Below are 57,671 nucleotides of genomic sequence, written 5' to 3' on the forward strand. Positions count from 1 at the left end.
AAAAACCACAGCTCCCCGACGAGAAATGGGAGATAAAAATAAGCCCCTGGAGTTATGATCCAAGGGCCTACTTTCTCGATGTGTTAACCGGTTCGTGTTACCGACCCAGTTTGCTCCGGAGGAGGGACTCGAACCCCCGACAAAGTGATTAACAGTCACCTGCTCTACCAACTGAGCTACTCCGGATCGTTTTAATTATTTTTTCAAAAATCAGTGATGTTCAATATTCCCCGTCCGTTGAAACCTAGCGACCCACGGAATGAAAGCTTAATCTACTCTGAAATTAAGAAATTTTGCGCGGCGAAATTAAGGGATTGAAGCGCAAAGGACAACTACATCTCCTTTTCGGCTGTCAACAATTTTTCTTTTACGAACAAACCATGTTTGATTTGACTTGAAGTAATATAGACTTTTCCTTTTTCGTCATGGGGTTTTCCAAACACAGAATGAATTGATTTTAAACCACCCATCCATTTCCTCTTATCTGATAAGTAAACAAGATCGCCGGGATTCGCCTTCATTAATATCATATCCTCGGTCGAAAAATGAACTACCGTATCATCGCCATCAACTTGTTTAAAATGGACAAGAACTTTCTGACCTTCTTGATCATTAGGAGCGGCTCCTTTAAATAATTTCCGTGCTACATTGATTGAACCTGCAGTCAATCCATTTGTGTTTGTGATCTCGTCATATTTTACAAAATAGGTTACCAAAAGCGGGATAAAAATAAGAACGGCAGTCGCAGATAGGCACTGCATATAAAGATCTGATATGTTCATTAGCACTACTACAAAGAACGCGATTGCAAGTGCCGTAATTGTATTCATAATCATCTTCGAGTTTTTACCATTTCTGATAATTGAAATTATTTTCACCTGCCATTGGGTGGTTATAGTAACAATTACGGCCACACCAACACATACAAAAGTATTGTACAACGCACGAATATAAGAATACGGATGTGCCTGGTTCATTTCTATACCATGATCAAACGGTGCAATAAAAATTCCGGGGTATCTTGCGCCGAGAATCATGAGTGCCACACCTCCAACAAAAGTTGTTATAACAGCTGAAGGTGTAAATCTTTTCCAAAAAACACCCAAAAATATTCCAACAACAAGTGGAGGCGTTAAAGTTGAATGAAAAAACCCGTGTGCTTCATATACTGTGGGAAAATTTTTGAAAGCAAGCACCGCTAAAACCCCCAACGCAGTAACACCGATTGACGCATAGCGAGCAGCAAGCAATTCTTTTTTATCTCTTTCAATTTCCGAAACCGCCATGCTTTTTAGGAACTGCTTGACCGGGCGATATACATCATTGATGAAGATCGCTGCCGTTGCATTAATAAGTGTATCAACCGTACTCATAAGCGCTGCGGTTAATGCAGCCATTATAAAACCAAACATACCGGGGCTGGCGATAATATTTGCTACAACAACAAAAATTTGATCCGGAGAAACCGATGGGCTCACAATATGGGGACTTTTGACTGATATTGCTTTTCCGACCCATCCCGCATTCCCAACCACAATCGCTGAAATGGGAAGCACAAATAGGATATTTATTGCAGCGGCCTTTCTCCCCTCATTTACATTTTTGCACGCCATAAAACGCATGATGAGCCCTTGATTCATAAATAAAAATCCGATAGAACCGGCTATAGCATCCTGCCAAAATATTCCCACAAAATTAAAATTTGACGGCTGGTTAAAATCTGCCAACGGCAGTTTCCATTCCATGGGTAATAAGTTCCAAAATATATCAAATCCACCTAGATATGTAATTCCAAAAAAGAATAAGAGTAGTCCTGCAAACAAAAGGATGAAACCCTGCAACAGATCAGTGAAAATCACAGCGGTTTGCCCACCAAATGTGATATAAATCCCCGTGATTATTGCAATGACAATTATAGCGCCCATCAGCGTAATCGGCACGGTCATTCCAAACAGGGTAAATGCTTCCGGCAACATGGGGATGACTGCTTTTCCAAGCGTAAGGAACCCGATTCCAATATATCCAATCATGTATAAAAGTAGCAGGATGGTGGCTAAGAATCTTGCCGATGGACTAAATCGTTTTTCGAAATATTCCGGAATTGACCGCACTTTTGAATAAACAATTATCGGAAGCCACCCGAACATAAAAAATGGAATGAAAAACCAGTCATTCAAGTAAGTCATGGAAGAAGATATTCCATGTTCAAACCCTTTAGCCGAATACTTTACAAAACTATGGCTTCCTACACCAGTCGCTACAATAGACATGGTGATGAGCCACCACGAAAATCTTCTACCCCCAAAAAAGAAATCAGAAGTGTTTTTTGTATACCGTCCAAAATAACTACCAAAAAGCATGATGACGATAAAATAAACCACCATTACAATCCAGTCAGTTGATGTACCTATGTTATGAAATGTCTGCATTATGTTTTAGTCTTTTTAGACAATAACGCCAAAACAATAAAAACTACCGCCATTCCAAGTAGAACAATCGGTACGGTATAAACAGAAATTATTCCCAATGCAGCCCAGGTCATCAGTGCATGCATCATCAAATACCAAACAAAACCGAATAAAAGAATCCACATCCATTTTTTATGGGTTCTTCGTTGTAAATCAAATGAACCTGCCTTTATCGTAATATAGATACCGAAGATAAAAAGGATCCCGCCGAGACCATAAAGGTAAATAAAGGGAAGCCAAGTGTGTGAATACAATTCCATCTTTAAATCTCTGCAAACATCGGTTTCATTTTATCGTAAGTCTCTAGCAAACCTTCAACCATGACTTTAGAATTTCCAATAACGGGCATAAAATTTGTATCGCCATTCCATCTTGGCACAATATGATAATGCAAATGTTCTTCAATCCCTGCGCCTCCGGCTTTACCAATATTCGCACCAAAATTGAAACCCTCTGCTTTGATGGTATCTGCTAATATCGACATGCTGTGATTTGCCATTGACATAATTTCAGTTAATACTAATTTACCCACTTCGGTTGGTTTTGATGTATGTTCATAAGGTGAAATCATGAGATGCCCGTTATTATAAGGATACAAATTCATAAGAACAAATGCATGTTGTCCCCGGTGTAAAACCAGATTATTTCTGTCATCTTCACTTTTTGATTTATCGCAAAAAATGCAGCCTTCTTCTTTGGGCGCAGAAACATATTCTATCCTCCAAGGAGCCCAAAGTTTTTTCATATTATCCACAAAAATATTATTCGTCTGAACTTGAGTGTGCAGAAGCTACTTTGCTTTCAAGCTCTCTTGGCATTTCCTCGTAATGGCTAAATGCTTCGGTATGCAATCCACGGCCGCCGGTAAGTGAACGCAATCTCGTTGAATAATGATGCAATTCTCCTTGAGGAACTTGTGCGTTGATCACCTGTAAAGCATCTTCAGAATCCATGCCTTGAATTTTGCCGCGACGACTAGAAAGGTCTCCCATAACATCACCCATAAAATCCTCAGGGACCTTAATGGAAACATCCATGATTGGCTCTAACAGGCAAGGTTTTGCACCTTTAAAAGCTTCTTTGAATGCACCCTTCCCTGCAATTTGAAAAGCAATATCTTTTGAATCAACCGGATGCTGCTTTCCATCATAAAATTCTACCTTAACATCTACAACTCTATAGCCGGCTATAATCCCTTCAGTACAAGCTGCAATGACGCCTTTTTCTACCGAAGGGACGAAAACCCTATCAACATTTTGTCCAACAAGTGATTCATTAAAATCAACGCCGGTTCCTCTTCCTGTGGGCTCAACCCTCATCCATACTTCTGCGAACTGCCCGGCGCCACCGGATTGTTTTTTATGCCGGTATTTTGAACTTCCATTCCCTTTAATGGTCTCCCGATAGGGAATTTTAGGTTTCATCATTTCCAAGTCAACATTGTAATTCCGTTTTAAACTTCCAACTGCAACTTGCAAATGTAATTCACCCTGTCCGGATATAACCGTTTGTTTCAGCTCACCATCTACATGATAGACAAAAGTTGGGTCTTCTTCGTGAAGCGTTGCCAGTCCGACTGCAAGTTTTTCTTCATCTCCCTTGGATTTTGATTTAATCGCCATGTGAATATTAGGATTCGGATAATTTACACCTGTTAAATGGACTGGATGTTTAGAGTCGCACAGCGTATCACCGGTGTGGGTTGATTTAAGTTTAACTACCGCACCAATGTCTCCTGCATTCAGTGTGGATAAACTGGTTCTATTTTTTCCGTTTAAAACAAACATTTGGCCGAATCTTTCTGAATGCCCTTGAGATGCATTGTAAAGATCCATGCCAGTGCTGACAGTGCCTGAATAAACTCTAAAGAAAGATAATTCACCAACGTGCGCTTCGCTGATCGTTTTAAATACAAAAACAACAGGATCCGCCCCATCCAAGCGAACCTCAATTTCTTCTTCAGAGTTTGGTACTCCGGCTTTGACTTTTTCCCTGTCCATTGGAGATGAACCATATTTTGACATGAAGTCCATGAGTCTTGCAACACCAACATTACTTCCAGCTGCAGTACAAAACAGTGGGATAAACGACTGATCCTGAACAGCCTTATGAATCCCACCTCTCATTTCCTCTTCTGAAAGACCACCTTCTTCAAAGAATTTTTCTAAGAGACTATCATCGGATTCAGCAACATATTCAATTAATTCCTCATGGAGTTGATTCACCTTGGCTTCCCAATCTTCCGGCAAAGATTCTTCGGTAAAAGATCCACTTCCATCTGTTTTATAAGTAATGAGTTCTCGCCGGAGGACATCAACAATTTGGTTAAATCCCGGTCCTGCATTCACGGGCAACTGCATGGGGAAAACTTTGTTGCCAAACCGTCTTTTACATTGTGCGAGAATTTCTTCAAATTTGGTGTGCTCACGGTCCAATCCATTTACAACCAAAATTTTCGGAATACCAAAATTGGAACAATAATCAATGACTTGCTCGGTTCCAACTTCAACACCATTTACCGCGTGAATCACAACAACTGAAATGTCTGCAACTGCCAAAGAACTGATAGCTTCACCGATAAAATCCATATAACCTGGTGCATCAATAAAATTGAATTTCTTTCCTTCCCATTCTAAATGAAGCGGAGAAGAATGGATGGAAATCTGTCTTTCTTTTTCTTCAGGATGGTAATCAGAAACGGTACTACCCGCTTCGATGGACCCTAGTCTATTTGTTTCGCTGGCGCAGACCAACATAGATTCTGCAAGCATAGTTTTTCCACAAGTCCCATGCCCAACTAGTGCAAAGTTTCGAATGTCTCCCGATGCATACTCTTTCATTTTATTATTCCTTTTTTAATTTTATAACGGTCTCAAATCGACCATTCTGAATTATCTAATTTAGGCTGTGGAAAATGGGCTAAAGTGTAACAAATCACGCAGACTTTAGGCAAGCCGTTTATCCGGTATTAAATCACAGTAATTATTGCGTTTGATTCCTCGATGAACTCTCGAAGTGCTGGCACGAGATACATTTCCGACACCTTTAACGCATTAAATTCACGAGCTAAAACATGTAAGCGAGATTCAATCGGTTGCATTTTATTTACAACAAGATACTGTTGATTTTCAAGCGTACAAAAACCACCCATAAAATTTCCGGTTCCCAAAACCAATTTAATATTAAGTTTTTCGGCTAATTCCTCAAATAAGGTCATCAATCTTTCAGGTTTTAATTTTTTACTCAAAGCAAATCGTCCCTGTTTTTTGAACTCAAAAAATCAACTAGTAATTTTACATCTTCTACCTTTTCTCGCGGCACCACAAGTGTTGCATCCTCAGAATTAATAACTACAAGATCATTCACTCCAACAACAGCTGTGAACCGTCCATTGCTTTCAATAAAATTATTCTTTCCATCAATGGACGTTGCATCTCCGCGAATCACATTTCCATCTTTATTTTTAGGAGATAAATCAAAAACCGAGTTCCAAGAACCAACGTCACTCCATTTAAATTCTGCTTTAATTACATGCACATGATCTGACTTCTCCATAAGCCCATAATCAATAGATTCTGGGGAAATTTGATCCCAAACACCTGTAATAGATTTTTTCTTTTTTTTCAATGTCTGGATTTGATAAAGATGGTCTCCTAATTCGGGCATGTGAATTCCAATTTGATTTAATAATGCAGAAACTTTCCAAATAAACATGCCTCCGTTCCAAAGAAAATCTCCACTGTTAATAAATCGAGTTGCCAAGTTTAGGTGGGGTTTTTCCGCAAATGTCTTCACCTTGTAGGCATTTTGAAATCCTTTAATCCGTCGTGTGCCATGTTGGATATATCCATATCCGGTGGACGGATAGCTAGGTGTAATGCCAATGGTTACGAGAGAGTCATGTTGCTTTGCGATCCTCGATCCTGTGAAAAGTGCCTTTTGAAATAGCCGATGCCCAACAATAAGATGATCGGCCGGAAAAATTCCCATCACCCCATTCTCATCAATTTGTTTAATCCTTAAAGCGGCAAGACCAATACATGGAGCAGTATTTTTCCCTGATGGCTCCACAATAATATTTTTTTTGCTGATTCCTTTAATTTCTTTTTGGATTAGGGGAGCTAAATCTTTACCTGTTACAATAAAAATACCTTCAACAGATTTCAGTTTCTTGAGCCTGTCAACGGTCATCTGAAGCATGGTTTCTTTACCGATGATCTTCAATAGCTGTTTGGGCCGGTTGGTACGGCTGTATGGCCAAAATCGAGTTCCTCTCCCACCAGCCATAATGACAGCATACATTATTTATTTCCTCCTAAATATATTGGCGGAATCACTTTATCCCAATTTGCCCGAACCTCAATTGTATCTGGCAAAACTGTAAACCATTCGGCTACATGGTGTGGGAATGCTGACCCATGAGAATAGTGTTTATTTGAATCAGTATCTTGAAAAAACATTAACGTATAAAAGCCTTCAGGGATTTTTTTAAACCTAAATTCATTATCAGAATTTACAACAGAAGTTAGCATAGGATGTTCCTTTTCAAGGGATATTGCCTGTACCAATAATTTATCCCTTCCATTGTTGTAAACCTCTCCATCCAAAGATCCGTAACCAATATAATCCCCAACAGAAATCTTTATAGATGTAACGGAATCAATTACCGAAATCCCCGATGTTGTTTTGATACCTTCTCCAAAAATAGTGAGGATGTATTTCTGATTTTCATCCCAGCCATTCTTTGGTTTAATTTGAAAATGAACCGGAGAATTGATATTAGTATCAAACTCAATTTCAATCGAATCCATCGTCTCTAACCGAATATTAGAAGATATATTTTCAGAAAATTTGACGGGATGGGAGGTTATACAATCCAACGATGGCTGATTCTCGCTGTCTGGAATAATGTTTATGGTTTTCGTTGGACTAACCCACATGATTTTAGCCGTATCGTAATCGGCAGGAACTCGCACATCTAATTTGCCGGACTCCATTAAAATAGAATCTCCCAAAGTCAGTTTTTCGATATAAATAGATGAAATACCGGGTGGTGAATTTTCAGGAAAAACAAGATTAACCACATTTGAGTCAATTGGATCAATAAATGTTTTAGCATACAAGGGCATTCCGGAGTCTGGCATTAAGAAAGCGGAATTCAAATCGTGTTTGGAAGACAAACTTCTGTTAAAAGTGATTTGTGCCCAATCCGGTCCTAACCATTCGGCGCGTACTAATGTGTAATTCTCTACCTCGCGAAATGGAATCATATTGACATCAGAAATCGTTTCTGAAGAATCCAGAAAAATGAAAGGTTCCGACGGAATCCCGTATCCCATTCGAGTTGGATTTAATGGCATTCCGGTCATTCTACTATCAAGAGATAAAACCTTATAATGACCGGGTCCAAGAAAACTGAATTTGAAAAATCCTTTATCATCTGCTTCGGCTACAAAGTGAGGCTCTGTCGCAAAAAGACTATCGGAAACTGAATCGGGATTAAATTTCCAAAGATGAACTGAAAATGATTCGTCGCCAAAAATCCTACCGTTAATCATCCCCGAATCAATAATATTCCCTGTGCTAAAAGCAATTTGTACTGGTTCGGCTAGCGGGACACCGTGCTCATCAGTGAGTTGGCGTCCTAATGTTATTACATAGGTTTGGTCCGACATTAAAGTTGATGGAAATGGAATGGTAATCGATTTTTTCTTCAAGATGATTTCTGAATCCAATTCCAACACCGGTGAAAATCGAATAGATTTTTCTATGGTTTTTTCAGCTATATACTCCGAAAAATCGATCGAGATGTTTCCTCCTTTAAAATAAAGCGATTTATTTTCAGGAATTATTTTTATTACTTCCGGAGGCTTAGAATCAGCAGGCCCACCGTCTGGCCTTTGGATTGCCGCACACGAAAAGGCGATGAATGACACCAAAACCCAAGAAATAGCGGTATAATTGTTATTTTTTCTATGCTTCACGGTTGGGAGTTTAGTCCGCATCAGTTGTAAATTCAAATAAAGGCGATAGAATAAATACATCACCTTCTTTAAGATAATTTTAAAACATTATGGCACTTGTTCCATCTTACATCAAAAATTTAGCCAGCTACAAACCGGGCAAACCGATAGAGGAAGTCGTTCGAGAATTTGGGATTGAAAAAGTCATCAAATTGGCATCGAACGAGAATGCCCTCGGTCCTTCTCCCAAAGCAATGACTGCAATAAAGCAATCATTACAGTCCTCACATCGATATCCCGATGCCCTCGGCATTTCTTTGCGAACCAAACTCGCTGAAAAGTTTAATGTCAAAATCGACAACGTTATATTAGGTGCCGGATCAGAAGGCATCATGTCCACAATAATTCGGACATTTCTTTTAAGTGATGATGAATTGGTATCGGCAGCGAATTCATTTATCGGTTTCAGAGTTCTTGCAAATGCGTCCGGACGAAAAGTGCATTGGGTACCCATGAAAAATAACCAATATGATTTAAAAACCATGGCTGCCGCCATCAATGATTATACCAAAATTATTTATATCGCTAATCCAGATAATCCGATGGGAACCTATGTATCGCAAAAAGAATTTGATGATTTTTATGAGCAAGTACCAGCGAGAGTGCTCATTATTTTGGATGAAGCCTATTATGAGTTTGCTCATGATTATCCCAACTATCCCGACTCCATGAATTATCGCTATGATAACGTGATTACACTTCGCACATTTTCCAAAGCGTATGGCTTAGCAGGAATCCGGATTGGCTACGGATTCGCCCATGAAAGTTTGATCGAAAATTTGATTAAGGTAAAAGTACCGTTTGAACCGTCTCTTCTTGCTCAAGTTGCAGGCATTGCAGCATTGGATGATGGTGATTTTCTTCAGAAAACATTGGACCTAAATAAAAATGGAAAAACATATTTGACTGGTGAGCTCAAAAAATTGAAGGTAGAAACTGTCCCAAGTGTTACTAATTTTATTACTACCATTTGGGAATCTAAAGAACAAGCTGCAAACATTTCTAATACACTACTAAATAAAGGGATAATCGTTAGACCGTTAACTGCATTTGGCTGGCCGACATGTATTCGTATATCGGTTGGTCTCGAAGAAGAAAATCATGATTTTATCAAAAAGCTTACAGAAATTCTATAGATATCAATGAATTATAGAACCACATTTTCACAATTTTAATCAACGGAGCGCCATCATGGCAATGATTACAACCGAATGGACGGGAACTGAATATTTCCCTATAACAGAATTAAGTCATTTAGAATTTTATGTGGGAAATGCAAAGCAGGCTGTCCACTATTACCGATCTGTTTTTGGATTTCAACCGCATGCTTACTCCGGACCTGAAACAGGTCAAAATGATAGCGTTAGTTACGTTTTAAAACAGAACAAAATTTTCTTTGTTATCACAACTCCCCTCACTTCAAGCCATCCGGCTTCTGATTGGTTAAAACAACATGGCGACGGTGTACGAGATGTTGCTTTCTCTGTGGATTGCGCCGAAACAGCCCATGATTCTTGTGTTAGCCGAAACGCCAAATCTGTTCATTCATCAAAATCTTGGGAAGACAAAACGGGTATTTTTAAAAAATCCGCCATACAAACCTATGGAGAAACGATTCATTCATTCGTAGAAACAAAAAATTATGACGGACTTTGGGCGCCGGATTATGAGCCACTTACATTACCTGAATTAAAATTTGATGATCCCGGCTTGCTTTTCATTGACCATATTGTAGGGAATGTTGAAGAAGGAAAAATGAATGAATGGCGAGATTTTTATGAAAACGTATTTGGCTTCACAAATTTTGTCGTGTTTGATGAAAACGATATTTCAACTCAATTTTCCGCATTAAAAAGTCGTGTAATGCGATCTAAAAACTGGAAAATAAAATTCCCCATTAATGAGCCTGCATCCGGGTTAAAAAAATCTCAAATTGAAGAATATCTGGATTTTAATGAAGGCCCTGGCGTTCAGCATATAGCTCTTTTAACCGAGGATATTATTAAAACGATCACTGCACTGCGGAATAATGGTGTGGATTTTCTATATGTCCCTGAAACATATTACGATGATTTGTCTAACCGTATCGGCACGATTGACGAGGCGATGGAAAAACTGAGAGATCTTGGTATCCTGGTTGATCGTGATGATGAAGGATATTTGCTCCAGCTTTTTTCAAAACCAGTCGAAGATCGCCCGACGCTATTTTATGAAATCATTCAAAGAAAAGGGTCACGCGGATTTGGGCAGGGAAATTTTCAAGCACTTTTTGAATCAATTGAGCGGGAGCAAGATGCCCGCGGTAATCTTTAATTGAAAGGACACTAATGAAGTTTGTAACATACATTGAAAAAGGTCGCGATTCTCATCGTTTTGGTTTCATCAAAGATGAAATGGTTGTGGATGTTTTAAGAGCGGCTATATATATCCATGAATCATCCGGTTCATCCGAATTCCTATCTATTCCATCCTCATTAAAATCGTGTCTGAAGAACTGGAATACCTTGCTGCCTGCATTACAAAATCTTGATAGAGCTCTACCGGATTCCGGTTTAACCGAGTTGCTGGGAGGAGAACATTTAATCGCGCAAAATCAACCGGATGTAAAATTCCTTCCGCCGGTGAATGATCCTGCCACTTTCAGAGATTTCTATGTATTTGAACAACATGTAAAAGCAGCTCGAAAAGGACGAGGTTTAGACATGCATCCAAGTTGGTATGAATTTCCGGTTTTTTATTATTCAAATCCTGTGAACCTTTTTGGTCATAAGGAAGGTTTTCCTTTTCCCAATGGTTGTGAAAAGCTTGATTTTGAATTGGAATTGGCAATTATCACCGCCAATGGAGGAAAAGATATTTCCGCAAAAGATGCCGACACTGTTATTGGTGGCTATACCATTTTAAATGATTGGTCTGCTCGAGATTTTCAAAAAGAAGAAATGGTGTTAAACATGGGACCAGCAAAAGGAAAAGATTTTGGATCCTGTTTTGGTCCGTATATGGTGACACCAGATGAATTAGCAGATGCATGGGATAGCGATGGGAAATTGCAACTTAGCATGACCGTCCATGTCAATGGGAAACAACTTTCCGATGGGAATGCAAACGACATGTATCATTCTTGGGGAGACATTATCGAGCGTGCCAGTCGAAATACTCAAATTGTTGCCGGTGAATACATCGGATCTGGAACCGTCGGCACAGGTTGCATCATGGAACTAAAACCTGAAAATACAGGTGGATGGATTCAAAAAGGCGATGTTGTCAGACTCGAGATTGAGCGACTAGGAGTTTTAGAAAACAAGGTTATATAGGGAGGAATAATGCCATTTTATCAACAAAGAGGAAACATACCCACTAAGCGTCATATTCAATTTCGAAATAGTGACGGAAATCTTTATTGGGAGGAGTTGATTAGTCGAGAAGGGTTCAATTTCATGTATTCCAATGTGTACCATATCCACGAACCTGCTGTTGTTTCGAAGGTAGGAAAATTTCAGGAAATCCATTTGGAAGCTTGGAATAATGAGCACCGCCATCACCATTTAAAAAGCAACAATCTTCAATCTGACGGTGATGCAATAACTGCTCGTATTCCATTATTTTTTAATGATGACTGCGTCCTTTCTAAAGCACATGTGAAAAAAAATATGAATTATTATTATCGAAACGGTCATTTTGACGAAATTATTTTTATTCACAATGGATCAGGGTTATTTAAATCTAATTTTGGAAATTTGGAAGTTTCATCAGGCGATCAATTGATTATTCCGCGGGGAATCATTTGGCAATTAGCTGTAAGTGAAAAATTGAATTTATTCATTGTTGAATCTTCCGGGCCGGTAGAAACCCCTGACCGCTACCGAAACCGGCAAGGACAATTACTTGAACATTCTCCCTTTAGCGAAAGAGATATTCGAACTCCAGAATTTGTAGAACCGCAAACTGATGGTCCTATTATTGTAAAAACAAGATTCAATGGCGGTTATCAAACCTATGAATATGCAACACATCCTTGTGATCTTGTGGGTTGGGATGGTTATTATTTTCCGTGGGTATTTAATATAAAAGATTTTATGCCAATTACAGGGAAAGTTCATTTGCCGCCGCCTATTCATCAAATATTACAATCTCCCGGGTTTGTTATTTGCAATTTTGTACCACGGTTGTTTGATTATCATCCAGAAGCCATCCCTGCGCCTTATGCGCACAGCAATGTAGATTCAGATGAACTCCTCTACTATGCAGAAGGAAAATTCATGAGCCGTAAAGGGATCGAAGAGGGATCCATCACCTTTCATCCAATGGGACTTCCTCACGGACCTCAACCGGGAAAAATCGAAGAATCTATTGGTGCTAAAGAGACATTTGAATATGCCGTAATGGTTGATACGTTTAAGCCATTGAAAATCACTACGGCCTCAAAAGATGTGGATGTTGACAGCTATCCCTATTCCTGGGCCGAAAATGAACAATGAAACATCGATCCTGTTTCAGAATTAATGCTCTGAAATGATTATCGATCCCGCGAATCAGTCTTTTAAGGACAATCATAAAATCATGATTGGTTCCATTGTGCCAAGACCAATTGCTCTTGTTTCTACACTTTCAAAAGACGGTACCCCAAATTTGGCGCCGTTTTCATATTTTAATGGTGTTTGTGCTAACCCGCCGACCATCATGTTTGCACCGAGTAGACGTGGATACGACGGAAAAGTCAAAGATACACTAAATAATATCCGCAATAATAAGGAATTTGTAATCAACATCGTGTCCGAAGGATTCGTAGATCAAATGGTGAAATGCTCCACTGATTTTGAACCAGACGTAAATGAATTTGATATTTCAGAATTAACACCGGCTCCATCAAAGAAAGTTGGGCCTTCGCTGGTTAAAGAATCCAAAGTCAACTTTGAGTGTGAACTCAATCAAATTGTAGAAATCGGAGACGGGACAGCCGGAAGCGGATTTATTGTAATTGGAACTGTGGTGTTATTTCATGTGGATGATTCTGTTTTTCAAGATGGCCGAATTAATCTCGAATCATTAAATCCTGTTGGACGGCTTGCAGGTAATAACTATACTCGCATAACAGATACATTTGAATCAATTCGGCAAATTAAGCCGGATAGATAAATCCAGATTAATAAAAAACCGCCCCTTTCGTCCCATACTGTTAAAGGATTGAATTGAAAGGTGATTGGAAAAAGTTGAAAAAAAACCTAAAAGAAAAAATCTATCAAGCCCAGTGTTTGGGAGATGTAGAACCGATTGAGTACATGGTTCCCTACCCAGACATTGCTGCTATAGTTGATGGTATGGTTATTAAACATGGTGACAAGCTTCTGTACTCAGATCTCGGTTGGACGCGAGTTGATGTTCACAATAGAATCAAGCAAACAGCAAATTGGCTAATGAGTCAAGGCGTAAATCCCAAAGAACGCGTGTTTCTGGAACCGATCCAATTTCCCTATGCTGAAATTCTCGCTTTTGCGATTTGGACATTAGGTGCATCTCTAGTCATTGCAGATTCTTCAATAGCAGATGAAGCCGCAAACATTACCGGTGCTAGTTTTAGCATTTCAGAAAATCCTTTTCCAAATTGCCTTGATGATCAACCTGAATCCTTCAATCCTACGGTTATACCTTTGTTAAAAGATGAAGCTGTCGTGTATTGCACAAAAGGGGGAAATATTCAATTGAGTCATTATAATGTTTTGGTAAATACATATGGAGTAGAAAAATCATTAATCCTATCCTCAGGATCAGTTTTGTTTTCTGATTTAGACGCGACATCGACTGCGTGGTTAGTATTGCAAACTATACTTCCTCTTTATTCAGGAGGATCTTTCTCGGAAAAAAACCCTAGCTGCTCTTTCGAAAAAGATTATGCCCTTCGATATGAGTGGAAGAAACTCGAAGATCTCTCAGAAAATGAAATCAGCATTTTACCTGAAAATACTGCAGTTTTATCGGTTGGACCCAATCCCATTCATATGACGGGAATTGAATATGAAAATGAAACATTAAAAATTGAAGGGCATTCCATCATGATGGGATATTTAGATGAGGAAAAAAATGAAGAACGTTTTCAGAGCGGATGGTTTTGTAAGAATATAAAAAATGTGTAATTTGATGGTGAAACTATTAAACCACATGCAGAGGACATTATGAAAATTCTATCATACTTTTTCTTTTTTAGCTGGTTTCTGGTAGCGCAGGATTCAGTTTCGGTTCAAGGGGAAAATGGCGGCACAGTTAAAACAGTTGAAATCACCACATATGACGGAAACATATTCTTAGGGGAAATAATTGACGAAACAGAATTTGACTATATCATGAAAACCAACAGCGGGATCGAAATCAAAGTCCCCAAAGCGCGGATAAAAGAAAAAGTGGATATGGTCATTACCGAAGTTAGTGGTGAAGTGTACCGGCCTGACCCGAATAAAAGCATGTATTTGTTTGCACCTTCCGCTTTCCCAATTGAACACAATAAATCTTACTGCCGTGATTTTTGTTTATTTTTTCCCTCTTACAATAGAGGATTCACAAATAGCATTTCCGTACAAGCAGGCGCATTTGTATTTCCGGGAATGCCAATTGAAGAGATTCCAATTGTTGCTTCTGGTAAATATTCTTTCCCGGCCAAGGGTAAGTTCAGGTTTGCGACTGGGATGATGTTCATCAAATGGCCGGATTGGGGTTCAGCCCAAGACAGTGAGAACAGTGACGAGGGTGGAATAACCGGATCTGGTTTTGCATTTTCTACTGCAACCGCCGGTGACCGATTCACCCATTTTTCGGCATCGCTTGGGTGGGGATATTCTTATCAGAATAACACTTGGGATTTCTCAAGTGATCCGATCATTGTTCTTGGTGGAAACTATAGAATGACTTCAAGTCTTGCCTTAGTTTTCGAATTCTGGAAACCGTCAGAAGCGGATATCAACGAGTCACCCATAATGACAGCAATTCGGTTTATCGGAAGAAAAATTTCCGTCGACTTTGGCGGTCTTTACGTTTTGGATATGGAAGGACTTCCTATGCCGTTGATGAATTTTACATATCACATGGATTAATCAGGCTAATCAGCCTAAATCACACATCACATCTTCTGCATGGGTTTTGACACTTACTTTTTCATACGCTTTTTCAATATTTCCATTTTCATCTATTAAATACGTCACGCGGGCAATACCCATATATTCTCTACCATAGAGTTTTTTCTGCACCCACGCATGGTAAACCTTAATCGTTTCCATTTCCGGGTCGCTAACCAAATAAAATGGGTAATTATTTTTCTCTTTAAAATTCAGCAATGCTTTAGGTGAATCTTTGCTCATCCCAATGATGGCAGTATTCCTTTTTTCAAATTGTTTGAATTCATCACGGAATCCTTTGCCTTCAGTTGTTCAGCCGGGGGTGCTTGCTTTAGGAAAAAACCACAGAAGCACTTTTTTCCCGGATAAATCCGATAGCTTCAATACTTCGCCGGAAGCTTCAATCAAAGAAAATTTGGGTGCCTTAGTTCCTATTCTTAGCATGCGCTAGTCTATTTATTCATTATTTTAGTAACAAGTTTTTTTTAAAAATAGAAAAAATAGAAGACCAGGGGAATCAATACTCCGATCCCGGTTAGCCATGCGCCACGTCCGGTAATTCCTTTTTTTCCTTTTAATACGAACAACCCTGTTACAGCTAAGAAAATAAGAACGATGGAAAAAATGTCAGCCATCCAAGTCCATAACTTTTTAGGATGATTCAAATGCAACGCATTAAATTCCTGTAAAATGGCTCTTTTTTGAATACTTTCTAAAGATACATTTCCATTGGATAAATTTACATCAAGCGTTTTGTTGTTTAAAAATATCCTGATATTATTTGGATCTATCATGAACGTGGATTCAATTTTTTCATCTAAATCCAGAGACTGAAGTATTGCATTTATATCTTTTTCATTGGGTGGAAGACTAACATTTGAAACGTCAATTTGATGACGTGAATTTTCAATTTTATAACTTGGATTCCAGTCTGCAACATGGTTTACTGCAATCCCTGAGACACCATAGATTACCGTTAATCCAACTGCCAAATAACCCAAATCACGGTGAAGTATGTTATTCCATTTCCTCCACTTCATCATTTATCAATGACTGCGCCAAGACCTCTTAATCGGTAAATGGTTTTATCTGATTCTGTTATTTTGTAAGAAGATTCATCAAATTTTTCACCAATTTCTTCCGCTTCATGCTTTTTCATTTTTAATGCTTGTTCATCTGAGAGAACTAATTTTTCTAGCGTTCCTTCTGCTACAACTTTTTTCCCTTTTGCTGTTACTGGGAATACAATAACACCGTCGTCCACTTTGACTTGAATAGTTTCATATTCTCGATCGCTTGAAACTTCAATCCAACACCCGCGCATTTTGCAAACATCAATAATAGTACCGGTGATTTGTACTTGTTTGTTTACATATGTTTCCGGTGCATCTAAAATGGATGAAACCGATGTGGGTGATTCAAGGGTAAACTTTTCCCCTAATGATTGCTGTGCAAACAAGATTGAAGATGAAAGTAGGATGATTGTAATGGAATGATGCATGTTTTACCCCCAATTATTGTATATAATATTACCAATTTTTATTTGATTATTAGAACGGTTTTTGATCCGAAACCGTTACCCAAAGATTAAGCTTCCCTCAAAATTGACATTTCATCTATGTAATGCCGAATCGTCATAATGGGATGATGCATCAACATACGTGGACCTGCAAATTTCATCACGAGTTTTATTTTTTCACGCATATCCGGTTTATAACAATGTACTTCGCACTTCGCACAAGTTGGTTTATCTTCATCAAATGGACAATGGATAAGGCGGTGCTTAGCGTATTCAGATAAATGGCTGCATTCGGAACAAAGATCGCTGGTCTTCTCATGTTTTTTCCTACAATATATTTGTATCATTGCATCCACAGTTTGCTTCTCCCTGATGCGCCGCGGATCATGTAACTGATTATTTTGTGAAGCGGTTGATTGTTTTTTATTCATGATATTGAATTCATAATTGCAATGCATTCTGCACCGAAATTTATGGAAGGAATCACTTGTATTTACATTCCTTTGAATTCGGACATCATTTTTAGGAAATCATCTGACCAAACTTTAAAGTTGTCCCGTTCAATTTCTGCTCGCATGGTATCCATAAGCGATAGATAATATTTCAAGTTATGAAGAGAGGCAAGTCGTAGTCCGAAAATTTCATTTACATTTAATAAATGACGGATATATGATCTCGAATATTGGGCGCAAAGTGGACAGGAACAGGATGCATCCACCGGATCCAAATCAGTTTTAAAGGTTTCATTTTTCAAGTTCAATACGCCATTTGATGTAAACACTTGTCCGTTTCGAGCATTCCGTGTTGGAAGCACACAGTCAAACATGTCCATCCCAGCACGAACAGATCGTACTAGATCGGTTGGCCTTCCTACTCCCATCAAATACCGCGGCTGTTTTTTTGGCAATGTTGAATCCAAGAATTCTATCATTTCAAACATGGCGCTTTTTTCTTCACCAACAGCCAATCCGCCAACGGCAATCCCGCACGTCGATAATGGAACCAAAGCTTCCGCACTTTTAAATCTTAGATCCTCGAAAACGCTTCCCTGTACAATCGGAAATAATGTTTGATCCCAATCGTGGATTGGACCGTACTTGGAAAGATAATCATTACAACGAATTGCCCAATCCGTCGTTCGATTAACTGCTTTTTGAACCGTTTTATAATCTGCATTCCCAATCGGGCATTCATCAAATGCCATAATAATATCCGACCCAAGTGATCGCTGAATTTCCATTGAAAATTCTGGCGTAAAATGATGACTGCTTCCGTCCAAATGTGACTGAAACTCAACCCCTTCATCGGAAATTTTATTCATCCTTGAAAGTGAATAAACCTGATAACCGCCGCTGTCGGTTAAGAGAGCACCCGGCCAATTCATAAAAGTGTGCAAACCGCCGGCTCGTTCAATAATTTTATGTCCCGGCCTCAAATAAAGATGATATGTATTTCCTAAAATTAAGTTTGATCCGAGTGAGGTCACTTCCTCAGGTGAAAGTGATTTAACAGCACCTTGTGTCCCAATCGGCATAAAAACTGGTGTTTTAATACTTCCGTGCTGAGTATCTAGCACGCCGGTTCTCGCTGATGTTCGAGAGTCCTGATGATTTACGGTAAATTTCAAAAGTGAATTATTTTAATTATGAAACAACAACTGTGAACCAAAGGGTAAAATAAATTACCAATCATATCCCATAGAAAAAATCCATTGAGGACGAGACGTGGTAAATCCGGGTTCTATATCCCATGCTGCATCTATTCTGAATAAATAAAGGAACGGTATTTTTACGCCAACGCCGAATGTCGAAAAAACCGGTGAAAATGAATCCGGAATGGATGTTCCGTATTTGTCTTGCAACATTGATTGATCGTTGAATTCATCCATAGAATCCCATGCAGCTCCAATATCCATAAATAGGATTCCATGGATGTTCCCAAAAATACCGCCGGAACCAAGCGCAATATAATCGATAAATGGAAACCTGAGCTCAATGTTTGCTAGCGCTACATTTTTCCCGTATCGTTCAGCAAATCGCGCACCTCTAAGGGGAAAAACATATTCTGATAAGTAAATATCTTCTAGAAATGTCCGGCTTGAATCAACAAGTAAATTCTGTTGCCATTGATTTGGATCTTGCTTACCGTTTGTTTCACCTAATCCTGCGAACCAAAGTCCATCTCCACCAAGATAATATTTTTGCGGATCATTTCCAATACTTGCCCCCAATGTTAATCTTCCGGCAAGTGTTACCCTTCTAGAAATCCTTTGATATTTCCGTAGATCAATGGAAAATGTGGTAAAATTAAGGGTTTTGGATCCAATACCGGGACTGAACCGGATCGTTGAATTTGTTCTAAATCCATCAACCGGTCCGGTATATCCATTTACGGAATTATCATAAATCCAACCGATATGCGGAGTTAAAATCGAAAAACCAAATGCGGTATCTAATGCAGTTGTATTGGTCCATGAATCAAGCTCAAAGAGGTCGTAATCAATAAAATTAAGAGATATCCCGCTTTCTAATCTGTTAAATCTATTAAACGGTCTCGATACATAACCGGATAATCCATAATGCCTGAGCCTACCAACAAGTTGATTCAAAAAACCAGTTTCTGGATAATACCGAATGCCTGCATCAAATAGGTTTGCGATATGGAACCCGGAAAGATAAAGATTGGTCCGATTTTTTAAATACGCGTAACTGAGATAATAATCGCTGTCTTTTAAGGTAAGCACCAGCTCGGTTCCCAAAATAATTTGATGATCACCCATAATATCACTAAAGGCAAACATGGCCATCCCGGAAGCGCCAAACATGGTATTGTATGATGGATAGCCTGTGGCAATATCAAGTGAGAATTTCGTTTTATAGGACTGAGAAATATATCCGCCATCTTCGGTTCGCAAGCTGTCCAGCCCAGTAAATAAATCAACATCAGCTTCTTCATTATTATCTTGATTGTTATGAACATAATCGGGAGCAAAAATGTATCTGGCAAAATCCCTACCACGACCACGGCGACCACTTCTATTTTTATCCTGTCGCAAATCCGCGAGTACATCCCCATCAGTTTCTGCAGAAGTAATAAACCCTGTCACTGGAATGTCTTTTGTTTCAAGATTGCTCGGATTCGTTAAAGTAAATACATCCCAACCTCTATCAGTATATCCGGAAAAAACCATCAATTCTCCGTTCGAAGAAAGACTGGGTTGAAAGATACCGGTCAAAACATTGGTAACCGTTTCAGCCGATCCGGTTGTCAAATCATGAGATACCAAATTCCACACACCATTTCTATCAGAAGTAAAAAATAGTTTTTGAGATTGGTCAATCCAAATTGGACCGTTTTCATGATATTTTGTGGAAGTAATCCGAGACATTGAACCGGATTCAATATTTAAGGTGTAAATGTCTCGTTGCCCATAATCGTGATCTACCATTTCAAATTCAGAATCTATCATTCCGAGCCGATCAGTTTGAAATTGATCTCCACGCGATGATACAAATGCAATTTCAGTTCCATCCTGATTCCATGCCGGATCAAAATCTGCAAAAAAATCATTTGTTAAATTTGTCAGCGTTTCGGTATCCAAATCATATATGTAAAGATCGCTGGAAGATTTATCATTACCAACAAACGCGATTTGGTTTTTTACAGGGTTCCACGCCGCAGTGAAAATGCCGTCTAAATCAAAGGGGATCTTTTCTCTTTTGAGTGTTTTCACATCGATAATATAAAGTGCATCTTGTTTCCCGGATTTTGCTGCAAACACTATGCGTTCATTATCAGGTGCCCAAGATATTCCAGGTTGGAGGAATTTCAATTCTTCAAAATCTAAGGATCGGTTTCCCTTTACGAGCCGTTTTATTTCTGTCCCATCAATCGCATCCAATAAATAAATATCTGTATGTCCCAGCCGATCACTTAATACCGCAATACGGCTACCATCCGGAGACAACGCCGGAGATAAATTCATGAAGTTTTTTTCCTTTTCATGATCCGTTAGACGTTTCGCGATATCTTCAATTTCATCCCTATCTTTCACGTCCGGCCAATATTCCTTCTTCAGATATTTATGCCATTGGTTAGTTAGATCTTCAAAATCCATTCCCAAAACACGCTTAAACCCTTTTTCTGTAGATTGGCTTGTGTGTATTTCCCAAAATATTTCCCCTATTTTTTCCCGTCCATACTTCTGGGCTATAAACCGCCATACCGATTGACCACCTTTATATGCTAAGAAATAATCCAATTCTTCAATGGCGGGAATATATTCGTTAATCGCAAGATCTCGTAAAATCATATCGGCTTCTGTGTCCCAATTCATAGACAAAAATTCTGCCAAACCTTCATTTGCCCAAAGAGGTAAGCGAGTTTTAACCTGCCGCGATACCATATTTTGCAACGACCCTCCATAAACCATATCATTAATCATTGCATGAACTAACTCATGGTGAATTACATGCCTAAATTGTTCATAATTACCTTCAAAAGGAATGACAACTCTATTTTTATACAATTCTGTTACGCCACCAACGCCTTCCACCATATAAGCTTGTGTTACATTACTTTGCTGGAAATCGTTGTGGGATAGGTAAACAATAATGGAAACACGATCTTTCAGGGTCCATCTCAAATGTTTTGAAATCTGTTCATAGGAATTCTCAGCCTCTTCGGCAGTGAATTTTGCGATATGTTTTTCATCTTGATAATAATAAATATCAAAATGAGTCGAAGAGATAAAAGACCAATCGAAAACATTATACTGAACTTTATTTTGTCCGAAAGATTGGGCAAGCCCACCCTGAGCGAACAAGCAAAGGATCCAGATTAAATTGAGATGTTTCATTCTTTTCATACCAGTATGATTCAACATTGGTTCCATGACAGTAATTTACGAATTCCTGACATTATTTAATGGTTTCTAGTATTGAATTCGCCTTAGAATAATGAAGTCTATTTCTCTGACGGATTCACTGATAGAAAGTTAATATAGATGATCTAATTATCAATACAATTCAATTGACTCGATGGAACGAGGTTTTTAGTTTCCGTTGCTATGGACTTACCCGTCTATTTTATTTCCGACATTCATCTCATGCTGGACAAATCCGAGAAGGAGAAAATTCGGCGCGAGAAACTATTCACCTTCCTCAGACAGGTAAGGTCAACAGGCGGCACCTTATTTATTGTCGGCGATATATTCGATTTTTATTTTGAATATAGAGATGTGATTCCAAAATCCTATTTCGATTTTTATCATGAATTATATCTTGTCAAGCAATCCGGTGTGGATATTCATTATATGCTGGGTAATCATGATTTCTGGGTTTTGGACTTTATTACAGAGGAAATCACAACACATACGTATTTTAAAGACACTTCATTTAACATAAACGGAAAAACATTTTACATAACGCATGGCGATGGGCATCTTTCTTGGGATCGTGGGTACAGATTGTTAAAATCACTTATCCAGAGCAAAGCCTTTATTTGGCTTTATCGGTATCTTCACCCTAACATTGGGTATAAATTTGGCAAATGGATTTCCAAAAAGGGTAAACATTATGAACACGATGATACTTATAACCGAAAGATATTAAACGATTTGAAGAAATTTGCTTCCAAACTTACGGAGAGCGGCACTGATTTTATTATATGTGGGCATTACCATCAGGCCACCATCACAGATATTGGTCCAGGTAAACTCGTTATTTTAGGAGATTGGCTTTCTATCTTCACTTACGGATTGTTTGATGGCAATGAATTTTCTCTCAACACGTGGAAAAATGATGTGTAAGCAAATCGTTTTAATTTTATTGGCAGGAAGTGTTTTATCCTTTAATGGTTGTTCTAAGATAAAGGGATTATTCGGAAAGAAAGATGTTACTGCAGAAATTAGTTTTGATGAAGTGGAGCGACTACGAATGGCATATCAGGAAGGTAAAATTCAGGCGCTTGAAGAGCTCATCAGCATTTATCACGACTCAAACCAACCGTTTGATTTCAGAATCGCCGCCGGTAAAGCATTAGCAGAAACGCATCATCCTACCGCCTTAAATGCTATCGCTCAAACTGTGGCAGATGCTGAAGCGATGGATTTATCTTTAATGAACACCTCAATTGAGCTACTCGCAACGTTTAAAGATAATCCAAAGGCTGCTGATGCAATGGTTCGCGCAATGCACCAAGTGGAAGAAAAAACAAATGAACTACATATGGCACTCATCCGAAATTTGAATAAAGTGCGGACCAAAGATCAAGTGTTTGCGCTATTAGAATTATATGAAATAAGTAAAGCAAATTTGAACCGAACAGAAAAACTTTTGACGGAAACACTCGGTGCTCTCGGAACTGCAGAAGTTGTTCCGATTTTACTTTCCATTTCTAAAGATCCGGAAATCAATGTTGGAATCCGAAACCGCGCCATAGAAATTCTGGGGAAAAAAGAACCGATGGAAGTAGCTACCGCATTCGCAGAACTGCTCGGAGATCCAAAAACCAATATGGAAGTGCGTGATTTTGCCTTTAATACGCTTGGCGGTGTGAAAGAAGAAAATCTGATACTTGCTCTGCTCCAGACTTACAATACGGGGAAAAAACAATACTTCAGCATGCTGAATACTGTATTAGACGCACTTGGAGAATTCAATGATGCAGAAGTGCGGCTTGCGGTAACAGAAATTGCATTAAATGAGGATTATTCTCCGGCGCTCAGAATGAAAGCTATTCAAAAACTTGGTGAATTTGGTGACAAGAACGTCATCCCAAAACTGCTTAATGTTCTAGAAACATCAGATAATTATATTTATAGGAATGCCATTATCAGATCGCTGGATGCCATGGGAGAATTGGAATCACATGAACAAACATTGAGACGATTGGCGTTTGAAGCGCATCTAGGAAAAACACAATGATGAGACAAATTACTCTACTCACAACCCTAGGTTTTTTGCTGGCGCAGGAACCTCTAGACAGTCTAAACACCGATTCATTAAGCTTGCAAGATATACCATCCATTGATTCAGTTTCAGCCGGCGAGGGTTCAGATCCGATCGTTCCTATCCCACCTTTACGGTTAGAAGATGATAAAGAACCAATGCTAGAAATGGGTGATAAATTTTTTAATTTTGAACCCCGTATAGACAAACTTGAAAGTGAAATAGATTCACTTAAAATGATGGTTAAATTTTACCAAAAATCTCAAGGTGTGCCATCCTTGGATGAAGCATTGCTCAACCTAATAAAAATCCCCCAACTCAGACATCGGGTTGAATTAACTAACGGAACGATTATTATCGGAGAATTGATTGAAGAAAATTTAGATTTTATCATTCTTCAGACCAGCCTTGGCCGTTTAAAAATTGATTCAGAAAAAGTATTACATATTTTCGAAGAAGAACCTGTAAGTGCAAAAATTGAAATATTTGGAGAACCTTTTGTAAATGCTTTCCCGGATAGAGAAGAAATTACCGGAATGGTAAAAAATACAGGTAAATCCAGAGCAGATTTTGTACGTGTTATTGCAAATCTCTGGACCAAAACCACTGACATTGCCGGAAAAGATTCTTCTTTTGTCAGCGGAACCGAAATAACCTATTCCACCGGCGTAATAACCGATTCTGCATTAGAACCGGGCGCCACTACACAGTTTAAAGTTATTGTACCCTTATCAGATGAAAATGATGTTGAATATCGGACCTACGACCTTCGCTGGGTCGAAACAGATTAAGTTAAAATAATTCCTACTTAAACGTATTAAGCGAAACCATAATTGCATTCTGCACGTGCATACGGTTTTCCGCTTCATCAAACACCACCGAATACGAAGCTTCCATAACACCGTCGGAAACTTCACGTCCGCGTTCCGCGGGAAGACAATGCAAAAATAATGAATCCTTCCCTGTTTTTTCCATAAGATTTTCATTGACTTGAAAATCCGCAAATAATTTTTCGCGCTCTTCAGCTTCATCTTTTTGTCCCATAGACGCCCAGACATCCGTATAAACTACATCAGCGCCATCTACAGCGGATGAAGGATCATGGGAAAGTTCAAATGTTGATTCGGTTGAATTATCTACCATTGCAATTGTTTTTGAATCCGGCTCAAACTCACTTGGACAACAACAGATAAAATGCATGGGAAATACACTTGCCAAATGAAGCCAGGAATGCACAATATTATTCCCATCTCCCATGTAGGTTATTTTTAAATCATCCAAATTGCCCCGGCGTTCCCAAATAGTCAGTATATCGGCCATTATTTGACAGGGATGGTTGTAATCCGTCAGTCCGTTTACAACAGGAGACGATGAATGCTCTGCCAGTTCCAACATATGGCTATGGTCAAAAAGCCTCGCCATAATCATATCGTTGTATCGAGATACAACTCGGGCAATATCTTTAATCGCTTCACGCTTTCCGATTCCGATGTCATTGGGTCCAAGAAAGAGTGCGTGCCCTCCCATCCATTCGAATCCTGTTTCAAAAGAAATGCGTGTCCGCGCAGACGGTTTGGCAAAAATCATCGCGAGAGATTGATCCTGAAACGGTTTGAATTTCTCTCTATTGTGGAACTTTATTTTTAATTCTTTTGCAAGATTTAAAAAATTCCAAACTTCTTCTTTAGAATAATCTGAAATGTGAAGAAAATGATTATGCATTATTCACCGATGAATCAGTTCATTAATAATTCAAACAATTTTGATTTTGCCGGTAAAACCAAGGTCGTTTTGTCATCAATAATCCTCTCGTACGCCTCTAACGTCCGCACAAATTCGTAGAAATCCGGATCGGAAGAGAATGATTTTGCATAAATTTCAAGTGCTATTGCTTCACCTTCTCCTCGAGTGGCTTGCGCTACTTTATAGGCTTCGGCTAAAATGATAGTTTTCTCTTTATCAGTAGTTGCTCGGATTTTTTGAGCTTCTTCCTCACCTTCAGATCTGAATTTATTTGCCTGTCGTTTTCGTTCTGCATCCATTCTAGCATAAATAGATTTTTCGTTTTCTTTTGGCAAATCAACTCTTTTAATACGGACATCTACAACTTCAATGCCATATTGCGCTGTAGCTATTTTACTTTCTTCGGTAACCTTTTCTAAAATGATCTCGCGATTCTCTGTGATAATTTCTGCCATATCATGTGTACCAATTTCCCGTCGAAGCTGGGAATACACAATATCATCAAGCCGGCTTAATGCGATAGGAATAGCTTGAACGGTTTTTAAGAAAGTGAGCGGTTCGATAATTTTCCACCGAACAAAATTATCAATGATTAAACTTTTTTTATCTCTACTCAACACTTCTTCAGGGGGAGAATCATATTCCAATAACCGATCGTCAAATCTGCGCAATTCCTGGAATGGAAATGGAAGTTTTACATTCAATCCGGGTTCGGTAATGGTGTGAACGGGTTTCCCAAGTTGAAGAACGACCACTTGTTCACGTTCATCTACAGTAAATACTGAAGTATATACAAACAGAACTCCTAATGCTATTAAACTAAGTATAATGCGTTTCATATTTATTTGCCTCCCTTAGGGTTAAGATTCAATAAATTTAAAACATTTCCGTCCTCAGAATCTGGAATCACTATTTTATCCGCCTTGGATAAAACGTTTTCTACGGTCTCAAGATACAACCGAGTTTTTGTGACGGCTTTTGCTTTTCTATACTCTTTCAACATGGAATTGAATTTTGCTACATCACCTTGAGCGCGACTAATTCGTGCTTCTTTAAATCCTTCAGCTTCTCGTAGTTGTGCTTGTGCCTCCCCCCGCGCTTTTGGAATAATATCGTTCCTGTACCCCTGCGCCTGATTGACCATTCTATTTTTATCCTCTTTTGCCGAAGCGACATCTTTAAAAGCCGCAATCACTTCCTTCGGTGGTGAAACATCCTGAAGCTGAACAGCTACAACTATAATACCTGTATCGTATTTATCCAAAATAGACTGTAACAGTTCTTTGGTTTCTTCCTGAATCATAAACTTCCCGGAGGTTAGAGCTTCATCAATGTTGTGACGCCCAACTACAGTTCTCAGAGATGCTTCGGACGCTTCCCTGACTGTTAATTCCGGTTTTACAAAATTAAAAGAGTACGCGACGGGATCCTTTATTTTGTACTGCACTATCATTTCTGCATCCACAATATTTTCATCACCCGTGAGCATGAGACTTTCTTGTGATATGGTTCGATATTGATTTTGCCCCACTGTTCGAAAACCAATTTCAATTCGCTTCACCTCTGTTACTTTTGGAGTTTGTACGGTTTCAATCGGGAACGGGAAATGATAATTAAGCCCGGATTGTGCTTGTCTTGTGTACTTCCCAAATGTTTGGACAACACCTATTTCATCAGGCCCCACAATATAGATTCCCGATAAAAACCAAAGCAACACACCAATCCCAATTAATGGAACAAGTCCTAACTTTAATAGTCTATCGGGGATATTCACTTCCTGATCTCCTATAATAATACGTCTAGCCATTTGTAATCCTTTCTATTGTTGAATTTGTCTGCGCAATCTGGCAACTGGAATTTTCAATTGATCCCTATATTTTGCTACGGTTCTACGCGCGACTGGGAATCCTTGATTATTTAAAAATTCCATAATTTCTTCATCCGTTAGCGGATGCGATTTGTTTTCCTTTTTTATAATATTTTTCACTTCAAGTTTAATCATTTTATTGCTGATTTCTTCTCCAGATTTAAGTCCAATCGATTCCGAAAAAAAGGACTTTAATTCGAATACTCCATAGGGAGTATCTGCATATTTCCCGCGTGTTGCACGGCTAATCGTGGAAACATCCATGGATATATCATCAGCAATATCTTGAAGTTTCATCGGCGAAATAGAGTTGATATTACCCTTAAAAAACTCAGGTTGCCTAAGCAAAATTGCAGTAGAAACGTTGATTAAAGTCTTTCTCCTTTGGTGTAAAGCATCAATAAACCATTCTGCAGAATTGATCTTTTTTTGTATAAATCGTTTCGCTTCCGCATTCTGCGAATTTTGTTTTGCCATCAATTTATAAGTACTGTTAATTCTCAATTCCGGTATCCAATTATCATTCGTCGTAACGAACCACTCGTCATCTCTTTTTGTCAGAATAACATCCGGAATGACCGTTTCATCCTTGGTAATTTGCTGGGCTTCACCCGGCTTAGGATTTAAACTGGAAATTTGGCCAATTGCCGTTGAAAGATCCTCTTTTGAGCAAGAAAGGGATTTTTCAATTATTTCATAACGATGATTCGCAAAATCATCAAAATGGTCGCTAAGAATTTGATGTGCCAAAGAACCGGTCTTGTTGTTTAGTTGAAGCAAAAGACATTCCCGTAAATTTCGAGCACCTAATCCTTTAGGTTCCAACATATAGATTTTGTTTAATGTATGATCAAGATCTGATTTTGAAATCTCGAATCTATCGGCCAATAGTTCCAAATCAGTCGATAAATAACCTCGTTCATCCAAATTCCAGATAATGTCTTTTGCTATTTCCAGTTCTTCCGTACCCATCCCAAGTAATTCAATTTGTTTGATTAATCCAGCGATAAAATCAGGTCGATCAGGAAGCGGAAGATCTAGCGATTCCTCTTTTCTGGGAGCCGTATAGCCCGGTTCATAATCATCCATTTCTTCATCCCAATCCACCTCGTCTTTACCATCTGTGTCTAATTCGGAATCCTGATCTAATTTTGATTCTTCTTGCTCAAGCGTCGGATTATTTTCTAATTCTTCAATAATACTATCCTCAAGATCTGCCACATTTTTTTGCAACATTGTTGCTTGAAGAATTTGCTGCGGAGTCAGCGATTGTTTTTGGCGTAGTTGTTGTTGAAGTTTTACCATTAATTCAGTTTGAATTTTTCGCCCAAATAAAGGCGGCGCGCCTCTTCATCATTGGCTAATGATTCCGATGTTCCGGATTTGAGAATTTTACCCTCAAAAAGAAGATAAGATCGATCCGTGATGGAAAGCGTTTCTCTAACATTATGATCGGTGATTAAAACTCCAATATTTCGTTTTTTAAGAGAATGAACAATCGATTGAATATCTTCCACTGCAATTGGATCTACTCCCGCAAATGGTTCATCCAAAAGAATGAAATCCGGATCCAAAGCAAGAGTCCTACTGATTTCAACTCGTCGTCGTTCGCCCCCGGATAGGTTGTTCCCTTTATTATTTCTCAAATGGGTAATACTTAAATCTTCTAATAATTTTTCTATCTTTTCTTCCTGAGCGTCTTTATTAAAAGAACTCATTTCCAGCACAAGTTTAAGATTTTCTTCTACTGTTAATTTCCCAAAAATGGAGGGCTCCTGAGCCAAATATCCGATTCCTTTTCTGGCGCGACGATACATAGCTTCGTTGGTGATATCATTTTCATTTAACAAAATCTTACCTTTTGTAGGTTTGATCATACCGGTGATCATATAAAACGTTGTGGTCTTTCCAGCTCCGTTTGGACCAAGCAAACCTACAATTTCACCTTTGCGGACTTCTAGGTCAACATTGCTAACCACCAAACGCCTCCCGTATTGTTTATACAGTCCTTTTGTACTTAGGATTTGTTTCTCAGTCATCATTATTATCCTGTCCAATGACTCCGGATGGCTTTAAAATTTTCCAGTATTCTAGTCCCATATCAGATTCAAAACCAACACCGTATAATGTGTCTTTTTCTTCTGTTACAACCATTACTGAATCATTCGTGAAAACTAATTCTTTTCTATTGTCCCATGAAAGAGTATCTGTAAAAAGAGTTACGCCGCTGTCAGATACCACAATAACTTGTCCAACTGCTTTCATAGAATTTGTTTTTTCGTCCACTGTTGCAAATTGAGATAAAAGATTACTTGTGTGATTTTCATTGTCATCAAAAAAGTCTATGTCAACATTTTGGTCTAAATTGATGAACTGACGATCATGGAATTTTTGTAAATGTCCCGATTTCACAACAGCGCGGCGCAATCCTTCATCCGTCAAAGTGATTGTAACCCCCCAGCTTTCCTGGTCGGGGATTTCTCTGCGGGAATACTCCATCGAATTTTCGGGGAGTTCCGAACATCCTATCAGAATAAATAATACGAGTGAAATTCGGATCTTAAACATCAAGTTATATTTGAAGCAGATTTCATAACTTTGTTAATATTAAGATTGATCAATAGTCTTTCTTAACGCAATCAACGCTTTTTCGTAAGTGTTTGTTTCATTAAGAATCCAAGTTACTGCTTCTCGAAATGCTCCGTCACCACCGTTTGTTTTGGTTATATAAATAGCAATTTCTTTAACGGAATCTACTGCATTGTTTACAGCAATCGGCACCCCCGCTAACTCCATCACTGGGATATCAATAAGATCATCACCAATGAAAGCTATATTTTCATCCTTGAGATTGTGTTTTGATTTTATCTCTTCGTAAGGTCCGATCTTATTTAGAGAACCATTATAAACATCCTCAATGTTGAGTTCCTTAGCGCGTTCTTCAGTCGCATCAGAATATCTTCCGGATATCATGGCGGTTTTTAAATGGGCTGCACGTGCGATCGCCACACCGGCACCATCAGAAACATTGAAACGTTTTAATTCCATTCCGTTAGATCCTTTGTAAATAGAACCATCGGTTAAAACGCCATCTACATCAGTTATCACCATTTTAATTTTTGTTAATTTTTTATGTAAATCAGACATGTTAATTAGATAGCAGATCGAATCCGTTTTAGAGATTCTAGTAATTCACCAAGTTTATTAAGAGGCCATTGGGTAGATGCATCGGACTTTGCTTCATCCACATTATCGTGAATTTCCATAAAAATTGCATCAGTTCCGGCGGCAACTGCAGCGCGAGCCACAACCGGAATAAATTCTCTCATTCCGGACGTCCCATCACCATTTCCGCCCGGTAGTTGAGCGCTATGAGTTGCATCAAATATAACGGGATAATCAAATTTCTGCATGATTGGAATAGACCTCATATCCGAGACTAAATTATTGTATCCAAACTGATGCCCGCGTTCTGTTAGCAAGATCTTATTCGTGCCGGATTCTTTCAGTTTTTCCACAATATTTTTTGCATCCCATGGAGACAGGAACTGACCTTTTTTCACATTAACGACACTTTGGGTTTTTGCAGCTGCAATAAGTAAGTCTGTTTGCCGGCATAAAAATGCGGGTATTTGCAAAATGTCAGCAACTTCAGATGCTGGTTTTGCCTGTTCTGCATTGTGAATATCAGTTAAAATTGGAACATCAAATTCAGATTTTACTTTTGAAAGAATCTCTAATCCTTTTTCAAATCCAAGACCTCTATAAGAATGAATAGATGTTCGATTTGCTTTATCAAAAGAGCTTTTAAATACAAAAGGAAAACCAATTTTTTCAGCAATTTCCTTTATAGAACTTGCCATTTTGAGAGAATGTTCCAAACTTTCAATAACGCAAGGACCTCCTATCAATGGCATAGGGTCTTTCCCGAATTCTATGGTTCCAACGGATACGATATTCATGTCAGCTAATTCTATTCTTGTGCTTTACTGAAGCAGCAACAAAATCTCTGAACAGCGGATGCGCCTTATTTACTCGGCTCTTCAATTCCGGATGAAATTGGCTTGCAACGAACCAGGGATGATTTTGAAGTTCTATCATTTCAACCAAGTTTAGTTCCGTATTTAATCCTGAAAAAATCATCCCAGCATTTTCTAGTTTTGTCCTGTAGCGATTGTTGACTTCCCATCTATGGCGGTGGCGCTCAGAAATCTTCTTTTTTGAATAAGCGTCATACGCTTTTGTACCGGATTTTATCTCGCAATCATAGGCACCTAATCGCATAGTTCCACCTTTTCTACGAATTGCTTTTTGTGACTCCATTAAATCAATCACCGGGGTTGGTGTAGATTTATTGAATTCAGTACTGTTGGCTTTTTCTAATCCACAAACATGTCTTGCAAAATCAATGACAGCACACTGAAGCCCAAGACAAATCCCCAAGAAAGGAATATCATTTTCACGTGCATATTTACAAGATCTGATTTTACCCGCAGAACCACGTGAACCAAACCCGGGTAACAACAATATTCCGTTTATTTCTTTAAAAACTTTTGCCGCATCATTATCATTTTTAATGTTTTCTGTATCAATCCATTCTATCATGATTCGAGCATCATTTTCAACTCCCGAATGAATAAATGCCTCCAACACACTTTTATAGGCATCGGGCAATGCATTGTATTTCCCACACATTGCAATTTTGACTTCGTGTTTCGGGTTTTTGTATCTTGAAATAAATAATTCTAATTCTTCAATAACAGGGGTGCGATCTAACTCAAGCCTTTCTGTAATAAATTCGCCCACTTTTTGTTTTTCAAAAACTAATGGCACTTCGTAAATACTTTCTACTTCCTTTCCTTCAATTACATGACTTGCTGGAACATTACAAAAAAGAGCAATTTTATCGCGGATACTTTTTGTTAATTTATAATCTGAGCGACATAATATCATATCTGGCGCCAATCCAATTTCGCGAAGTTTCATGACCGAATGTTGGGTGGGTTTAGTTTTCAACTCCTCGCTCGCTTTAACATACGGCACAAGAGTTACATGAACAATTAAGTGATTGCGGTAACCGACTTTTACAGACATTTGGCGAATAGCTTCCATAAATGGAAGACTCTCAATATCACCAACGGTACCTCCAACTTCACAAATTACAACATCATATTTTTTTGGTGTATTCACCGCAAGAATTCTTTGCTTTATTTCGTCCGTGATATGGGGAATGACCTGTACCGTTTCACCTAAATAATCTCCAGATCGCTCCCGGTCTAGAACTGTGTGGTACACCTGACCGGCAGTAGCATTGTTATTCTTACTCATATCAACATCAATAAATCGTTCATAATGACCGAGATCTAAATCAGTTTCTGAACCATCATCCAGTACAAATACTTCTCCATGTTGATAAGGGTTCATTGTCCCCGGGTCCACATTCAAATATGGATCCAGTTTAAGAATAGTCACTCTAAGACCAGCGCTTTTTAAAAGATATCCGATGGATGAAGCAGCAATGCCTTTTCCTAAACCAGAGATGACACCTCCAACAACAAAAATATATTTTACAGGTTTAGCCATTGAATTCAAATTCTAATAAATCTTCTTCAGTATCAATCCCATAGTGAGGGTAATCGGTAATTATTGTATGAATGTTAATACCATTTTCCAAAGCTCTCAGTTGTTCTAACCTATGAATTTTTTCAGATTCAGTGGGTGGTAATTGGATAAACTGATTTAAACAATTTTTTGTAAATCCGTACAATCCAATGTGTCGAAAGTAACCTGCAGAACCCCAATTGCTGGATTCTCGTGTAAATGAGACTGCAATTTGATTTTCATCCAAAAGAGTCTTCACGACATTCGGATTTAGGACATCATTCGCTGTTAAAACTGTAGAAACTACTGTCACCATAGAAATGTTGGACTCAGACAGTTTTTCAACCATAGCATCCAAAATCTCAGGCTTCAATCCCGGTTCATCTGCCTGAATATTGATGATAAAATCGGCATTATTTTCTGACAATACCTCCCCAACTCGGTCTGTCCCCGATGTATGATCTTCTGATGTCATGACTGTTTTTAATTTATAGGATTTAAGCGCGTCTTGGGTTTCTTTATTGTCGATTGCAATTAAAATTTTATCCAATTTTTCTGATTTTTCAGCTTGTTCTGCAACAATAGCAACCATCGGTTTCCCTTGAATGGGGGCAAGAATTTTTCGAGGAAAACGTGTAGAATTCAGACGAGCCGGTATTACGCCAATGGTAGTCACTTGGACGACCCTTTTTCAGTTTTTTGGATGACGGGCGGAACTGCAACATGCCCATGTTTTGATTTTGGTGCAAGGCTCAAAACAGTTTCCTGATCTAAAGACTTCTCCGGTTTATCTTCCCGAGTGTTATTTGCAAGATCAAGCACATGGCTTAGTGGCCCTACTCCGTCAGTATCTAGTTCGTTTAATTGATCCATATAATTCAAGATTTTATTAAATTGTTCCGTAAATAAAGGGACCTCGTCATTTCGAAGAGCTAGCCGTGCAAGCTCAGCAATTTTTAAGACGTCTTCCTCTGTGACTTTTTGCGAATTTGACATTAAATGGGAACCGTTACAAGAGGTGAAGTTAGGCTAAGACCCGTTCTCGTATCAAGCGAAAGGATTGACGAATTTAGAATAGAAGTTTATCCTTTTTCTGTAATAAATAATCCATAGCAGCTTCGTGTGAATTTTCAATTTCACCATTCAAGATAGCAGATTCAATCTCCTTTTTAATTTTTCCAACCACTTTGCCTTCCTTTAAGTCACAGATTTTCATAATCTCTTCCCCGCGTACCGGTGACTGAAATGCTTTCATGGCGTCTCTTTCTTGGACATTCCGCATTCGCTCTTCTACGCGCTCGAAATTCCCCATATATTTTTCTACCAATTTGGGGTTTTGGCTAGTGATATCCGCCCGACAAAGTTTCATTAAATCATCAATTTCCTCTCCCGCTGCTACCATCAACCGACGTACAGCTGAGTCCGTCACATTTTTTTGAGCAAGTGCAATGGGTCTAAGATGAAGTCGAGTTAATTTTTGAAGATAATCTTTTAAATGATTAGAAAGTTTCATCCGTCTTGCCATTTTGTCAACCATTCGTGCACCAATTTCATCGTGGCCATGGAATGTATATCCTTTATTCTTAACCAATCTGCGAGTCCTCGGTTTTGCAATGTCGTGAACCAGCGCAGCAAATCTCAATTCCGGTTTTTCAGAAAGAGCCGCTGCGTTATCTACAACCTGAAGAGTATGCGTATAAATATCCTTGTGATGCCATTTGCTAGTTTGCTCAAGACCTACCATTATATCAATTTCGGGAAAAACAAATTTCAGTAAACCTGCAGATTGCAAAATTCGCAAGCCAATGCTAGGTATTGGCGATGCAAGAACCTTCATTAACTCAGTCGTAATTCTTTCTTGAGAAACAATAGAAATTCGTTCTGATTGTTTTGCCATCGCTTTCAAACATTTGTCATCCAATTCAAAATTCAGTTCCGAGGAAAAATATGCTGCCCTCATCATTCTCAATGGATCATCAGAAAAAGTTTCATCCGGGCTTAAGGGTGTTACCAGCCTCTTTGACTGTAAATCCACAATTCCCTGAAATGGGTCGATTAATTCACCAAAATTAGTTGGCATTAAATTTATTGCCATTGCGTTGACAGTAAAATCTCTGCGTCTGAGATCTGTTTGGATATCAGCTGGTTCTATTTTGTGTGGATTGCGAGAATCCTTTTCATACGCCTCTGTCCGTCCACCTGTAACTTCAATCGGATAGGGATTACTGGGAATATGTGCTGTATCGAATTTTTCAAATGTGACTACTTTATTAATCCCAAGTTTTTTGGCAATGAGGTTTGCCATTTTTATTCCGTCACCTGTCACCATCAAATCAAATTCCTTTACAGGCCTTCCCAAGAATAAATCACGCACATAGCCGCCAACCACGTATATATCCATTCCGGATTTTTCTCCGAGCTTCCCCAATAACTCAAGAATTTCAGTAGCTTCTTTATTTTTCTTGATTAGATCAGTTAGATTTGCCATGCTAAAAATTACACGTAAGTTTTCAAAATTTGAATGATTGTTGCCCCGATCCAACTTTTGTATTTTCCAGTGAAATGAAAACGCAAATCAAACCAATCCGGATATTAATCGCATCCTTTTTGTTTTCTGTTACATTAGCCCAATTTGGGAAGATAAGTGTAACACTGAACGACAAGCTTTTGCGGGGAAATGAACGTCAAGAAATAACATCACTTGCAGTTGAGATTCAAAGATTTTTTCAACTTTCTGTATGGGATGATGATTGGAAAAATCTCAATATTCCCTTGAATATCCAACTAATTTTTGAAGGTGCTGTTTCTAAAGGATCACAAAATACCTTCCTTATTCAGGCGTTATTTTTTACCAATACAGACCAGAGATTTTTTGACAGTTCGGTTCAATTTTATTATAATTCCGGTGGAACCATTTTTTATGATCCCGTCCAATTTGATCCTTTAGGAGGTTTTCTTGCTTTTTATGCACATCTCATTCTCGCAGGAGAAATGGACACATATGAACCTTTACGAGGAACTCCACATATAGAAAAAGCTAGGACCATCGCATTAAGAGGCGTTGGGTCGGATTATTCGAATGGTTGGGCATCGCGAACGAAAATGATTAATGATATTACCTCAAACTCTGCTTTTCGTGAAGGAAAATTCAGTTACTATTATGGGATGGAACTGTTCAAATTAGGAGAAACAGAACAGGCTCTTGAAGAGTTCCAAACCATGATGAAAAATTTTGAACTGGTCTATGAACGTTTCCCTAGAGCTAGAACGCAATACTTCATAAAAGCACATGTCGAAGAGTTAACAACAACTCTAACCACCCTTCAACAATACCCAATCCTGATAAGATTAAGCGAAATGGATTCTGGAAGCGCTTCGGTGTTGCTTAGGAATATGGTAAAAGAAACTAAGAATTAAACAGAAAAATTTTGACTTTCTGCCGTGTTGAGCCAATCGCTTAGGCTCTGGGCATTTTTATCTTTGTCAGATAATACCGGATTGTCAATCGGCCATTCTATACCAATTTCCGGATCGTTCCACAGAATACCTCCTTCGCCGGCAGCATTATATTCTCCGGTACATTTATACTGAATTTCTGTTATTTCACTTAAAGAACAAAATCCTCTGGCAAATCCAGCTGGTGCATAAATTTGCACTTTATTTTCTTCATTTACTTCACGCCCAACCCATTCACCCAAGGTTGGCGAGCCATGCCGGATATCCACCGCAACAAGAAATGCACAACCACGTGTTACTCGCATGAGTTTTCCCATGGGTGGATTCCACTGGAAATGAATACCTCTAATAACATGCTTCGAAGAACGTGAATGGTTATCTTGTACAAATTCCTTTTTAATTCCAAAATCATTAAAGACCGATTTCTTAAAAGCCTCCATAAAAAATCCGCGATCATCTGCTAATACATTTGGCTGCAGGACAATTAATCCATCTATGGGTGTTGTTTCAACCTTCATCATATTCAATTATTTAAATAATTTTTCAAATACTCTTATATTATAATAATTATCTGAATCAAAATCAAATCCCTCAGGAAAATTTTCTGCAAGTTCAGATAAAACAGATTCGATAGAACCCTTAAACGTTGCACCTAAAACATTTTGGGCCTTTTGGGTGGTTACCTTATAATTCCGGAAATCTTCGATACTTTTAATATCCATATCAATTTTCATTCCAAATTTTTGTGACAGAGTTTCCCAAATCCTATCAGCAACTTGACCCACGGTAAAATTTCCTGATGCAACATTAAACACACCACTAATTTGGGAATCGGCCTGAATAGAACGAATGTAAACCATCACTGCATCTTCAATCGCAAGAATCGGCCTCCAAATAGAAGGATTGTTGACTGTTATTTTTTTCTTTGTCATTGCCGTCATATACATTGTGTTAATAATAAGATCAAATCTCATTCGCGGGCTGTATCCGGAGACTGTACCTTGGCGAAGGCAGATAACAGAAAAAGAATCATCCTGAAGGTGAAGCGCGCCAAACTCTCCCTGTAGTTTTGAAATTCCATACGGATACGAACATGTGACGGGATCTGTTTCGCCGTACAATTGATCGGCAGCATAACCATACACTGAGCATGAATCAGCATATATGTAGCGTTTTACACCAGCCTCCTTTGCTATGTAGGCGAGGTAACCCGGGGCAGCTGCATTGGAAATAAAATTTGTGGACGGCGAAAATTCAGCCATCGGGTCATTTGACACTCCACCCAAAAATATGACTTGATCAAACCCTTCTAAATCTTTTGCGGTCAGATCAAAAATATCCTTTTCAATTAAATTCACTCCTTCTGGTAAATGGTTCCCAAACCACATCAAATCAGCAACAGTAACATCGTAATGATGAACCAATAAATCCGGGGCCAACCTCGATCCTATATATCCTGCACCTCCAGCAACAAAAATTTTCATGAATCCGAATCCTTATTTTTTATGGTTTTTAATCGATCTAAATTTAATGACGTATCAAACGGCACCTTAAAAGAAACATCATCCCGCATTAATTCCCCTACATCTGTTTTTCCAAGCTTAATAGCAAGATTCTTTACTGTTTTTCGTTCGGTGCCAACGTGAATTGTCCCGGTTAAATCTTCTCTGAAAGCAACATCCAAAATCATGGGAGTTATCACCTTGACTGAATCCCGTGAAGTAAATTGATCAATAAAAGCTTTGTCATGCGGAAAAACTTGCTCGCAAAATGAAGTACGGATGATGAGGGATTTAGCATACATCTTAACCGAACATTCTCCGCCAAGTTTTGACCATGCATACAGGTTTTGTGGATTTAAAGCATCATCTTCAGAATAATTCCCACGATCTCCTGAAAATACGTAATCAGTTGAAAGATATACCAATCGTAAATCATGTTTTGAACAAACTCGCACGATATTTGCAGTACCGATAATATTTGCAGAGATTGCTCTCATCGGTTCTTCCTCAGCTTTAGGAGGCGATGTAAAAGCTGCAGCGTGGATTAACGTGGTACATTCTGATTTAGAAATCCATTCATCCATCGCACCATAATTTTCTACATCAAATTGATCATGCGGCGGTGCTTGAATTTCCGGTACCTGATTTTTTATCTCAGTACCTAAAAGTCCACTTCCGCCAGTGAGGATAATATTTCGGAAATCTATTGCCATACGTCATTGAAAGTTAATTTATGGCGTAGAAAATAATCAATCGCTAAACTTCGATGAAGCATAAGATGGTCCAGTGAACCATCGTCTACTTTTCGAAGCGACTGAACATCATTACGCTTAGTTCTGATTATTGGAAACTTTTTTATCAGCCATTTATGTGCCTCTAAGACAGCTGTAGTTTTCTCAAAATCAAATGTTAAAATGGCTTTAATTACAACCAAATAATCCAATAAAAATCGAAAAGGAAGCAAATATGCCAGCCGTTTTTTTGAGTAATTTTTCATCATCATAAATACGCTATTCCGGTGATTCCAATACACTTTCATAAAGCTGTCCGGTTTAATTGTTCCACCGGCATAATGGTATATCATCGAATCGGTTCGAATTCGAAGCCGGTACCCACCCAGTAGCATTCTCCAGCAAAGGTCAATTTCTTCCATGTGATGAACAAAGTCATCATCCAAACCGCCGATTTCATCAAGAACACTTTTCCGAATTGCTATCGAGGCGCCGGAAGCCCAAAATAAATCTCTGTTCTCATCATATTGACCATTATCTTTTTCGATAGTGTAAAAAACGCGACCCCGAAGAAATGGAAATCCGTAAATATCCATGAATCCTCCAGAAGCGCCGGCATACTCAAATTCATCTCTGTTGATCATATGCCTTATTTTGGGTTGAACGGCAGCAATTATTTCATCGGATTGAAATTCCTCAATAATTGGCTCAAGCCAACCAGGTGTGACTTCAACATCATTATTCAATAACAAAACATACTCACCGGAAGCATGTTTAATGCCTAAATTATTTCCAGCACTATATCCGATGTTCCCACCTGCTTCTATAATTTTAACTTTCTGATAATTCTTTCTTACAAAACGGACACTTTCATCATCAGACGCATTATCCACCATCAACAATTCAACATTAGAATAGGTCGTTTTGTAGAGCGAATCAAAACAGGTCTTCAGAAAACGAAGCCCATTATAATTCAGGACAATGATTGAAATGTGGGGAATTTTTTCCACGATTAATACCAAAAGGGTTTAACCCTTCTTAGTGAAATTATAATCAGCTATTCTCAATTTGTTTTCGGATTTCATCAAGCAAAGATTTGGCTGATTTATCTTGAGGATATTCCAATAGCCACTCTTCAAGCAAAGCTGTTGCATCATCATATTGTTTAAGTTCTTGGTAATTTTTGGCTAAAAATGTTACAACAGTCGGATAGTAAGATTGCCAATTTTTCCACTTTCTTTCCAAACCCTTGTCCGATGAATATCCTCGTAATCTCAATGCTCTTAAATCGGTGTGGAGGTTAGAAAATACTCCCGCACTTTTCTTATAATTTTTCAAAACTGTCATGTATGTTCGTCCATACTCGATCCTATCCTCAACCGTCAAATCGTTTCGATCTAAGAGCATTCCTAAAATAGAATCAAGTTGGGCACTTTCTCCAACTTCACCAAGAATTCGGGCCATTTGATAATGCAATTCTTTGGATTCCATCGGAATGGTATTTTCAGGGATATTTTCACTCATTTCATTGATAATTTTAACTACCTTATTCTTGGATTCTTCAATTTTTTCAGGATTTGAATTTTTCTTCCCACTCAGTTTTCTTGAATTAAAATAATGATGCGCCGCTAATTGCATATAAGCACTTCTGTAATTCTGCATCAATCGAATGACTTGTTTATTATAGTAAATATCATTGTTTCCCATATTTCTGAAAAGATAGGAATCACTTGGACCTCGAGACCAAATTCCGCCTTCTGCATCCTGCCAATCTTTGTTTGAAAACCCTCCATCCCAAATTTGACGGCTTACATCAGAAACTAGCAAATCCTCCATTCGATCTGCATTAATTGGATCTTGCGGATAGTTTACTTCATGGCTTTGAACTCTATAAACTAGGCCTTCCATTTCAAGGAACTTCTCAAGTCCAACGCGATTGCTTGCAGGAACTGTGACCGCAAAATATACAGGATATTTCCATTTAGAATCGTTTAAAATTCTTAAAATCATGAGATCTTGAACACGCAAAGCTATATTAGCATAGGTGGGTTTTACTTCCCATTCAATGTATCCTTTTTCATTCTCAATATCCTTTGGAACCATTATTCTGACATTCTTTTTCTCCCATCGGGTGAGACCGGTTGAAATTTTAGATATTTGACCATCAGAAATGTCTAAAAAACTTTCCAATTCCCTTTCTTTCCCCTCAAGAGTTGCAGTCCTGCGCAAATCTCTAAGCTGCTTGATATACCACCCGGTATTCAATAAGCTCAGATTTGCAACGGTAACATCTGTCCGTACTTTTTCTACTTCCTGAAGGTACCACAATGGAAAAGTATCGTTGTCTCCATTGGTAAAAAGGATTCCATTTGGCTCACAGGATTGCAAAAGATTATAAGAGTAATCCCAGGCAACATAATTCCCGGCTCTGTTATGACTTTGAAAATTTGCCACGGTCATCACTCCCGGCATCAGAAAAATGAATGCCATCATAGTCCCTGCCGAAAGTCGGAACGACAATTCTTTATTCTTAATTTTCTTTTCAATTAATTCTGAAACCGCAGCAACGCCTGCGCCAATCCAAATAGAAAATGCAAGAAAACTGCCCACATAAGAATAATCCCTTTCCCGAGGTTGCGGATTATCTTGATTGATATAAATAATAATCGCCAAACCGGTCATCAAAAATAATGTTAACACTGTAAAGGCTTGCTCAGGATCACGTTTAAAATGATATATCATTCCCCAAATTCCTAAAACCAAAGCAAAAGGAAATCCAAATTGAAGCCAATCTACGCCATCTTCTCGAGCATTTGCTCCTATCTCAGAAACTTGAACACCGTGACCATCATTTGGACCTCGGCCCGCAAACTGCCATAAAAAATACCTCCAGTACATTTTATTTACTTGATAATTCCAAAAATAACCCCATTGCTTTTCCAGATCATGAAATTTGTATTTTCTTTCCTGTCTGGAAGAGAAATCTCTGCGAATTGGCCTACCGCGATTATCGCGCACAATTACATCCGGATTTCCAACAATCTCAGTTTTGGGTTTCATTTTAGGATATCGTCTTGGGAACTGGAAAAAGGCTCCATACTGTTTCCGTTCGAGATAAGCAATAGCTCGCTCAACCGTTTCCGGATTATTTTCATCAATGTTTGGATTCTGACCCGAGCGAACAAAAATTACGATATAGCTGGAGTATCCAATTAGAATGAGGAAAATCGACGTAATACATAAAGACATTAGCTGATGCCTTTTCAAAATAGACCAAATCATGAGTCCTGTAAGAAATATAAATGATATGGCTACCCCTATAAGTCCAATTACGCTGGCAAGTTGCGGAAGTCCTTTAATAATTCCATTATGGATTACCACAAAAATAACTCCCGTAACACCTACCATTATCATGAAGGTTTTCCATTGAAATTCCATTTTCCGGTAATAAAAAATCAGACTAATAAACGGAAGAGCTAACAGATTCAATAAATGTATTCCGGTTGCCATGCCAATCATGTAGGCGATAATCAAAATGTAACGTTCATGCCCGGACTCATCAGCTCGCTCAGCCCAATGAAGAATCAACCAAACTACGATTGCTGTAAAAAAAGTACTTAGAGAATATACTTCTGCTTCCACAGCATTGAACCAATGGCTGTCCGAAACTGCAAACGCCATTGCTCCAATAAAGGCACTACCGAAAACGACTAAAGCATCTGTTTTGTTTTGGACAGATCCTCGCCAATGTGTGATAAATTTTACGGTAATTAAATAAAGCAGCATCACAGCAAGAGCACTAAAAAATGGAGACATTAAATTCATACGATAGGCAATATCTGCATTGATTGGAATCATCGTAAAAATTCTTCCTAGTAGCAGAAACATTGGACTGCCGGGAGGATGGGGAACACCCATGGTATAAGATGTGGCAATAAATTCACCACAGTCCCAATAGCTCACCGTTGGCGCCATCGTAAAAAAGTAAACACCAAAAGACAATCCAAGAGCAAGGATTGCAATCAGCCTATTGAGTCTAAGGTAGGGTGTAGAAATCATTTGTCCGACTTTTCTTTTTTCTTAGAGTTTTTTCCACTTTCATCATTCTTTTTCTCACTATCATCTTTTGCTGATTCTGATTCAGTTTCATCGTCATCTTTGGATTCTGCATCGGACTTATTATCACCTTCCGTGTTAGCCATATCCTCTTCTATTGGTTCACTCTTCTTGTTTTTTTCATCAATAAAATTGAGCTTTAGTTCGCTGACACTGTGAGAAAGGAACTGGATTTCCCACTCAGACAAATTACCGGTCATCTTTTTTTGTAGCATGTCTAACAAATCAATATAAAAACTGGCTTGTTCTAAATTGTGTTCCAATGCATCTGAAACAGGGTTTTTAACCTTACCCATAGATATCCATGCGCTCTGGGTAAACGTGCTGACCAAATGCACAAATAGCGGGTCTTGTGTATTATTTTCTGTTGTACTCATTCTTATTCCATTTTTATGTTGTAGGAAATACTCTTTTTGAGCTTGGGAAGGTATTGATTTTCTACCTTTGATAGAAAAAATATTTTTTATTTAATAAAATGAACATTTTGGTTCTAAACACAAAGTTTTTCTGTTTGGTTCCCATCAATTTTTATGAGATTCCTGTGGTAGATAAATTTTTTGCATATTCTCTATTAAACCTATTTTTGATAAGGATATGCTCATCTTGAGCTAAGTGAGGATCCTTTTTGACTATCTCAAATGCAACTTTCCTCGCCTGCATTATAATTTTGCCATCCCTCATTAAATCCGCAATACGATATCGAATAAATCCACTTTGTTTTTCACCAAAAAACTCGCCGGGGCCACGCATCCTCAAATCTTCATCTGAAATCTCAAAACCATCATTTGTTCGTTCCATTACGGCAAGCCTATATTTACCTTTATCAGTGGCTTTTCGTTCAACCAGAATACAATAACTCTTATCAATGCCTCTTCCAACCCGACCTCTCAATTGGTGAAGTTGTGTTAATCCAAAGCGATCTGCATGTTCCACTATCATAACCGTTGCGTTGGGAACATCAATACCAACCTCAATTACTGTTGTTGAAACAAGTATATTAATTTCGCCAATCTCGAATTTAGACATTACTTTATCTTTTTCATCCTGTTTCATTCGTCCATGAATTAATCCAACCGAAAAATCAGAAAATATTTCTTTTGATAGTCGTTGATGTTCTTCTACCGCTGCTGCAAGATCCGATTTTTCGGATTCTTCAACTAGGGGAAAAACAATCATACATTGACGACCCAGTTTCACTTCATCCTTAACGAACGAGTACACTTTACCCAACCGCCCCGGATTAACCGATTTGGTTATAACCGGAATTCGGTTCTTGGGCATTTCATCAATTACAGATAAATCCATATCTCCTAAATACGTAATTGCAAGCGTCCGGGGAATTGGCGTTGCAGTCATTGCAAGCAAATGAGGATTCCACCCTTTTTCAATTAACGATCCTCGTTGATTTACACCAAACCTGTGTTGTTCATCAACAACAATAAACCCCAAATTCTTGAATTCCACATTCTTCTGTATGATTGCATGAGTTCCAATCAAAATGTCTATTTCTCCTAATCGTGTTTTTTCTAAGGTTGACTTTCTTTCTCCTGCCTTCATTTTCCCCGTTAAAAGAGCTGTAGAAATATCATGATTGGAAAGGATTTTTTTAAAGGTGCGATAATGCTGTTGTGCAAGAATCTCTGTCGGAGCCATCACCGCCGCCTGCATTCCGTTATCTACTGCCTTCAATGCTGACAAAACCGCGACAATGGTCTTGCCTGATCCTACGTCCCCTTGCAACAAACGGTTCATGGGTGTTGGGACTCCCATGTCTTCACTAATTTCCATATATACTCGTTTTTGAGCAGAGGTTAAATCATAATTTAATTCTTCAATAATGTGAACCGCGCTACTACTTACATCGGTTAATGCCTTTGCCCCCGCTCGTCGAATGGAATCCTTTTTCAATGCCATTAACAACTGCAGAAAAAAATGTTCATCAAATTTCAGCCTTTTTATGGATTTTAAAAGAAGGTCAGGTTGGTCCGCAAAGTGAATTTGTCTAATCGCATCATTCAACGAAATGAGGTTCTGTTGAGATAAGAGATCTTCCGAAAAATGGTCTGGAACTTCCGGTAGCGATTCCAACATATTTCGAACGATTCGGCGAAAGCCTCTGCCGTCGAGCCCTACTTGTTTTAATTCACCTGTAGATGGATAAATTGGAACAACCGTTCCTGAATGAAGTGGGTCATCACCTTCAGCTAAACGGTCGTATTCTGGGTGAACCATTTGCATTCCTTGATACAATTCTACTTTTCCGTGAACGGCGATGCGATCCCCAACTTTAAGTGACTTTGCTACATAATCCACCCCATTGAACCAAACCAATTTCAGCATTTGGCTATTATCTGACACGGTTGCTTCAAACATTTTTCCTCGGCGCGTCCGACGTTCGTCGCAGACCATAACCTCTGCGACTACCGTCGCCCATGTAGATTTTCGGAGGTTTTTTATTTGACTAACAGCCGTTCGATCAAGATGCCGCCGTGGAAAATAATATAGTAAATCTTGAATGGTTGAAATGCCTGCATTTTGCATTGCAGACCCGCGAGACGGACCGACACCCTTTAGGAACTGAATGGGAGTGTTGAATTCAAGGCCGGGTTCGGCCACTGGAACTTAATTCCACTCCTTTCGATACGTATAAGAAAGTGTATTACTCGATCCCGATTTTACTGTTATCGGAAAATGAATGGTGGAAGCATCTTTTTTAGTAAAATTTTCGGATGCTTCTTTAACAACCCAATCGCCACGGATATGTTCTACAATTCTAACATCAATGTCCGTTTCCCGTTTATTTTTTATCACAATTTCTATGGATGCTTCTTCACTTTTTTGCTGACGATTATAATTTAATACAGTTCGCTTTCCGATTACGTCAAACGCGCGACCTGCTTTTACCGTGGCTGTTTCACCTTTTGGAATTTGTCTGAGATAATCCTCTCCGGCAAATTCAAGCGAAGCACCATTTTCGTAGTAGAGATTCACCTTCCCCTGTGGCAACGGAATATTTAGATTATTATTTTCAGAATTGGCAAATGAAATTTCAACATTAAGAGGTTCTTCTCTCTTGGATCTTTCTGAATTTTCAAACACATACATTTTTTCGAAAGATACCGATCGAGTTTCGTACAATCTGACCGTAATTTTTTCTCCTCTAATAAAATCAGTTTTTTCCTTTAAAGGTCTGAAAATATGAAAATCCCCAAGTGTTTCCTCGGATGGTAATTCTGGTGCTATATCTAATGCAGTGGCACGTCCCGATCGATACCTTTGAGGTTGCAGGCCACTTTTAGCAGAAGGCCTTCTGAGATTTCCCTCCACTAATTGAAGTGAAAGATTATTAAAATTCATCCTGCTTTGGTTTATCACATTTGCCTCGGATATAAAATCTGCGGAATTTTCACTTTCATTTAGCACCAGACGGTAATGCGCATCCCAATCAAACCCATATGATAAATACGCCAAATTCCCACTGATGAAAGAAGCGTTTTCCATGTTTACATCCCATTCCAGTAATGGATTAATTCTGGGGTTTCCAATTTGATTTCGATGCGAAATAAACACTATTTGATTTAGAGAAATAACATCACGCCTCGTTTGTAACGTTACCGAGTTAGTATGATAATCCAGAAGTACACCGGTATATTCGTCTCCATCCTCAATGCCAACAGTCACCTCTGCACCTATCATGTTAATAAAATATTTGGTACCAGAAAAAAGATTCCCAAAATACCGCTGTCCCATAATTTGTCCCTTATCCAACGTTAAAAACGGTGAATCGTCCACTAAGCCATCGGGCAACTCTTGATATCGAAGTGTTTGTATTCCGGGTGATTTTTTTTCTTTCCAAGATACAGGTTGTTTAACCAGAGCATACCCGTCTTTGTAAATTGTCATAACTGCATTGTTGGATTCTCCAAGGATCAGGCTAGTGAAGAATATGAAGGTTAATTTTTTCATGATAACATCTCAAGGTTTGAATTAATTCGTTCAAGTTCTGCTTCCATGTCAGCCAATTTTTCTTTCTCATTTTGGACAACATCTTTAGGAGCTTTTGATAAAAAATTATCGTTGCTTAATTTTTTCTGGATCTGAATAATAAACCCATCCAATTCAGATTGTCTTTTGGTAAGGCGGGCTCGCTCAACATCCAGATTAATTAAACCTTCAAGGGGAATAAAAATTTCCATCTGCCTTATGACGGCAGTTGCAGAATGATCTGGTTTTTCTATGCTCTCCCCCAAAGTCATGTTCTCAATTTTAGCAAGTGATTTTATGATGGATTCATATTTTTTCAATACATCCGTAGATCCATTTGGTGAACGTACCAACACATTTGCTTTGCTTGCAGGGGGAACATTCATTCTACTACGGATTGTCCTCACAGCTGTAATGACTTCTTTTAAAATGTCCATCGAGCCAAGTTCGTTTTGATTTGCCGAGGGAAAGCTTGAATCCGGCCACGTTGCTTTAATCAGATCTGGTTCTGAATCAAATTTAAAATATTCCCATAATTCTTCCGTCATAAATGGCGCATAAGGATGAAGCAATTTCAAAATGTTTTTTAACACCCTTACTGCCACCGCTCGGGCAATTTCAGCTTTTTCATCATTGTCCGAAAAGAACCGTGTTTTTGCGATTTCAACATACCAATCGCAAAAATCACTCCATGTAAATTCGTACAAAGTTTTTGCAGCTTCGTTAAAATGAAATTCTGATAATCGTCGATTATATTGGTCAATTGTTTGATTCAGGCGGTATAATATCCACCTTTCTGGTAAATCTAAATTTTGTTTATCAATGTCAATTGTTGGTATTTCATTGTCCTTGAGATTCATGTGCACAAACCTTGCGGCATTCCATAATTTATTCATGAAATTTCTGCCAACTTCCAAACGGGTTTCCGAAAAAAGGACATCCAATCCTTGCGGCGCCATTAGCATCATCCCAAATCGTACAGCATCCGTACCGTATTTTGAAAAAAGTTCAAAAGGATCAGGTGAATTCCCAAGAGATTTACTAAATTTTTGCCCCTTTTCGTCTCTGAGAATGCTGGTAAAATACACATCGGAAAAAGGGATTTCACCCAAGAATTCCTCGCCAGCCATTATCATTCGAGCAACCCAAAAAAAGATAATGTCTGGACCGGTAACCAAAACATCTGTCGGATAAAATGTTTTGAGGTCATTGGATTCTGCCGGCCAGTCATGAACTCCAAACGGCCAAAGCCAAGAGGAAGCCCAAGTATCCAATACATCCGGATCCTGAACCAGATCTTTTGATCCGCAAATTGAACAAGCATTCGGCTTTGTGATAGACACAATCGGTTGTCTGCATTCGATTTGGCATTGGTCTTTATCTTTACCTCTGCAATACCATACAGGAATCCTGTGTCCCCAAATCAATTGGCGGCTTATACACCAATCCTTAATGTTTTCCATCCAATGATCATAAGTCTTTGTCCAGTGTTCGGGGTGAAATTTTATTTTTCCAGTTTTGACTGCCTCAATTGCAGGAACTGCAAGATCTTTCATTTTGACGAACCACTGGTCTGATAAATAATATTCGATTGGTACATTACCCCGCTCAGAATACCCAACTTTGTGTACATAATTTTCAACTTTTTCCAAAACACCTTCTTTTTCGAGATTCAGCAATACTTTTTTCCGAGCATCTTCTCTTGAAAGTCCCCTATAGGGTTTTGGCATGTTCTCATTCAATGTGGCATCTGTGTTCATGATATTGATAAAATCTAAATCGTGTTTTTCTCCCAAAACAAAATCATTCGGATCATGTGCAGGTGTGACTTTTAAACATCCGGTTCCAAAATCAATATCCACATATTCATCTGTAATTATTGGAATTTTTCGTCCAACCAAGGGTAGAAGAATAAACTTTCCATGAAGATGTTTATACCGTTTATCATTCGGATGAACTGCTACAGCTGTATCGCCCAACATGGTCTCCGGACGCGTTGTTGCAATAATAACGACTTCATCAGAACCTTCTACAGGGTAGCGTAAATGCCAAAGTTTTCCATTCACTTCTTTGTGATTTACTTCTTCATCACTTATGGCAGATTTGGACGCAGGGCACCAGTTCACCAGCCTGTGTCCGCGGTAAATCAGACCTTTTTCATATAGCTTTACAAAAGCCTCAAGAACAGCGTTGGAATATCCTTCATCCATAGTGAATCGCTCTCGTTCCCAGTCGTACGAACAGCCGAGTTTTTTGAGCTGACGAATGATAATTCCACCGTATTCTTCTTTCCAATCCCAAGCATATTTTAGAAATTCATCCCGAGATAAATCGTCTTTGGATATTCCTTCATTTTTGAGTTTATCGACAACTTTCCCTTCGGTAGCGATGGAAGCGTGATCGGTTCCGGGGATCCAACAAGCATTTTTCCCTTCCATCCGCGCTTTACGAATAAGAATATCTTGGATGGTGTTGTTTAACACGTGTCCCATAGTGAGTACCCCCGTCACATTAGGAGGAGGAATTACAATTGTATAAGGTGGTTTTTTAGAGTCCGTTTTCGCACGAAAATAGCCGGCGTCCATCCAATGTTGATACCATTTATCCTCGATAGATTCCCAAGAATATTTTTTTGAGAGGGTAGATTCTGTCATTAATGTTTGAAGTATCAACGTTCCAAAATCAAACTGAAAGCAGTGGTTAGTTTGAGAACATTTTGGTTTGCTTTTACAAGGTTCCCGGATAGGACACCGCCCAGATTTTTCATGATCTTGTATCCTATTGTTGGATGGGTTTCACAAATCTCAAATAAATCATTTTTCATTATTTGTGAAAGAGTACAATCCGAAAGTGCCTTCACATTAGCGGTGCGACGATCACCTTCATGGAAAAGAGACATTTCTCCAAATAGTGGTTTGAGGTCACTTGAAAGTTTTATAATTGCTTTTTCCCGATTATCAGATTCATTTTTATTCATTGAAAGCGTTAAGGCTTGATTAATTTCGACTTCTCCAGACTGCAAAAGATAAATACTGTCACCCACATCTCCTTCTCGGATTAATTGCCCCCCGGCAGGAACATTTACCTGTTTTATTACGGGGTTAAATGTTTCTAATTCTTCTGGAGAAAAACCAGAAAAAATAGTGAAATCTTTTAATTCTATTGATCCCATATTCACCTCACGGAATTATGATAGCTCGTTCATTTTCGTTAATCAAATATTCCTGTTTTGGATTAATGATCACGTTAATTTTACTTTCTTCCTGAAGGGATATTCCACCTTCCTTCAATTTTCGTTCAATAAATGCATCTAACGACGAAGGATCCGAAGATAATATAGCACCGATACCAAGATTCTCTTCTTCGGAAAAAACACCTATTAATATTGAACCAGAATGATCCTTGAAATGTGAAAAAAGACTGTCATAAGTTTTTCCGACAAATTCGGAAGGAATATCAACCCGTTTAAATCGTGATGCGGATCGACTATCCATGAGTTTGCTTACAGCCTGTGGAACACCGGGATCCATCACATGAGACGCAAGCATAAAAGCACCAAAATCATCACTTAGTACAACTTCATCGGCATTGGCTCGCTGAAGGTGGGTGAGGTTGTCACGATCAACAAGGTAAGCAACAACCCTTATTTTCGAATCAATGCTTTTAATCGTTAAAGTTGCAAAAATAGTTTTTTCATCAGGGCTACTCACCGAGGAATCAACTGCATGCGGAATGATGATAACCGTGGTAGCATCTTTTAAGTTGGCTCTTCCTAGGATTTGTTCTTGCGTAAAATCGCCGGACACAAAATAGAGTTTTAATTGAGGATATTTATTTTTAATTGTATTTATTGCATCTTCATTCAGGTCATTGATCATAACCACTTCCTGTTTTACTTTGCCCGCTAAATGACCAATGGAATCGAGTATTCTATCAGCGTTTGGATTCCATCCACAGAGAATGATGTGGTTTGTAATATCTAATTTTTCCAATCCTTTACCCTCCCGAATTTTTTTTGCGACAAATATGGATGATATCGTCGCAGTTAAAAGTGAAACTAGAGATATTCCGGCAAACATGATGAGAACCGCTACAAACCTTCCTGCGGGAGTTTCTGGAGAGTAATCTCCATATCCAACGGTGGTCATGGTTACTATCGCCCACCAAAATGGGTTGTTTTCTTGGGTTATACTCCCCGGTTCTAGAAACCTTACAACAGCGCCTCCAAGTATCATCACGACAATAATACCGGCGAAAACTTGAAAAAAACTGTTGCGAAAAAGAGTTCGAAGCCAAAGTGTCATAAGAATAATTTAAGGTTTTTAGGGGTAATTGTGTAGGGTGAATACTCATAATCTTTCTAGGACAGAAACTGTTTCAATGTGAGGTGTATGAGGGAACATATCAACCAGGGTAAGATTCGATAAGTCAAATCCATTTTCCCTTAAATAAACAACATCTCGAGCTTGGGTAGATGGGTTACAGGAAACGTAAATAATTATTTTTGCTGAAGATTCAGAAACAAACTGAAGAGTTTTTTGATTCACACCCGCTCTCGGTGGATCTAGCACAATGATGTCCGGCTCAGGCAATCCTATTTTTAGATTAAGTGGACGGTCAAGATTTGCTTTATGAAAATATGCGTTTCCAACTCCGTTGCAAATCGCATTCCTTGTAGCATCTTCTACAGAAGAAACAATCCATTCAAACCCGTGAACTTCTTTGGCCTTTCGCGCTAAAAAGAGGGAAATGGAACCAGTTCCACAATAGAGATCATAGACTATTTCCTTCCCCGTCAAACCGCATCCTTTCGAGACAACCTCATAAAGATTTTCTGCCTGTTTGGTGTTAGTTTGGAAAAACGAATTAGAAGATATTTCGAAAGATAGGTCACCGAGTTTTTCTTCTATAGAAGGAATGCCAAAAAGCAATATTTCTTCCTCGCCGTAGGCGGTATCACTCTTACGCGTATTTACATTATTTACTATAGATGTTATTTGTGGAAACGATTGCGTTAGTGATTCAACCATAGAATTTAGTAAGTCGGTATTTTCATAACTTGTGACCAAATTGACCATTACATCACCGGTATTTATTCCAAACCGAAGTACGAGGTGCCGTAAAAATCCGATGTGCGTTTTAACGTCGTACGGTTTCAAATTTTGATCTATTGCAATTTTTCTCACAAGATTCAATATTTCGTTTCCAAGCTGTTGTTGTATATGACATTCAGATATTGTGAGAATTTTATCGTACCTGCCGGGGATGTGAAGGCCAAGTGCAAAATCTGACTTAACGTCTTCCCTTTCATCATTTAAAACCCAGCGACGATTGGAAAAAGAAAATTCCATTTTATTCCTGTAATAATATTGCTCTTTTGCGACAATCACTTCGTCTACCGTAAAGTCAACAATTCCGGCCTGACGCCTGAATAAATCTTCAACCTGTCGTATTTTTTGTTTTATCTGTTCATCATATTCCAACTGCTGAAATGTACATCCACCACAATGTGCAAAATGTTCGCAAGGGGGTTCAACTTTGAACGATGATTCTTCTAGTACTTCTAGTGGGCGTGCTTCAGAAAAACCTTTTCGTTTTTTATATATCAGCGCACGAAGTTTTTGTCCGGGAATAGCATTTTTGACAAACACAACAAAGCCGTCCACTTTGGCAATTCCCTTCCCGCCAAACGCAAGAGACTCAATCAAAAGAGTATGCTCGCTACCTTTTTTTAGGGGATTTTCGTTCATTTCATTATGTTACAAAATATAAATACAGTATAAGAATCTCGGGGTAAAAACGATTTTTATGAATACAATTCTAAAAAACGAACTAGCAATGTTTTCAAGTCTTGAATCCCTTTATCGGCATTTTTCATTGTTAATTCATGGTTCAAAGCTTCATCGCTCATACCAGCTGCCATATTTGTCATTACAGACAATGCAGCCACTTTCATTCCGGCATGACGTGCTAATATTACTTCCGGAACTGTGGACATACCCACTGCATCTGCACCCATCATTTTCGCTGCTCGAATTTCTGCCGGTGTTTCAAAACTGGGACCGCAAAACCAAATATAAACACCTTCGTGAAGTTTAATATTTTCATTATCGGCAATATTTAGAAATTTTGAACGCATTTCCGAATTATAGGCGTCAGCCATATCCATAAATCGATTATTGCTTTCTTCGCCAAACAATGGATTTACACCTGTAAAATTGATATGATCTGTTAATGCCATTACGCTTCCCGACTGGGCTGCTTCCATTAGACTCCCGGCGGCATTGGTCAAAATCAGTGATTCACACCCAAGTCCAGCCAATGTACGAATGGGAACTTTCATAGCATCCACAACACCTGATTCATAATAGTGAGCTCGTCCTTGAAGAACAACTATTTCGGTATGGTTGATTTTTCCTAAATGAAGTTTTCCCTCATGCCCGGAAACGCCCGCATCAGGAAATCCACCTAATTCATCATAGGATAATGAAACAGGATTTTCCAAAACATCCACGAAAGATCCTAAACCGGAACCTAAAATAATGCCAACTTTAGGATTTATTCCTTGAGATTTTGATTGAATATAATCGACTGTTTTACTCATACCCCTACCGGATGCCATGTTGTTTTCGTTTCTAACGTATTCAAAATTCGATATGGATCCTGCGTATTTTTGTCAAGCCAATTTTCGTTAGAATAAACAATCGGCCGTTTTACGTTTAACGCTGCATTTTCCTGAACGAGCTTGATTTCTTCTGATGCATTCCCGCAATACACAATTGCATTCACATCCATATGAGACGAAAATTGTTCTAACAATTCTGATCGATGTCCTGTTAAAATATTCACCACGCCACCGGGGACGTCTGACGTGTGTAGCACTTCTGCAAATGTAATGGCACACAGAGGATTTTCTTCTGATGCCAATGCAACAACCGTATTCCCACCAGCAATGATGGGCGCAACAACTGAGACCAACCCGATTAAAGATGACTCATTCGGTGCGATGGCTGAAACCACTCCTGTCGGTTCTGGATAGGAAAAATTGAAATAGGGCAGAGCCACAGGATTTACCCTGCTAAATATTTGCTGATATTTATCCGCCCAGCCCGCATAGTATATTAATCTGTCAATGGATTGGTTGATTTCATTTTCTGCTTCTTTTTTGGACGAACCCTGAAGAATCAATTCGTCCAAAAACTGGCTTCGTCTTCCTTCCAGCATTTCTCCTATTCTATATAGAATCTGACTGCGATTGTAAGCTGTTCGGTTAGCCCATCCGCATAACGCTTCTCTCGCTGCAACCACGGCATTTCTAAAATCTTTTCGTGATCCTCGGCAAATATTCACTTGAGTCGATTGTTTTTGATCCGTCCATTTAATATAACGTCCCGATTCCGTTCTGGGGAATTTTCCACCAATATATAATTTGTACGTTTTTTTTATTTCTTCTCGTTTACTCTTCATTTATTCTCCCACTATACCAGATTAACATAAGGCATTAACCCTTCTAATCCACCTTCTCGACCCATGCCGCTTTCTTTATATCCACCGAATGGTGATGTTGGATCAAATTTATTGAACGTATTCGCCCATAATACACCGGATCGAATGGCTTTGGATACTTGAAATATTTTTGATCCTTTATCTGTCCACACACCGCCGGAAAGTCCGTAGGGCGTATTATTCGCCTTGGTGATGACTTCATCTACCGTTCTGAATGTTTGAATCGCCAACACAGGGCCAAAAATCTCTTCCTGCACAATGCGATGAGATTGGCTTACATCTGTAAAAATTGTCGGCGCATGCCAATATCCTTTTTCCGGTAAACTACACGATGATTGGTGAATTGAAGCACCTTCTTTTTGACCAATATCCACATACATTTTAATTTTATCTAATTGCATTTTTGAATTGATGGCGCCGATATCTGTATTTTTGTCCAGAGGATCACCTACAATTAATGATTCCATCCTGTCTTTCAATTTTGATATGACCGTTTCAGCCACACTTTCTTGAACAAACAGCCGGGAACCAGCGCAACACACATGTCCTTGATTAAAAAAGATACCATCAATAATGCCTTCAACAGCCTGATCTATTGCTGCATCTTCGAAAATAATATTTGCTGCTTTTCCACCCAGCTCCAAGGTATATCGCTTACCTGTGCCTGCAACTGATTTCATTATCGATTTTCCTACATCTGTCGATCCCGTAAAGGCGATTTTATTTATGTCAGGATGTTCGACTAAAGACTGTCCTGTTTTTCCAGCACCATTAATAATATTCACAACACCGGGCGGTAAATCTGCCTCTTGAATTATTTCCGCTAATTTCATAGCCGTTAATGGCGTTGTTTCAGCTGGTTTTAAAATAACTGTATTCCCCGTCGCTAATGCAGGTGCAATTTTCCATGCGGCCATTAATAAAGGGAAGTTCCATGGAATAATTTGTCCGGCCACACCGATGGGTTTTGCCATTTTTCCAGGGAATGCATATTCTAGTTTATCCGCCCAGCCTGCATAATAAAAGAAATGAGCCGACACCAAAGGAATATCAATATCTCTGGATTCACAAATGGGTTTTCCCCCATCTATGGATTCAATAACTGAAAATTCTCTGGCGCGTTCTTGAATCAAGCGTGCAATACGATAAATATATTTTCCCCGTTCAGCAGGATCCATTTTTGACCAGACTTTATCGTATGCAGTTCTTGCCGCTTTGACAGCTTTATCTACATCCGATTGATCCGCTTCAGCTACATCAGCCAACTTTTCTTCATTCGCAGGATTTATTGTTTCAAAATATTTTCCCTTTATCGGCGTAATGAATTTTCCATCAATAAACAGATCGTTTTTCTTATTAATCTGAACATGATCTGTACTTTCCAGAGCGGGACTATATGACCAATCTGGTTTTGTATCTGTATTTTTACTTTTTTTACCCATGTTTGATTTACCTTAATCCATTGAGAAATAATTTGCGGATTGATAAACGCCGGTTGATTGCTTAACAATTTGCATCAACACATCGTTTGCTAAAGAACTGGCGCCAAATCGAAATAAGTCAGCATGCAGCCAATCCTGCCCTAATGTTTCTTTTATCATTACCAAATATTGAATGGCCAATTTAGCTTTACTAATTCCTCCAGCCGGTTTCATGCCTATTTTTTTACCTGTTTTTTTGTAATAATCACGAATCGCTTCTAACATAATAAGTACCACGGGAGGTGTAGCCGCTGGTGATACTTTTCCTGTGGATGTTTTGATGAAATCAGCTCCAGCTGCCATGGCAATATCGCTGGCTAAACGAACATTATCCAATGTTACCAATTCGCCTGTCTCTAAAATGACCTTTAAATGTGCCTTTCCGCAGGCTTCTTTTACAGCTGATATTTCATCTGCTACATACGTGTATTCCCCCCGAAGAAATTTTCCTCTGGAAATGACCATATCCACTTCATCGGCTCCATCAGCAACGACCTTCTTTACTTCCTCCAATTTATATTCAAGAGATGCCATTCCCGCTGGAAAAGCCGTTGCAACAGACGCAACATTTATATCTGTATTTTCTAATGCTTTTTTTGCAACGGGCACCATAGTGGGATAAACACAAATAGCCGCTACGGATGGCAAACCTGAAAATTGATCATGTAAATGAGCCGCTTTGTAGCATAACTGTTTTACTTTTCCCGGGGAATCTTTCCCTTCCAGCGTCGTCAAATCGATCATGCTTAAAACAGTTTTTAAAGCATCCATTTTTGATTCTTTTTTGACACTTCGAGAAAAAAGCCTTGAAACTCTTTCCTGTGCACCCACTTGATCAATTCGGTTAATAAAAGTTTCCATAATCAATTCATCAAAACATACCAGAAATTTAGCCTATTTTGCCTGCACGACTTCATTAAATAATATCTTTGACTTTATTCGCAAGATTTTGGGCGATCTCTTTTGTTGGACCTTCAGAATAAATTCGCATAATAGGTTCAGTATTGGATATTCTAATGTGAATCCATCGATCATCCCAAGTGAACTTTAATCCATCTTGAGAGTCAATTATTGCATTCTTAAAAACAATTTTTGCTTTTGTAAAAAGTTCCTCAGGATTGAAATCACCCAATTCAATCCGATCTTTTACCATCTTAAATTGAGGAAGCGATTGAAACCATTCACTTAATGGCTTATCGGTTTGTGTCATTCGGTGTAGCACCAAAGCAGACGCAACTAGTGCATCTCGACCATAATGATTTTCGGAAAGAATGACACCACCATTCCCTTCCCCACCTAACTCTGATTCCAATTCTTTCATTTTATTGACAACATGAATTTCACCAATCGGAGTTCTTTTTACCATACTTCCATGTTGGTCAGCTATCTTTTCAAGAGCAAGCGTGGTCGATAAATTAGTAACAATATATTTATTTGAACTATTTTCGGCAAGATATCCGTCCGCTGCCATGACCAATGTGTACTCTTCACTCAATGGGATTCCTTTGTCGGAAACAATAGCTAATCGGTCCCCGTCAGGATCTAATGCAAAACCAGCATCTGCTCCAGACTCAATGACTGCCGAACAAAGATCTGTAATATTTTTGGGGAGTGGTTCAGG

Annotated in this window: 52 protein-coding genes, 1 tRNA gene and 1 pseudogene (1 of these 54 running past the window's edge); 11 read left to right on the forward strand and 43 right to left on the reverse strand. The window is 38.7% G+C overall.

All coding sequences use genetic code 11. The features are described 5' to 3' along the window. Positions 1-113: 113 nt before the first annotated feature. The 8 genes and pseudogenes from HOD97_01080 to HOD97_01115 all read right to left on the reverse strand — a co-directional run bounded on the left by HOD97_01080 (position 114) and on the right by HOD97_01115 (position 8,473). Positions 114-186 (reverse strand) — tRNA-Asn (locus HOD97_01080). Positions 187-332: 146 nt separating this feature from the next. After that, positions 333-2,429, reverse strand: coding sequence for a sodium:solute symporter family protein (locus HOD97_01085; protein ID MBT4280203.1), 2,097 nt, complete (start codon positions 2,427-2,429; stop codon positions 333-335). Between the two features lie 89 nt (positions 2,430-2,518). Next, a pseudogene (locus HOD97_01090) lies at positions 2,519-2,728 on the reverse strand (hypothetical protein). 2 nt (positions 2,729-2,730) lie between these two features. Continuing rightward, positions 2,731-3,213: an HIT domain-containing protein gene (locus HOD97_01095; protein MBT4280204.1), complete on the reverse strand. Its 483-nt coding sequence runs from the start codon at positions 3,211-3,213 to the stop codon at positions 2,731-2,733. 16 nt (positions 3,214-3,229) lie between these two features. Then, complete coding sequence (locus HOD97_01100) at positions 3,230-5,308, reverse strand: elongation factor G (GenBank protein ID MBT4280205.1); 2,079 nt, start codon at positions 5,306-5,308, stop codon at positions 3,230-3,232. Between the two features lie 128 nt (positions 5,309-5,436). Then, positions 5,437-5,715: a hypothetical protein gene (locus tag HOD97_01105; protein ID MBT4280206.1), complete on the reverse strand. Its 279-nt coding sequence runs from the start codon at positions 5,713-5,715 to the stop codon at positions 5,437-5,439. After that, positions 5,712-6,770, reverse strand: a complete 1,059-nt coding sequence (locus HOD97_01110; protein MBT4280207.1) for an NTP transferase domain-containing protein — start codon at positions 6,768-6,770, stop codon at positions 5,712-5,714. Before HOD97_01110 ends, HOD97_01105 begins: the two co-directional genes overlap by 4 nt. Further along, positions 6,770-8,473 carry an Ig-like domain-containing protein gene (locus HOD97_01115; protein MBT4280208.1) on the reverse strand — a complete coding sequence of 568 codons (1,704 nt, stop codon included), beginning with the start codon at positions 8,471-8,473 and terminating at the stop codon, positions 6,770-6,772. The genes HOD97_01110 and HOD97_01115 overlap by 1 nt, the downstream gene beginning before the upstream one ends. A 68-nt stretch (positions 8,474-8,541) precedes the next feature. On the opposite strand from HOD97_01115, the gene HOD97_01120 reads away from it, so the two are divergent. The 7 genes from HOD97_01120 (at position 8,542) to HOD97_01150 (ending at position 15,573) form a co-directional block, all read left to right on the forward strand. Next, positions 8,542-9,627, forward strand: a complete 1,086-nt coding sequence (locus HOD97_01120) for a histidinol-phosphate transaminase (protein ID MBT4280209.1) — start codon at positions 8,542-8,544, stop codon at positions 9,625-9,627. 55 nt (positions 9,628-9,682) lie between these two features. Beyond that, the gene (gene hppD / locus HOD97_01125) at positions 9,683-10,804 is read left to right on the forward strand and encodes a 4-hydroxyphenylpyruvate dioxygenase (protein MBT4280210.1); all 1,122 of its coding nucleotides are present in this window, start codon (positions 9,683-9,685) and stop codon (positions 10,802-10,804) included. Positions 10,805-10,884: 80 nt separating this feature from the next. Beyond that, entirely contained in the window at positions 10,885-11,805 is a 921-nt protein-coding gene (locus HOD97_01130) for a fumarylacetoacetate hydrolase family protein (protein ID MBT4280211.1), read from the forward strand. A 9-nt stretch (positions 11,806-11,814) separates the two neighbouring features. Continuing rightward, positions 11,815-12,969: a homogentisate 1,2-dioxygenase gene (locus HOD97_01135; GenBank protein MBT4280212.1), complete on the forward strand. Its 1,155-nt coding sequence runs from the start codon at positions 11,815-11,817 to the stop codon at positions 12,967-12,969. 34 nt (positions 12,970-13,003) lie between these two features. Next, positions 13,004-13,627 carry a flavin reductase family protein gene (locus HOD97_01140; protein MBT4280213.1) on the forward strand — a complete coding sequence of 208 codons (624 nt, stop codon included), beginning with the start codon at positions 13,004-13,006 and terminating at the stop codon, positions 13,625-13,627. Between the two features lie 74 nt (positions 13,628-13,701). After that, positions 13,702-14,622 carry a hypothetical protein gene (locus HOD97_01145; protein ID MBT4280214.1) on the forward strand — a complete coding sequence of 307 codons (921 nt, stop codon included), beginning with the start codon at positions 13,702-13,704 and terminating at the stop codon, positions 14,620-14,622. Between the two features lie 39 nt (positions 14,623-14,661). Beyond that, complete coding sequence (locus tag HOD97_01150) at positions 14,662-15,573, forward strand: hypothetical protein (protein MBT4280215.1); 912 nt, start codon at positions 14,662-14,664, stop codon at positions 15,571-15,573. Between the two features lie 9 nt (positions 15,574-15,582). Here HOD97_01150 and bcp read toward each other — a convergent pair whose 3' ends face one another. The 6 genes from bcp to HOD97_01180 form a co-directional block, all read right to left on the reverse strand. Next, complete coding sequence (bcp, locus tag HOD97_01155; protein ID MBT4280216.1) at positions 15,583-16,038, reverse strand: thioredoxin-dependent thiol peroxidase; 456 nt, start codon at positions 16,036-16,038, stop codon at positions 15,583-15,585. Between the two features lie 41 nt (positions 16,039-16,079). After that, entirely contained in the window at positions 16,080-16,637 is a 558-nt protein-coding gene (locus HOD97_01160) for a hypothetical protein (GenBank protein ID MBT4280217.1), read from the reverse strand. Then, positions 16,634-17,095 carry a DUF4920 domain-containing protein gene (locus HOD97_01165; GenBank protein ID MBT4280218.1) on the reverse strand — a complete coding sequence of 154 codons (462 nt, stop codon included), beginning with the start codon at positions 17,093-17,095 and terminating at the stop codon, positions 16,634-16,636. The genes HOD97_01160 and HOD97_01165 overlap by 4 nt, the downstream gene beginning before the upstream one ends. A gap of 86 nt (positions 17,096-17,181) precedes the next feature. Further along, positions 17,182-17,544: a nitrous oxide-stimulated promoter family protein gene (locus HOD97_01170; protein MBT4280219.1), complete on the reverse strand. Its 363-nt coding sequence runs from the start codon at positions 17,542-17,544 to the stop codon at positions 17,182-17,184. Between the two features lie 62 nt (positions 17,545-17,606). Then, a complete protein-coding gene (gene tgt / locus HOD97_01175) occupies positions 17,607-18,740 on the reverse strand; it encodes a tRNA guanosine(34) transglycosylase Tgt (protein MBT4280220.1) in 1,134 nt (377 codons plus the stop codon). A 54-nt stretch (positions 18,741-18,794) separates the two neighbouring features. Next, on the reverse strand, positions 18,795-21,971 hold the full coding sequence (locus HOD97_01180; GenBank protein MBT4280221.1) for a hypothetical protein: 3,177 nt from the start codon (positions 21,969-21,971) through the stop codon (positions 18,795-18,797). Positions 21,972-22,181: 210 nt separating this feature from the next. On the opposite strand from HOD97_01180, the gene HOD97_01185 reads away from it, so the two are divergent. The 3 genes from HOD97_01185 to HOD97_01195 are packed head-to-tail and all read left to right on the forward strand — an operon-like array spanning position 22,182 to position 24,854. Continuing rightward, entirely contained in the window at positions 22,182-22,922 is a 741-nt protein-coding gene (locus HOD97_01185) for a UDP-2,3-diacylglucosamine diphosphatase (protein MBT4280222.1), read from the forward strand. Continuing rightward, entirely contained in the window at positions 22,885-24,039 is a 1,155-nt protein-coding gene (locus HOD97_01190; GenBank protein ID MBT4280223.1) for a hypothetical protein, read from the forward strand. The genes HOD97_01185 and HOD97_01190 overlap by 38 nt, the downstream gene beginning before the upstream one ends. Beyond that, positions 24,036-24,854 (forward strand): hypothetical protein, encoded by an 819-nt coding sequence (locus HOD97_01195; GenBank protein MBT4280224.1) that lies wholly within the window; start codon positions 24,036-24,038, stop codon positions 24,852-24,854. Before HOD97_01190 ends, HOD97_01195 begins: the two co-directional genes overlap by 4 nt. A gap of 13 nt (positions 24,855-24,867) precedes the next feature. Here the strand turns inward: HOD97_01195 and argF are convergent, their stop codons facing one another. The 12 genes from argF to HOD97_01255 all read right to left on the reverse strand — a co-directional run bounded on the left by argF (position 24,868) and on the right by HOD97_01255 (position 35,762). Beyond that, entirely contained in the window at positions 24,868-25,785 is a 918-nt protein-coding gene (gene argF / locus HOD97_01200) for an ornithine carbamoyltransferase (GenBank protein ID MBT4280225.1), read from the reverse strand. A 14-nt stretch (positions 25,786-25,799) separates the two neighbouring features. Then, positions 25,800-26,645 carry a protease modulator HflC gene (gene hflC, locus HOD97_01205; GenBank protein MBT4280226.1) on the reverse strand — a complete coding sequence of 282 codons (846 nt, stop codon included), beginning with the start codon at positions 26,643-26,645 and terminating at the stop codon, positions 25,800-25,802. Positions 26,646-26,647: 2 nt separating this feature from the next. After that, a complete protein-coding gene (gene hflK, locus HOD97_01210) occupies positions 26,648-27,613 on the reverse strand; it encodes an FtsH protease activity modulator HflK (protein MBT4280227.1) in 966 nt (321 codons plus the stop codon). A gap of 12 nt (positions 27,614-27,625) precedes the next feature. Continuing rightward, positions 27,626-28,978, reverse strand: a complete 1,353-nt coding sequence (rpoN, locus tag HOD97_01215; protein MBT4280228.1) for an RNA polymerase factor sigma-54 — start codon at positions 28,976-28,978, stop codon at positions 27,626-27,628. Further along, positions 28,978-29,715, reverse strand: a complete 738-nt coding sequence (lptB, locus tag HOD97_01220) for an LPS export ABC transporter ATP-binding protein (protein ID MBT4280229.1) — start codon at positions 29,713-29,715, stop codon at positions 28,978-28,980. The genes rpoN and lptB overlap by 1 nt, the downstream gene beginning before the upstream one ends. Then, positions 29,705-30,241, reverse strand: coding sequence for an LPS export ABC transporter periplasmic protein LptC (lptC, locus tag HOD97_01225; GenBank protein MBT4280230.1), 537 nt, complete (start codon positions 30,239-30,241; stop codon positions 29,705-29,707). Before lptC ends, lptB begins: the two co-directional genes overlap by 11 nt. Before the next feature lie 39 nt (positions 30,242-30,280). Next, positions 30,281-30,820 (reverse strand): HAD hydrolase family protein, encoded by a 540-nt coding sequence (locus tag HOD97_01230; GenBank protein ID MBT4280231.1) that lies wholly within the window; start codon positions 30,818-30,820, stop codon positions 30,281-30,283. A gap of 5 nt (positions 30,821-30,825) precedes the next feature. Then, positions 30,826-31,635 carry a 3-deoxy-8-phosphooctulonate synthase gene (gene kdsA / locus HOD97_01235; protein ID MBT4280232.1) on the reverse strand — a complete coding sequence of 270 codons (810 nt, stop codon included), beginning with the start codon at positions 31,633-31,635 and terminating at the stop codon, positions 30,826-30,828. A 1-nt stretch (position 31,636) separates the two neighbouring features. Continuing rightward, positions 31,637-33,256 carry a CTP synthase gene (locus HOD97_01240; protein ID MBT4280233.1) on the reverse strand — a complete coding sequence of 540 codons (1,620 nt, stop codon included), beginning with the start codon at positions 33,254-33,256 and terminating at the stop codon, positions 31,637-31,639. Beyond that, entirely contained in the window at positions 33,249-33,950 is a 702-nt protein-coding gene (kdsB, locus tag HOD97_01245) for a 3-deoxy-manno-octulosonate cytidylyltransferase (protein ID MBT4280234.1), read from the reverse strand. The genes HOD97_01240 and kdsB overlap by 8 nt, the downstream gene beginning before the upstream one ends. Further along, a complete protein-coding gene (gatC, locus tag HOD97_01250; GenBank protein MBT4280235.1) occupies positions 33,947-34,270 on the reverse strand; it encodes an Asp-tRNA(Asn)/Glu-tRNA(Gln) amidotransferase subunit GatC in 324 nt (107 codons plus the stop codon). Before gatC ends, kdsB begins: the two co-directional genes overlap by 4 nt. A 73-nt stretch (positions 34,271-34,343) precedes the next feature. Continuing rightward, a complete protein-coding gene (locus HOD97_01255) occupies positions 34,344-35,762 on the reverse strand; it encodes an HD domain-containing protein (GenBank protein MBT4280236.1) in 1,419 nt (472 codons plus the stop codon). Positions 35,763-35,836: 74 nt separating this feature from the next. On the opposite strand from HOD97_01255, the gene HOD97_01260 reads away from it, so the two are divergent. Continuing rightward, positions 35,837-36,691 (forward strand): DUF4835 family protein, encoded by an 855-nt coding sequence (locus tag HOD97_01260; GenBank protein ID MBT4280237.1) that lies wholly within the window; start codon positions 35,837-35,839, stop codon positions 36,689-36,691. Here HOD97_01260 and rfbC read toward each other — a convergent pair. The 17 genes from rfbC to HOD97_01345 form a co-directional block, all read right to left on the reverse strand. Continuing rightward, positions 36,688-37,248, reverse strand: a complete 561-nt coding sequence (gene rfbC / locus HOD97_01265) for a dTDP-4-dehydrorhamnose 3,5-epimerase (protein MBT4280238.1) — start codon at positions 37,246-37,248, stop codon at positions 36,688-36,690. The two genes, HOD97_01260 and rfbC, sit on opposite strands and share 4 nt — an antisense overlap. 9 nt (positions 37,249-37,257) lie before the next feature. Beyond that, positions 37,258-38,214, reverse strand: a complete 957-nt coding sequence (locus HOD97_01270) for an SDR family oxidoreductase (GenBank protein ID MBT4280239.1) — start codon at positions 38,212-38,214, stop codon at positions 37,258-37,260. Beyond that, positions 38,211-38,945 carry a sugar nucleotide-binding protein gene (locus HOD97_01275; protein MBT4280240.1) on the reverse strand — a complete coding sequence of 245 codons (735 nt, stop codon included), beginning with the start codon at positions 38,943-38,945 and terminating at the stop codon, positions 38,211-38,213. Before HOD97_01275 ends, HOD97_01270 begins: the two co-directional genes overlap by 4 nt. Continuing rightward, the gene (locus HOD97_01280) at positions 38,936-39,973 is read right to left on the reverse strand and encodes a glycosyltransferase family 2 protein (protein ID MBT4280241.1); all 1,038 of its coding nucleotides are present in this window, start codon (positions 39,971-39,973) and stop codon (positions 38,936-38,938) included. The genes HOD97_01275 and HOD97_01280 overlap by 10 nt, the downstream gene beginning before the upstream one ends. 43 nt (positions 39,974-40,016) lie before the next feature. Beyond that, on the reverse strand, positions 40,017-43,022 hold the full coding sequence (locus HOD97_01285; GenBank protein ID MBT4280242.1) for a DUF2723 domain-containing protein: 3,006 nt from the start codon (positions 43,020-43,022) through the stop codon (positions 40,017-40,019). Continuing rightward, positions 43,019-43,456 carry a DUF1844 domain-containing protein gene (locus HOD97_01290; GenBank protein MBT4280243.1) on the reverse strand — a complete coding sequence of 146 codons (438 nt, stop codon included), beginning with the start codon at positions 43,454-43,456 and terminating at the stop codon, positions 43,019-43,021. The genes HOD97_01285 and HOD97_01290 overlap by 4 nt, the downstream gene beginning before the upstream one ends. 151 nt (positions 43,457-43,607) lie before the next feature. After that, a complete protein-coding gene (gene recG, locus HOD97_01295; protein MBT4280244.1) occupies positions 43,608-45,695 on the reverse strand; it encodes an ATP-dependent DNA helicase RecG in 2,088 nt (695 codons plus the stop codon). Positions 45,696-45,701: 6 nt separating this feature from the next. Then, positions 45,702-47,045 carry a DUF4139 domain-containing protein gene (locus HOD97_01300; protein MBT4280245.1) on the reverse strand — a complete coding sequence of 448 codons (1,344 nt, stop codon included), beginning with the start codon at positions 47,043-47,045 and terminating at the stop codon, positions 45,702-45,704. Next, positions 47,042-49,717 (reverse strand): valine--tRNA ligase, encoded by a 2,676-nt coding sequence (locus HOD97_01305; GenBank protein ID MBT4280246.1) that lies wholly within the window; start codon positions 49,715-49,717, stop codon positions 47,042-47,044. The genes HOD97_01300 and HOD97_01305 overlap by 4 nt, the downstream gene beginning before the upstream one ends. A 14-nt stretch (positions 49,718-49,731) precedes the next feature. Continuing rightward, entirely contained in the window at positions 49,732-50,235 is a 504-nt protein-coding gene (locus HOD97_01310) for a cyclic nucleotide-binding domain-containing protein (GenBank protein MBT4280247.1), read from the reverse strand. 7 nt (positions 50,236-50,242) lie between these two features. After that, positions 50,243-51,367 (reverse strand): hypothetical protein, encoded by a 1,125-nt coding sequence (locus HOD97_01315; GenBank protein ID MBT4280248.1) that lies wholly within the window; start codon positions 51,365-51,367, stop codon positions 50,243-50,245. A 45-nt stretch (positions 51,368-51,412) separates the two neighbouring features. Continuing rightward, positions 51,413-52,813 carry a 23S rRNA (uracil(1939)-C(5))-methyltransferase RlmD gene (gene rlmD / locus HOD97_01320; protein ID MBT4280249.1) on the reverse strand — a complete coding sequence of 467 codons (1,401 nt, stop codon included), beginning with the start codon at positions 52,811-52,813 and terminating at the stop codon, positions 51,413-51,415. Between the two features lie 56 nt (positions 52,814-52,869). Continuing rightward, a complete protein-coding gene (locus HOD97_01325; protein MBT4280250.1) occupies positions 52,870-53,667 on the reverse strand; it encodes a purine-nucleoside phosphorylase in 798 nt (265 codons plus the stop codon). Next, a complete protein-coding gene (locus tag HOD97_01330) occupies positions 53,664-54,530 on the reverse strand; it encodes an aldehyde dehydrogenase family protein (GenBank protein MBT4280251.1) in 867 nt (288 codons plus the stop codon). Before HOD97_01330 ends, HOD97_01325 begins: the two co-directional genes overlap by 4 nt. Positions 54,531-54,541: 11 nt before the next feature. Beyond that, positions 54,542-56,011, reverse strand: a complete 1,470-nt coding sequence (locus HOD97_01335) for an aldehyde dehydrogenase family protein (GenBank protein MBT4280252.1) — start codon at positions 56,009-56,011, stop codon at positions 54,542-54,544. A 12-nt stretch (positions 56,012-56,023) separates the two neighbouring features. Further along, positions 56,024-56,911 (reverse strand): deoxyribose-phosphate aldolase, encoded by an 888-nt coding sequence (deoC, locus tag HOD97_01340; GenBank protein ID MBT4280253.1) that lies wholly within the window; start codon positions 56,909-56,911, stop codon positions 56,024-56,026. A 55-nt stretch (positions 56,912-56,966) separates the two neighbouring features. Further along, positions 56,967-57,671, reverse strand: partial view of a phosphoglucosamine mutase gene (locus tag HOD97_01345; GenBank protein MBT4280254.1) — the 3' portion only. Its footprint extends 633 nt past the window's final position; 705 of the gene's 1,338 nt are visible here — the last part of the coding sequence; its start codon lies beyond the right edge, outside the window; it ends in the stop codon at positions 56,967-56,969.

The sequence above is a fragment of the Candidatus Neomarinimicrobiota bacterium genome (assembly GCA_018651745.1).
Lineage (GTDB): Bacteria > Fidelibacterota > Marinisomatia > Marinisomatales > TCS55 > JAAZYX01.

Bases quoted from the DNA above. Each gene is read 5' to 3' on its own strand.
- HOD97_01085 (MBT4280203.1), bottom strand. From the start codon at position 2,429: ATGCAGACATTTCATAACATAGGTACATCAACTGACTGGATTGTAATG.
- HOD97_01095 (MBT4280204.1), bottom strand. From the start codon at position 3,213: ATGAAAAAACTTTGGGCTCCTTGGAGGATAGAATATGTTTCTGCGCCC.
- HOD97_01100 (MBT4280205.1), bottom strand. From the start codon at position 5,308: ATGAAAGAGTATGCATCGGGAGACATTCGAAACTTTGCACTAGTTGGG.
- HOD97_01110 (MBT4280207.1), bottom strand. From the start codon at position 6,770: ATGTATGCTGTCATTATGGCTGGTGGGAGAGGAACTCGATTTTGGCCA.
- HOD97_01115 (MBT4280208.1), bottom strand. From the start codon at position 8,473: ATGCGGACTAAACTCCCAACCGTGAAGCATAGAAAAAATAACAATTAT.
- HOD97_01120 (MBT4280209.1), top strand. From the start codon at position 8,542: ATGGCACTTGTTCCATCTTACATCAAAAATTTAGCCAGCTACAAACCG.
- hppD (MBT4280210.1), top strand. From the start codon at position 9,683: ATGGCAATGATTACAACCGAATGGACGGGAACTGAATATTTCCCTATA.
- HOD97_01130 (MBT4280211.1), top strand. From the start codon at position 10,885: ATGGTTGTGGATGTTTTAAGAGCGGCTATATATATCCATGAATCATCC.
- HOD97_01135 (MBT4280212.1), top strand. From the start codon at position 11,815: ATGCCATTTTATCAACAAAGAGGAAACATACCCACTAAGCGTCATATT.
- HOD97_01140 (MBT4280213.1), top strand. From the start codon at position 13,004: ATGATTATCGATCCCGCGAATCAGTCTTTTAAGGACAATCATAAAATC.
- HOD97_01150 (MBT4280215.1), top strand. From the start codon at position 14,662: ATGAAAATTCTATCATACTTTTTCTTTTTTAGCTGGTTTCTGGTAGCG.
- HOD97_01160 (MBT4280217.1), bottom strand. From the start codon at position 16,637: ATGATGAAGTGGAGGAAATGGAATAACATACTTCACCGTGATTTGGGT.
- HOD97_01165 (MBT4280218.1), bottom strand. From the start codon at position 17,095: ATGCATCATTCCATTACAATCATCCTACTTTCATCTTCAATCTTGTTT.
- HOD97_01170 (MBT4280219.1), bottom strand. From the start codon at position 17,544: ATGAATAAAAAACAATCAACCGCTTCACAAAATAATCAGTTACATGAT.
- HOD97_01180 (MBT4280221.1), bottom strand. From the start codon at position 21,971: ATGAAACATCTCAATTTAATCTGGATCCTTTGCTTGTTCGCTCAGGGT.
- HOD97_01185 (MBT4280222.1), top strand. From the start codon at position 22,182: ATGGACTTACCCGTCTATTTTATTTCCGACATTCATCTCATGCTGGAC.
- HOD97_01190 (MBT4280223.1), top strand. From the start codon at position 22,885: ATGAATTTTCTCTCAACACGTGGAAAAATGATGTGTAAGCAAATCGTT.
- HOD97_01195 (MBT4280224.1), top strand. From the start codon at position 24,036: ATGATGAGACAAATTACTCTACTCACAACCCTAGGTTTTTTGCTGGCG.
- argF (MBT4280225.1), bottom strand. From the start codon at position 25,785: ATGCATAATCATTTTCTTCACATTTCAGATTATTCTAAAGAAGAAGTT.
- hflC (MBT4280226.1), bottom strand. From the start codon at position 26,645: ATGAAACGCATTATACTTAGTTTAATAGCATTAGGAGTTCTGTTTGTA.
- hflK (MBT4280227.1), bottom strand. From the start codon at position 27,613: ATGGCTAGACGTATTATTATAGGAGATCAGGAAGTGAATATCCCCGAT.
- rpoN (MBT4280228.1), bottom strand. From the start codon at position 28,978: ATGGTAAAACTTCAACAACAACTACGCCAAAAACAATCGCTGACTCCG.
- lptB (MBT4280229.1), bottom strand. From the start codon at position 29,715: ATGATGACTGAGAAACAAATCCTAAGTACAAAAGGACTGTATAAACAA.
- lptC (MBT4280230.1), bottom strand. From the start codon at position 30,241: ATGTTTAAGATCCGAATTTCACTCGTATTATTTATTCTGATAGGATGT.
- HOD97_01230 (MBT4280231.1), bottom strand. From the start codon at position 30,820: ATGTCTGATTTACATAAAAAATTAACAAAAATTAAAATGGTGATAACT.
- kdsA (MBT4280232.1), bottom strand. From the start codon at position 31,635: ATGAATATCGTATCCGTTGGAACCATAGAATTCGGGAAAGACCCTATG.
- HOD97_01240 (MBT4280233.1), bottom strand. From the start codon at position 33,256: ATGGCTAAACCTGTAAAATATATTTTTGTTGTTGGAGGTGTCATCTCT.
- gatC (MBT4280235.1), bottom strand. From the start codon at position 34,270: ATGTCAAATTCGCAAAAAGTCACAGAGGAAGACGTCTTAAAAATTGCT.
- HOD97_01255 (MBT4280236.1), bottom strand. From the start codon at position 35,762: ATGGCAAATCTAACTGATCTAATCAAGAAAAATAAAGAAGCTACTGAA.
- HOD97_01260 (MBT4280237.1), top strand. From the start codon at position 35,837: ATGAAAACGCAAATCAAACCAATCCGGATATTAATCGCATCCTTTTTG.
- rfbC (MBT4280238.1), bottom strand. From the start codon at position 37,248: ATGAAGGTTGAAACAACACCCATAGATGGATTAATTGTCCTGCAGCCA.
- HOD97_01270 (MBT4280239.1), bottom strand. From the start codon at position 38,214: ATGAAAATTTTTGTTGCTGGAGGTGCAGGATATATAGGATCGAGGTTG.
- HOD97_01275 (MBT4280240.1), bottom strand. From the start codon at position 38,945: ATGGCAATAGATTTCCGAAATATTATCCTCACTGGCGGAAGTGGACTT.
- HOD97_01285 (MBT4280242.1), bottom strand. From the start codon at position 43,022: ATGATTTCTACACCCTACCTTAGACTCAATAGGCTGATTGCAATCCTT.
- HOD97_01290 (MBT4280243.1), bottom strand. From the start codon at position 43,456: ATGAGTACAACAGAAAATAATACACAAGACCCGCTATTTGTGCATTTG.
- HOD97_01300 (MBT4280245.1), bottom strand. From the start codon at position 47,045: ATGAAAAAATTAACCTTCATATTCTTCACTAGCCTGATCCTTGGAGAA.
- HOD97_01305 (MBT4280246.1), bottom strand. From the start codon at position 49,717: ATGACAGAATCTACCCTCTCAAAAAAATATTCTTGGGAATCTATCGAG.
- HOD97_01310 (MBT4280247.1), bottom strand. From the start codon at position 50,235: ATGGGATCAATAGAATTAAAAGATTTCACTATTTTTTCTGGTTTTTCT.
- HOD97_01315 (MBT4280248.1), bottom strand. From the start codon at position 51,367: ATGACACTTTGGCTTCGAACTCTTTTTCGCAACAGTTTTTTTCAAGTT.
- rlmD (MBT4280249.1), bottom strand. From the start codon at position 52,813: ATGAACGAAAATCCCCTAAAAAAAGGTAGCGAGCATACTCTTTTGATT.
- HOD97_01325 (MBT4280250.1), bottom strand. From the start codon at position 53,667: ATGAGTAAAACAGTCGATTATATTCAATCAAAATCTCAAGGAATAAAT.
- HOD97_01330 (MBT4280251.1), bottom strand. From the start codon at position 54,530: ATGAAGAGTAAACGAGAAGAAATAAAAAAAACGTACAAATTATATATT.
- HOD97_01335 (MBT4280252.1), bottom strand. From the start codon at position 56,011: ATGGGTAAAAAAAGTAAAAATACAGATACAAAACCAGATTGGTCATAT.
- deoC (MBT4280253.1), bottom strand. From the start codon at position 56,911: ATGGAAACTTTTATTAACCGAATTGATCAAGTGGGTGCACAGGAAAGA.